The sequence below is a fragment of the Embleya sp. NPDC059213 genome, assembly GCF_042754445.1.
Taxonomy (GTDB): domain Bacteria; phylum Actinomycetota; class Actinomycetes; order Streptomycetales; family Streptomycetaceae; genus Embleya.
The window spans coordinates 1-47,106 of the sequence record NZ_JBHZAV010000074.1 but is presented as its reverse complement, the minus strand read 5'-3'; the positions used below and the strand labels follow the sequence as shown (position 1 = coordinate 47,106).

Genomic DNA, 47,106 nt, shown 5'->3' with positions numbered 1-47,106 from the left:
ACACGCTCGAAGCTACGTGTTCCGGCACGCGTGCCGTGGCGTTTTGCCGAGAATCGAGGGAGTTGCGCCCCCGTGCTGCTCGCGGGGACGATGTCGGTTCTCGGGGATCCGCCGGTGACCTCCCAGGTCTTGAGGACGGCGGCCACCGACGCCTCGGTCGAGCCGGGGCGCTCAGTGCCTTCGGCCGCCGCGCAGGTGCAGGCGTTCCCCCGGGAACCGTTCGCGGAAGCGCCGGTCGTGCGAGACCGCGACCACCGCCCCGGGGTAGGCGGCGAGCGCCGCCTCCAGGTCCTCGATCAGGTCGAGGGCGATGTGGTTCGTCGGCTCGTCGAGTACGAGGAGGTCCGCCGGCCGGGTCACCAGCCGCGCGATCTGCAGCCGCCGTCGTTGCCCCGCGGACAGCGCCGCGACCGGGACGGGAAGGTCCTCGCTGCGGAACAGGCCCAGCGCCAGCAGTTGTTCGGCGTATTCCTCCGGCAGCCCCGGGCGGCCGGCCGAGAACGCGGCGAGCAGCGGGAGGCGGGTGGCCCGCGCGGGCAGTTCCTGGGCCAGGTAGGCGATCCGGGCCGTCCGACGCACCGCTCCCGCGTCCGGTTCCAGTTCGCCGGCCAGGACGCGGAGCAGGGTCGTCTTGCCCGCGCCGTTCTCGCCCGTGACCAGCAGGCGCTGCCCGGGGGCGATCGCCAACAGCTCGTCCAGACGCAGCCGTTCGCCGACCGCCACCCGGTCCAGCTCGGCGAGCGGGAGGTCGACGGGACGTTCGCCACCGGCCGCCGCCGGCACCGTGGTGAACCGCAGTGGTTCCGGCGGCGCCGCCACCGGGTTGCGGCGCAGGTGGGCCAGCCGCTCACGGACCGCCCGTACCTGCCCTCCGAGTTTCGCCTCGTGGGAGCGGCGGTGCTTGCCGAAGCCCTGCCGCGGATCCTTGCCGGTGCCGGCCAACCGCTTCCCCGCGGCGTCGAGCAGCTCCTCGGCATCGGCCACCTCTTCGAGCCAGTCCGCGTGTTGCTGCTCCGCGCGGCGTCGAGCGGCGGCCTTGGCGGCTCGGAAACCCGCCCAGCCGTCGCCGTACCGGTGCACCGTGCGTGTGTCCCGGTCGACTTCGAGGATCGTGTCGGCGATGCGCTCCAGGAAGCCGCGGTCGTGGGTGACCGCGACGACCGTGCCGCGGTGCGCGCGCAGGCATTCCTCCAGGTGGTGCACGGCCGCGGCGTCGAGATGGTTCGTCGGCTCGTCGAGGAGCAACAGTTCGGGGGCGGCGGCCAACACGCAGGCGAGCGCGAGCCGCGATTGTTCGCCGCCCGAGAGCGAGCCGAGCACGCGGTCGCGGGTGACCCCGACGAGCCCGAGCGCGTGCATGGCGGCATCGACGCGGGCGTCCGCCCCGTAACCGCCGCGTTCCTCGTACACGTTCAACAGGTCGCCGTACGCGTCGAGTTCGTCTTTCGACGCGTCGGCGAGGCGGGCCTCTGCGGTGCGCAGCCGGTGTTCCAGGTCCCGCAGTTCGGTCAGGGCGAGGTCGACGGCGTCCTGCACGGTGCGGTCCGGGTCGAGGTCGAGGGTCTGGGCGAGGTGGCCGATGCCGCCGGGGAAGTCGACGGTGATCCGCCCGGCGTCCGGGGCCTCGGCTGCGGCGAGCAGCCGGAGCAGGGTGGATTTGCCGGAGCCGTTCTCGCCGACGACCGCCGCCTTCTCGCCCGGGCGGATGGTGAAGGAGACCTGGTCCAGGAGGGTGCGGGTGCCGTAGGACTTGCTGACGTCCTGGACGGACAGTTGCGCCACGGCGGCGGGCGAAGGGGTGCCGGAAGTGGTGTGGGCGCGTTCGCGCATGTGACTTTCCCTGGGCATGCGAAGTGTCTACGGGCGGCGGAATCGGCGACGTCGGCCGGGCCCGGACTCAGAGAGAAAGTAGAACAGTGCCACCCATCCACCATAACAAGAGACGCGGCCGGCGCGGCGGCGACCGCGCGGGCCGGCGGTCGGTCAGTGCTTCGTCGCCGGCCCCTTCGACGTGTCGATGGCCGGAGCGATGTCGGTGTCGGGATCGGCGCCGGCCAGCAGTTCGGCCACCCGGCGGGTGGGGTAGTCCGCGGCGGCGACCTCCGGATAGTGCAGGTCGAAGGCCGGGGATTCGGAGCGCACTCGGGGCTGCCGGGTGAAGTTGTGCCGGGGCGGCGGGCAGGGGGTCGCCCATTCCAGCGAGCGACCGTATCCCCACGGGTCGTCCACCACGACCCTGCGTCCGTATCTGTGCGTCTTCCAGACGTTGTACAGGAACGGCAGCGTGGACAGGCCGAGCAGGAACGAGCCGATGCTGGAGACCGTGTTCAGCGTGGTGAACCCGTCGCCGGCGAGATAGTCGGCGTAGCGGCGGGGCATGCCCTTGGCGCCGAGCCAGTGTTGCACCAGGAAGGTGGTGTGGAAGCCGACGAACAGGGCCCAGAAATGGATTTTGCCGAGTCGTTCGTCGAGCATATTGCCGGTGAACTTGGGCCACCAGAAGTGGAATCCGGCGAACATGGCGAAGACGACGGTGCCGAAGACGACGTAGTGGAAGTGGGCCACGACGAAGTAGCTGTCGGTGACGTGGAAGTCCAGTGGCGGAGAGGCCAGGACGACGCCGGTGAGCCCGCCGAAGAGGAAGGTGACCAGGAAGCCGATCGACCACAACATGGGGGTCTCGAAGGACAGCGACCCGTTCCACATGGTGCCGATCCAGTTGAAGAACTTCACTCCGGTGGGTACGGCGATCAGGAACGTCATGAACGAGAAGAACGGCAACATCACGGCACCGGTGGGGAACATGTGGTGTGCCCAGACGGTGACCGAGAGTCCCGCGATGGCGATGGTGGCGGCGATCAGGCTCTTGTAGCCGAAGATGGGGTTGCGCGAGAAGACCGGGAGGATCTCGGTGACGATGCCGAAGAACGGCAGCGCGATGATGTAGACCTCGGGATGGCCGAAGAACCAGAACAGGTGTTGCCACAGCAGTGCTCCGCCGTTGGCGGGGTCGAAGACGTGGGTACCGAACTTGCGGTCGGCCTCCAGCGCGAACAGGGCCGCTGCCAGTACCGGAAACGCCATGATGACCAGCACCGAGGTCAGCAGGACGTTCCAACAGAAGATCGGCAGCCGGAACATGGTCATCCCGGGTGTACGCATGCAGATGATCGTGGTGATGAAGTTGACCGCGCCCACGATGGTCCCGAAGCCGGACATCGCCAAGCCCATGATCCACATATCCCCGCCGATCGACGGCGAGCGCACCAGGCCGCTCAGCGGGGTGTACGCGAACCACCCGAAGTCGGCCGCCCCCTGCGGGGTGAGGAACCCGGCGACCGCGATCAGCGAGCCGAACAGGTAGAGCCAGTAGGCGAGCATGTTCAGGCGGGGGAAGGCCACGTCCGGTGCGCCGATCTGGAGCGGCATGATCCAGTTGGTGAAGCCCGCGAACAGGGGTGTGGCGAACATCAACAACATGATCGCGCCGTGCATCGTGAACGACTGGTTGAACTGCTCGTTGGAGATGAACTGCGTGCCTGGGCGCGCCAGTTCGGCGCGCATGCCGAGTGCGAGCACGCCACCGAAGAGGAAGAACAGGAACGATGTGACGAAGTAGAGGTTGCCGATCGTCTTGTGATCGGTGGTGGTCAGCCAGTTCACCACGATCTCGCCTCGGCGGGCCGAGCGCGGAACGGTCTCCGTCTCCGTCTCCGTCGCCGTGGGCACGGTGGTCGGTGTCGGCGCCTGGGTGTCTGTCATGTGTTTGCTCCGCGGGATGCTTGGCACAGGGACGCCGGGTCGACGGCGTGACCGGCCGCGTTGGTGCTTCCGTTCACGAACCGCCTCCAGGGGGCACCACGACTCGCTGTTGACGATCATGGCGGGTCACCCATAGCTTTCTCGCCGATGGGCACTACCCGTATGGGGTATGGAAGACCCGGGCGGGCGAAGGGTGAACAGCACATGGGGGACCGGATGCACCGACAGCAGGGACACCTGATCTCCGCCGGCAAGGGCCACGCCGTCTTGCACGGCATGCACTGAAGCGGGTCCGACCGCAATGCCCTGGCCGAGCGCGATCAACGGCACGGGCCGGGTCGACGTCCGCACCTCTGCCTCCGTTCCACCCATGCTCCACCCCCGCTGCTCCACCTCCGCTCCGTCCCGCACCGCGCGGCCGTGGCCGTCCGGCCGGCGGGGTCAGGAACGGCCCGGCACCGGTTGCCCCGTGCCGTAGGCGGCGGCCATCGGGGAACTGCCCATGGTGACGAAATTGCGAATGCCGGCCAGGTAGGCGTCGCGGTCGACCAGTCCGTCGCGGTCGTTGTCGAGGGCGTCGAATGCTACGGCGGCATCGGCCTCGGCGTTGCCTCCCGCCGCGCGCAGGCGGATGAACTCGGCGCGGTCCAGGCGCCCGTCGGCGTCGGCGTCGGCGATGTCGAACAGGGAACCCAGGGCGGGTCGGCAGGAGCGTTCGAACGCGTCGTGCCCCACCCACGAGCGATATTCCTCGAACGTCACGCGTCCGTCGTGGTCGGCGTCCATGTCCTGGAAGACCGCCTCGTGGGCGGCCCGCGACGCGACGACGACCGGATGGTGGGCGTCGCGGCCCACGGCGGAGGCCACGCGGTCGACCCGGGCGAGATATTCCTCGTGGGTGATGGCTCCGTCGCCGTCGACGTCCAACATGGCGAAGATGCGGTGCTGCGGTGAGTCGGACACTGCGCTCCCTCCAGGGTGCTCCATGGCTTTGCAGCCGCAAGATACCCAGGAAGGGAGTAAATGCTCCCCTATCAGAGCAAGTCGTATAAGCCGTACAAAGGGCGTACGTGGGAGGCAGGGCGAACCCCTGGCAACGGACTCACCGTTCGACGCGGCCCCGGATGGCGAGTGCGGCGAGGCCCGGGAGGACGGGTCCGACGAGGCGTGAGGCCATCTCGATCTCGGCCCCGGTGGAGGTGAGGCCCTGGCCGGAGGCGGCGTCCGCGAGGAAGGTCGCGCCGAGGAAGCCGGCGTCGGCGGTGAACGTCGCGTGGTCGAATCGGGCGATGCCGAGGTGGGGAAGACCGGTGGTCGGGTTCCGAAGGGCGTGCAGGGGCGCGGTCAGGAGGGGGCCGTCGAAGCTGCGGCCGCGGTGGGCGAGGGCACCGGCGGCACGTCGTTTCCGGTGGGTCGTGCCGAGGTCGGCTCTGTCGGAGCGTGGTGCAAGAGTGCCGCGCATGTCTCTTGCCGAGCTCACCTTCGACCGGTGGCGTTCATTCGACCTCTCCACCGCCCGCCGAGTCGCACGACAGGCGGCCGATACGGCAGGCGGTCGTGTTGTCGCCGTCGAGGCCGTGGAGCACCTCGGTGCCCGGATGCACCGCGTCCGGATCGAACGGGACGCCCAGGAATTCGCCCTGGTACCGGGTGGCGTCGTCACGCTCGGATTCGACCTCGACACCTGGCAACCGACGCCCGAACAGGTCGCCGACTACCGGCAGAGCGAGCAGGCGGGCTTCGGGTACGGACCCGATCTGCGGGCCTATCTCGCTCACCTGCTCAGTCCGCGCCGGCAGGTCACCCTCGCGACGGTGCTGATGGCGGTGGAGGACGAGAACCTCACCGAGCCGCCCACCGACATGCCGGGGGTGCTCGCGGCGCGAGGTCTGCGGATGCCGAACTCCGATGAGTGGGAACACGCCTGCGGAGCCGGCGCGACCACCCTGTTCCGATGGGGCGACGACTGCCCCCTCGACCGGAGCCCCTACGAGGATCACACCGGCCCACAGCACGGACCGAACGCCCTGGGCCTGCTCATCGCCTACGACACGTACCGGACCGAGCTGACGAGCGACGTCACCGCGGTGCACGGCGGCGACGGCGGCGAGTCGGTCTGCGGCGGCTACGGCCGCCTGATCGCATGGCTGGCCCTGGCCACGGCCAACCGCAATCCTTTCCTCGCCACCGAATTCGTGTACACCTCGGATGGCGAGGACATGTACGAGGAATTCTCCACCCGGCCCGTATTCGCGCTCTGAGCCTGGGCCCGAGCCGGGATCGCGCCGCGTCGGCGCTGCCGCGTGGGCGTCAGGAAGTCATGGCGGCTCGGTCGGACTCGCTGCGCAGCACGCAGAATTCGTTGCCTTCGGGGTCGGCGAGGACCGCCCAGCCCGAACCGTCGGGATTGCGGTGATCGGCAACGAAGGTGGCACCGAGGCCCAGCAGTCGGTCCACCTCCTGATCGCGCGACGTCTCGGGGCGCAGGCACAGATGGATCCGGTTCTTGATCGTCTTGGCCTCGGGCACCTGGTTGAAGTACAACACCGGGCCCTCCGCCAACAGCACCTGGACCTCCCGGTCGCCCGGTCGGTCCGCCGGATCCAGCGGCCGGCCGGTCACCCCGCTCCAGAACCGGGCCAGCCCATAGGCATCCACACAGTCGATCGCCACGTTCTGCAATACCGAGACCATGCGGGCGAGCCTTCCCGATCTGCACGCCGAATACCACCGAGTTCCGCTCCCGCCTCGGAACGTACGGCATCTCACGCGACGATTTCGGCCCCGGCCCCGGTAGTCGGCGCGCGGCACGGTCTCGATCAGCGGGGCGCCGAGCCCGGTGTGCAGCCCGGGTGCGAACTCGGCGGACGGCGTCACGGCATCCATCGTGTTCGCACCCCCTCGACCCCGACCCTCGCGAGTCGTGCACACCGCCACGGCCGCCACCGCCGCCGGCCGAAGGCTTCGACGGGAGACGGCCGTCGAGGTCCATGGCCCCGTCCCGGTCGAACCGTCCGGTCGCCGAAGGCGGTCAGCGGAGGTCGCGGATGAGGGTGCGGAGGATGGAGTCGACCTTTGCCTCCTTGAACTCCTCCGAGCCGATCAGCAGGGTCACGGCCCGTTGGCCGTCGTCGGTGACGGTGTTCCGGATCTTGTGTCCGGTCTCCATGAAGCCGCTGTGTCCCCAGGTGACCAGGCCCGGGGCCTGTTCGTAGCGCTCGACGCCCAGGCCGTAGCGCGCCCCCCGCACGGTGGGGTCGGGAACGGTCCGCTTCATCTCGGCGAGCTGGGCCGGGGCCAGCAGTTTCCCGCCCATCAGCGCGGACCAGAAGGCGGTGACGTCGGCGCCGGTGGAGACCAGCGCACCCGATGCGTCGGCTCCCGAGGTGTTCCATTCCGTCCAGTCGAGTTCCTTCCCGGACCGCCTGACGTAGCCGCGCAGTTCCGGCTCGGGGAGGGTGGTCCGGTCGCCCGGCCAGGAGGTGTTGCGCAGGCCGAGGGGCTTGACGATGCGCTGTTCGATCTCGGTGGCGATGCTGCGCCCGGTGACCTTGGCGACGATCATTCCGGCCAGGTTGTAGTTGGTGTTGGAATAGGAGAAGGGCTTGTCCTCGGGCGGGGGCAGGGTCAGCGCCTGCTCGATCGTCTGCAGGGGTTCGATGTGATCCCAGCGGTGCGCGGTCTCGTCCCGCCAGAACGGTGCCTCCAGGTAGTCGGGCAAGCCGCTGGTGTGCTGGAGCAGTTGCCGGAGGGTGATCGTGCGTCCGTCGTAGGTCCCGGTGCGGATCAGCCCGGGCAGATGACGGTCGACGGTGTCGTCGAGCCCGAGCTTTCCTTCGCCGACGAGCTGGAGCACGACCGTGGCCACCCAGGTCTTGGTATTGCTGGCGATGCGGCTGTGCTCGTTGCCGACGACCTTGCGGCCCGTCTTGCGGTCGGCGAGGCCCACACCGCCGGTCAGGACGCCGCAGCGGGGACTCTGCACCGTCATGCCGACCCCCGACGCGCCGACACCGCCCAGTGCCTTCAGCGCCGCCTGGACGGGCCTGGTGTCACACGGCGGTGCTGCGGCCGATGCGACAGGGGCGGAGGCGGTCAGCAGGGGGACCGCGACCGCCAGGGCCGCGACAGCGCTTGTCCGACGACGCATGGGCTCTCCATCTCCGATGAGGTTGGCTGCGAGGTAACCGGTTGCCCACATTGTCGAACGTGTGTCGAATGCGGGCGTGTCGTGCCCGTCCTGGAGTTCCGCGCGGGGTTGCTGTGCGCTGCGGACAGGTCATCTCATTCGAGGGAGCCGTGGGTTGTCCGTTCGTTCAAGGATTTGCGGCCGGTTCGTCCCGGGGTACCAACGTCTGGGACCGGCCCGGCGAGGGTGGGCGGCCGGCGACGGCCGGGCAATGCCCGGACCACGTAGGCCACTTCGCCGGTCACGCCTTCGTGGGCGCAGCCGACGCGGCCCGGCCTCGCCGGCGTAGGGTCGTGCCGTATGTGGGAGCGCAGCAGCCCGGGTGCGGGCACCGAGGAGCCGTCGATGCCGGGCCGGGATCGGCTGCGGGCCGGGCGGTTGGCCGGATACGGGGCGGTGAGCACGCAGCTCTCCCTGCTGAGCGACCACCGGCTCGGGGAGGTGGTGGCAGCCGCCACTCCGCTCGGGTCCGGCATCGGCGGCCGGTCGGCGGAGTTGCACGTCGACGGAACTCGCGTCTTCGTCAAGCGCGTCCCCTTGACCGACACGGAATTGCGCCCGGAGAACGTGCGGTCGACGGCGAACGTCTTCGGGCTGCCGATGTACTACCAATACGGGATCGGATCGGCCGGGTTCGGTGCCTGGCGAGAGCTTGCGGTGCACACCATGACCACGAACTGGGTGCTCGGCGACGAGTACGCGGGATTCCCGCTGATGTACCACTGGCGGGTCCTGCGCGATTCCGCTCCCGAAGGATTCACCGACGAGTTCGGGGGCCTGGAAGGCGCTGTCGCGCACTGGGAGGGATCACCGGCCGTACGCCGTCGGCTGGAGGCCATCGGCCGGTCGTCGTCCAGCCTGGTGCTCTTCCTGGAGTACGTGCCGCACACCCTCGGCACGTGGCTGGCCGAGCACCGCGAGACCGCCGTGGCGGAGGGCGAGGAGGGCTCGCTCGGTCTTCGGGTGGAGGAGGCGTTGGCGAGCGGGGCCGCCTTCATGGGCTCGCGCGGACTCGTGCACTTCGACGCGCACTTCGACAACATCCTGACCGATGGTCACCGGCTCTACTTCGCCGACTTCGGACTCGCCCTGAGCTCCCGATTCGACCTCTCGGCGGACCAGGCCACCTTCCTCTCGCAACACCTCGCGTACGACCGCTGCTACACCGCGAGCCACCTGCTCCACTACCACCTGCTCGACGGCGTGGGAGGCGACGCCGAACGCGACGCCTTCGTGCACGACTGGATCGCGGGCCGGCGACCCGACGGCATCCGGCCGGACATCGCGGCCGTCATCGACCGGCACGCCCGCCCTGCCGCCGTCCTGGCCACCTTCCACCGCCGCCTCATCAACGAGAGCAAGCAGACCCCCTTCCCGCACGCGGAGATCGAACGAGCACTGAGTCCCGACCCCACCACCCCGAACTGACCGAGCCACCCCCACTCCCCGGACCCGGACATCGAACGCCCCGGCCACCACCGAAAGTTGTCCATGCCGAATCGCACGCCGTCGTTCGCCTTCCGCCCAGGTCGACGCGCACACCGCGATGGCACTCGGTACATTGCGCTCCATCGCCCACTTCCCCAGGAGCACCAGTGACCCGTACCACCCCGCCGAGCCCGGTCGACATGGGGACGTGGTTCCCGGAAGTGTTGCCCTACGCGAAGACCGCGACGCGTCTGCATCCGCGCCCGGCCGCGGTCGGGGTGCGGGACAGCTCGGTGGGCGGTCCGGTGTTGTGGCCGACGGACGAGCCGTGGCCGTACTGTGCCGAGGAGCACCTGTTCATGGACGAGCCGCCGGCGGGCCCGGTGCCGCTGATCCCGGTGCTCCAGATATTCGCATCGGACGTACCCACGCTGCCGCACCCGGCCGAGTGCGATGTCTTCCAATTGTTGTGGTGCCCGCTCGTGCACGGTCCTCACTACACGACGCAGCCGCGCCTGTATTGGCGATCGTCCGGGGCCATATGCGAAGCACGCAGCGAATTCCCGCGCCCCGAGGAGGGGTTGGACTTCATCCGTGAGCACACCCCGGTGCCCTGTGCCATCGATCCCGAACCGGTCGTGGAGTACCCGAGTTGGGACCTGCCGCCGGACGTCGCGGCCGCGATTCTTCCTGCGCGTGAGCGTTTGACGGCCGAGACGGAGTGGGTCTACGACCACCACCTGTCCGTCGCCCCCGGGATCAAGCTGGGGGGCTACCCGCTCTGGACACAGGAGCCGGACTGGCCGGACTGTCGGCACTGCGAGCAGCGCATGGATCACCTGGTGACGATTGCCAGCGGCGAGTACGACGGCGCCACGGGCGACCGGTGGTTGCCCCTGGAGGAGCAGCACGTCACCCTGCCCTCTGCGTCGGCCGAGGAGCGGCATCGGGTTTGGGCGGGGGCCGGCCTGACGCTCGGCGACCGCGGTGGCGTCTATGTGTTCGTGTGCGGTGGTTGCCCGGGTCTCCCATATCGGCATCGCTTCGACTGCTCCTGAGCCACTTCGAGGCAACCGCCGTGCAGACGCTCGGGTATTCGACCCGCCCGTGCGGCGTTGCGTTGTGATGAAGTGGAAGCCGAGGGCATATCGCGCAGGTGGAAGTGGAAGGTGACGGCGGATGCTGAATTATGGCCTTGATACGTCCGGTCTGGAGCGGGATGTCGCACTGGCCGACTTGGTGGCGGAAGGCGATGAGTTGCATGCGTTGGTGTCGGCGCAGGACGACTGGAGCAGGCCGACTCCGGCGGTGGGATGGACGATTGCTCATCAGATCGCGCACCTTGCCTCGGCCGATGCGAATGTGCTCGTCGCCTTGCGGACTCCGGAGGCGTTCGGCGCCGTCCCGAAGGAGGCGGAAGCGGCGGGCGAGGAGTATGCCGATCTCGATGCGGCGGCGGGAGCCGCGAAGCCGCGATCGCTGTTGCTGGAACAGTGGCGGGCCGGGCGGGCAGAGGTGGTGGCGGCGCTGCGGGAGGTGCCTCCGGATCTCGGATTTCCCTGGTATGGCTCGGAGGTGACCGCGACGCTGGTCGCACCGCTTCGGCTGATGGAGGTGTGGGCGCACGGGCAGGACGTTTTCGACGCCCTGGGTGTTGCCCGCCGTTCGACGGGTCGGTTGCGGCAGGTGGCCGCTTTGGGAGTGATGGGGCGGGAGTTGTCGTTCTACGCCGCTCGGCTGCCGGTTCCGGCGGAGCCGTTCCGCGTCGAGTTGGCCGGTCCCGACGGACGGATCTGGGCGTGGGGCCCGGAGGACGCGGCGCAACGGGTACAGGGCAGTGCTCTCGACTTCTGCCTTCGGGTCACCCGACGCCGGTCCCGAGCCGAGACCGACCTGACGGCGGTCGGTGCGGACGCGCAGACGTGGCTGGACAATGCGCGGGTATTCCTCTGACGAGGTCGATGGCGGAGCCCTCCGGATGCCGCCGGCGCAGCGGAGGGGCCGAGCCGGGATGATGCGCCGGCCCGGCTCCCGCCGCTTCTACAGGTCGAGTTGGTATTCGAAGGTCGTGTGCGTCGGCGCGTAGCCGAGTGCGTCGTTGATGTGCCGCATGTGCGGATTGTTGTCGGCGGTGTCGGTGAGCAGGCCGCCGAGGTCCGGATATCGTTCGATGGCCCGGAGGATCGAGGCGGCCTTCATCAAGCGGCCGAGGCCGTGCCCTCGGTGTCGGGGGAGGACGCCGGTGCCGTAGTGCTGCCCATCGCCCTTGCCGTCACCGGGGATCACCAACTCGGTGAAGCCGGCGATCGAGCCGTCCGACGTGTCGATGGCGGCGACCGTGTGCAGCGCGGAACCCCGCTTCTCGACGGTTGCGGCCGCGGCCCGAACCCGTTCCAGATCCCAGGTCACCGTGCCGAAGTCGGTGCTGCCCATCGGCATGTCGTCCATGGCGTGCCGTGACGCGACGAACGTGTCGGCGAGGTGGTCGGGCACGGTGCCGTCCCAGGACACCAACCGGTAGCCGGGACACGGCTGTTCGGTGACGCGGGTGAGAGCCGGGAGGTCCGCGTCGGCCAGGAGGAGGCGGGTGAAGGTCAGTGTCAGCACCTTGCGGAAGCCCCGGGCCGGGAGGAACTCCGCCCCGGGAGAGCCGGCTTCGGCCTGGGCGATGACACAGCGTCGGCGGTCTCCACGCGCGGCGGCCACGGCTTCCTCCAGGAGCCGGGTGCCGGTGCGGTTTCGCCGCTCGGCCGGATGGACTTGCAGGTCCAACTCGGCGAGGTGGTCCTGCCCGGGCCGGGTGAAAAGACGCAGGAACGCCGACCCGACGGGGTTGCCGTCGCCGTCGGAAGCCAGCCACGCCAGGCGGCGGGCGGACGGGCCGCCGTCGGGGTCGATCAGCGAGGTGATGCGAATGGACAAGGTGTCTCCGTCGTGGGGAGGAGGAACAAGCCGGCAGGGTTCGGGCGTGCTTGCCGACCACTCGTGCGCATGTGCCGCGCACCTCCTTGACGGCTACGGCTACGGCTACGGCTACGGCTACGGGGATGGCGTCGGCCTCCGGCGACCGGCGGCCTGAAGACGGTAGCGCTTCGACTCGGAACGAGAAATGGGTGGGCGTACCCCCACATCTCGATCCGGACGTGGCCGTCGGCGTGGTCCCGCCCACCTCGGAAGTCCCGGTGGGCGAGGCCCCGACACGTTCGATGCACGCCCGGTGGCGATCACGGGGTGCTCAGTCGGCCAAGCAGCGGCACCTGTGGGCGAGTTCGGTGCCGCCGGCGCCGGCCCGGCGGGTCGGCACGTGAGCAGGCATTGACGCTATGTGATCACATGCGCCACTCTCGAACTTCCGATGGCACACGGAACCGGGGGGCCGACAGGTGGAGCCGACGTCGGAACAACAGGCGGCGCGTGAGGTGTTCGTGGCGGGTCGAGACCTGGCCCTGATCGCGGGGGCCGGTACGGGCAAGACCTCCACACTGGTCATGATGGGCAACAGCACCCGAAAACGCGGGCTGTACGTGGCGTTCAACCGCGGCATCGCCGACGACGCCCGCGCCCGCTTCGGCTCGAACATGGAATGCCGCACGGCCCATTCCCTGGCCTACGCCGCCGGCGGACACGCCTATCGCGAACGCCTGAACTCGGCCGCCCGGTTGCCCGCCCGCGAGACCGCCCGCGTCCTCGGCCTCACCCGGGACATGTTCGTCGACCACGCCAAGATCACCCGCACCCACCAGGCCCGCCTGGTCATGGGCATGGTCCGCCGCTTCTGCTACAGCACCGACCGCGAGATCACCGTTCGGCACATGGAACGCATCAACGGCCTCGGGCATCAGGCCCAGGACCACGTCGCCGGTCTGCTGACGCCCTACGCCCACCGCGCCTGGCAGGACCTGCGCTCCCTGCACGGCCGGCTGCGCTTCGAACACGACCACTATCTGAAGATGTGGGCGTTGACCCGCCCCACCCTGCACGCCGACTTCGTCCTCCTCGACGAAGCCCAGGACACCAATCCCGTCCTGGAGGAGATCTTCCTGGCCCAGGACGCCCAACGCGTGTGCGTCGGCGACCCCGCCCAGCAGATCTACGCCTGGCGCAGCGCCCGCGACGTGATGACCGGTTTCCCCGCCGAACACCTGCACCTCACCCGGTCCTTCCGCTTCGGGCCCCGGATCGCCGAGGTCGCCAACCGCTGGCTGCGCCACGCCGAATCCGACCTGCAACTCAGCGGCCATCCACCCGTCGACTCCCGCATCGGCCCCGCCCCGCACGCCGACGCGGTCCTGTGTCGCGGCAACGCCGATGCCATGAGCGAGGTACTCACCTGCCTCGAACACGACATCCCCGTCGCGCTCACCGGCGGCGGCGCCGCGCTCGAACGCATCGCCGGCGCCGCCCAGGAACTGATGGCGGGCCGGCGCACGAGCCACCCCGAGTTGTTCCTGTTCGCCTCCTGGGACGAGGTCCGCGAGTACACCGAACAGGACACCGCCGGCCAGGACCTCAAGGCCATGGTGCAACTCGTCGACCTGCACGGCCCGCAGCTCGTCATCGACGCCGTCCGCCGACTGACCACCGAGGCCGACGCCAGGGTCGTTGTCTCCACCGCCCACAAGGCCAAGGGCCGGGAGTGGAAGAGCATCCGGATCGGCACCGGGTTCGACGCGCCCACCGGCGACGAGGAAGGCGTCCCGCGCCCGCTCAACCCCGCCGAGGCGCGCCTGATCTACGTCGCGGTCACCCGCGCCCGGCACCTCCTCGACCACACCGGCCTGGACTGGATCGACGCGTACGAGGCCGCCGGCGCGCGACTCGCCGACGGCATCGTCGCCGGACGCGCGATGATCGAACTGCCGCTGACCCGGCAACTGCGCTACCCCGCCTCGCCCATGTCCACGTTCATGGCCGCCCACCTCCCCGAGAGCCACCTGCTGGTCCGCGACTACCTCACCCGCATCACCGACCTGCCGCACCCGGTGCAACCCATCGACGTGCGCTACCCGGACTGGGTGGCGCTGGGTCACGCCATCGACTACCGCCTGCGCCTGTCCATGGCCCGCCCCCCGGGCCCGGCGGTCGACCTCGGCGTCGCGCTGGTCGGTTCCGACACGCCCCTGCCCGGAGCGCCCGACCCGAGGGCACGCAAGGCGCTGCACACCGCCGGCCGCGATCTGCTCGCCGCCGTGCACGCCCACCTCGCACACCGGTTCCGCGCCGACGCCGAAACCCTGAACCGCTGGTGCTTCGTCGCCGCGGCCTACGAGGACATCAGCCGCTCGGGGACGATCCGCCGCCGCGGCCCACTCGCCGCGGCCACCGCGTCCACCACCCTGGCCGAACTCCTGGACGCCGTCCCCGCCTACGTCCACGCCGACCTCGAACGGCAATTCGCCCTCGCGCGGGACGTGTTCACGCCCCTGCGCGCCCTCCCCGACGAGCGCCGGATCTGCGGACCCACCTTCGCCGGCAGCGCCGACCTCGGCGGCGCCGACGCGGACTTCATCCTCGGCGGGACCCTGATCGACTCCAAGGCCACCACCCGCCCGCGGAACCTGGGTCGCGAGGAGATCCACCAGCTCGCCGGGTACCTGCTCCTGGACTACGACAACCGGTACACGATCGACCGCGTCGGCCTCTACCTCGCCCGCCAGGGAGCCCTGATCGACTGGCCCGTCGACACGTTCCTGCGCCTCGCCGGCGCCACCGAACCACCGGCGACACTGCGCAACCGCCTCAGGGACCACCTGCTCCGGGCACGGGCCGCTCGCCGCCGACCCCCGGCCTCCTGACGGAGCCGCACGGCATCGTTGAAATCTACACCGCGATGATAAAAATCGACACCATGTAGAATTTGTGGCGAGGGAGCAGTCCGGCTCTTTTCCGAGTCCTCGCTGGAGGAGCAATGCAACAACGGCACAAGCAGCAGAACTGGCTCGTCACCGGCGTCAGCACCGGCCTCGGGCGGGCCGTCGCACAAGCCGCCCTGGCCGCCGGGCACACCGTCGTGGGCACCGTCCGCTCCGAGCCGGACCTGCGGGCCTTCGAAGGGCTCGCGCCCGGGTACGCACACGCCCGCATCCTGGACGTGACCGACGACGACGCCGTCACGAACGTGGTCGCCGAGGTGGAGCAGCGCGTCGGCCCCCTGGACGTCGTCGTCGCCAACGCCGGCTACGGCCTGGAGGGCACCTTCGAGGAAACCCCGCTCGCCGAGGTGCGCCGGCAGTTCGAGGTCAACGTATTCGGGACGATGGCCACCCTCCAGGCGGCGCTGCCGCACATGCGCCGCCGTCGCCGCGGCCACCTGATGGCGGTCACCTCGATGGGCGGGCTGATGGCCGTGCCCGGCATGTCCGCCTACTGCGGCAGCAAGTTCGCCCTGGAAGGCATCCTCGAGGCGCTGGGCAAGGAGGTGGCGCAGTTCGGGATCCACGTGACGGCGATCGAACCCGGCTCCTTCCGCACCGACTGGGCCGGCCGGTCGATGACCCGCGCCGCGCGGTCCATCGCCGACTACGACGAACTGTTCACCCCCATCCGTGCCGCTCGGCAGAAGGCAAGCGGGAACCAACCGGGCGATCCCGCCAAGGCCGGAGAGGCCGTCGTGCACATCACGTCGGTCGACCGGCCGCCGGCCCATCTCGTCCTGGGCTCGGACGCGCTGCGCCTGGTCGCCGCCGCGCGCACGGCCGTGGACCAGGACATCCGCGCGTGGGAGCCGCTCTCCCGGACGACCGACTTCGCCGAGGGCGCACGACTCTGATGCCCGACCAACCCCCCACGCGCGGCCGCCGCGGCACCGAACGCAAGGGCGATGTCCGGGAGCGGGCCATCCTGGACACCTGTGAAGTGCTGCTGGCGGACAAGGGCTACGACGCGATGACCGTCGGCGACATCGCCCAGGGCGCCGGCATCACCCGCGGTGCCCTGTACTTCTACTTCGGCTCCAAGCAGGAAGTGGTCACGGCACTCGTGGCCCGAACCGTCGAGCACCTGTGGGAGCGATCCCGGGCCACCGCGGCGGCCGACGAGCCGCGCCGGGCCATCGCGGCGGCCATGCAGCGCACGGTCGAACTGTGGAACGCACACGGCCCGGTCATGCGCACGGCGATCGACGTGTCGTCGACCGTGCCGGAGATCGGCGAGTTGTGGGACCGTACGGCCGACCTGTTCATCGCGGCGATCACCGCCGTGCTGGAACGAGCCGGCATCCGGGCCGGCGGCGAACCGGACCAGGCCGCCGCGATGGCACGCGTCCTGTGCTGGATGATCGAGCGGACCTTCTACCACGCCTCGCAGGAGTCCCGCGAGAACCTGCAAGCCGCATCCGCGACTTGCGAACACATCTGGCTGACCAGCGCCGGCCTGCACCCCCCGGGGCAGCCGGCCTGAACGGCACGGCCCAGGAACCGAAGCCGATCCGTGGCGACATCGGACCGACGCTATCGAGCGCGTGTTCGGGGTGATGCCTTGCGCCGCCTTCGGCCGACCGCTCGGGGTTGTGATTCGGGCCGAGTGGGGCTGTCGGGGAACCCGCTCCGAATACGGGAGTTCACGATCGGCCACCGATCCCGGCGGTCGAGTCCGCTCCGCCGAGGTTGCCGAAGAATCGCCGGTGATCCGCGAAGGGAACGCGGATCACCGGCGACACGCTCGGGGCGGTGCGGATCAGATCAGACGCAGGTACAGGGCGACGCTGTTGCCCGGCGCGTTCCAGGCGAAGGTCTTCTTGTTGCCGCTGGGGCAGGCGTTGGCGCTGTTGACCTGCACCGAGCCGACGCTTCCGTACACCTCGGCGCACTTGCCGTCGGCCTTGGTGTCCTTCACGTATCCGTCCACGTAGACCCGGTTGCCGGAGCACCAGACAGTCCAGTGCGCTTCGGCGCCGTTGACGTGCACGTCCTTCGTTTCCGGACACTTGCCCAGGGCCGCTTTCGGTCCGGACGCCGAGGCGGGGGACGCGATGGCGACGACCTCCGCCGTGCACGCCGTGAGCGCGGCGACCGCGAGCAGGCCGCTGATCAATCGTCTTGTCATGGTCTTTTCTCCCCGTATATGCAAGATATGCAAGGCGACCAGGTATCCGGCACTCAGGTCACGGAAAGAAACACTGCCGTTCCGAATCGTGATCGTTCAAGCTTTCGAGGGCCTCCGGTTCTTTTCGTCCGAAACACGACCCGGTCGCTCGCGTGGACGGTTGCCGATCTCGGGCGGCGCGAAGGCAAAAGCCCTGCCGAGGCGAGGAATCGGCTCCACACACGCATGCTCGACCCACCGGCGTGGGCGTTCTCCCTCGCACTTTCGGCCAACTCGCCGCCGCGTGGCCGTCAGCCTCGGTGCTTGCGGACGGCCGGGGTCAGGCGGGCCAGGTCGTCGTCGGCGATCTCGGGGAAGGCGGTGAGCGTGGCCAACACGGCCGCGGCGATCGGGAGTTCCGCCGCCTCGGTGGCGAGGCGCACGTCCTTGGCGGCGAGCTGTGTCGCGAAGTCGCTGGTGGTGTCGGTGGCCCTGCCGTAGGCGAAGGCCAAGGGACCGGCGGCGAGGGCCTGTTCGGCCGTGCCGTCGGGCAGTTCGAGGGCGTCGGCCAGGGCCAGGGCCTCGCCGATGAGCGCGACGCTGCCGACGACCGCGTTGATCATCACGAGCTTGAGCGCGGCGCCGTTGCCGAGGGCGCCGCAGGGCCGCACCTCGCCGAGGTGATCGAGCACACCGGCGACCGGCGCGACGTCGCCGCCCGCGAAGATCAGCAACTCGCCGGCAGCCGCGCGGTCGACGCTGCCCATCACGGGCGCGTCGACCAGGGCCACGCCCGCGGGGAGCGTATCGGCGAGGGCCCGGACGGCGTGCGGGCCGATGCTGGACATGTCGACCAGTCGGGTCCCGGCGCGCAGCGCGGGTACGCAGGCGGCGACCACGTCCGCGACGGCCGCGGGGTCGGCCAGCATGCTGATCACCACGTCCGCGTCGCGCACGGCGTCGGCGGGGTCGGCGGCCAGCCGGGCGCCGGCCGCCACCAGCTCTTCGGCGCGGGCGGGAGTGCGGTTCCACACGGTCAGCGGGAAACCCGCGTTCAGCAGCCGGTGGGCCATGGGCAGGCCCATCCGGCCCGTACCGAGAAATGCGATGCGTTCCATGACGTCGACGCTAGGCGCTGCCCGGCGATGCGACCAGCGAATGTCTAGCATGGCTGCCATGCCCACATCGCATGACTTTCCGCTCGCCTGGCTCCGGGTGTTCCTGGTCGTCGCCGAGGCGGAATCGTTCACGGCCGCCGGGACCGAACTCGGCTATACCCAGTCGGCGGTGTCCCGCCAGGTGTCCGCGCTGGAGGACGAGGTCGGGTCGGCGCTGTTCGACCGGCTGCCGCGCGGCGTCCGGCTCACCGACGCGGGGCGGGCCCTGCTGCCCCGGGCGCGGACGGTACTCGACCAGGTGGACGAGGCCAGGCGCGACCTCGCGGCGTTGCGCGGGCTGGCGAGCGGCCGGGTCCGGGTGGGCGCGTTCGCGACGGCGGGGGCGGTGCTGGTGCCGCGCACGGTGGCCGCGTTCCGCGCGGCGCATCCGGGCGTGGCGCTCACCCTGGACGAAGGGCTGACCCGGCGGCTGCTGTCGCGGATCGCGGCCGACGAACTGGACGTCGCGGTGGTCGGCGGCGCCGGAGCGGACGCGAGCGCGGGGGCGACGCTGCACCCCCTGTTGGACGAGCCGATGCTCGTGGCCCTGCCCCGCTCGCACCCCTTGGCGGGGCGCCGACACGTACGGCCGGCGGAACTGGCCGACGCGGAGTGGATCGCCGGCAGCGCACGACCGGAGGACACCCTGCTGGGCCCGTACCTGCGCGAGGGGTTCGCACCGCGAATCGTGTTCGTCGCCGCGGACTGGATCGCCAAACAGGGCCTGGTCGCGGCCGGCCTCGGCGTCACCCTGGTCCCGGCGCTGGCCGCACCCGCGCTGCGTTCCGACCTCGCGCTGGTGTCGCTGCGCCGAGACGGAGCACCGGTCCGCAAGGTATACGCGGCCACCAGGGACGGCGTGACCCCGTCCGCCGCCACCGAGGCGTTTCTGACCCGGCTGCGCGAGACCGCGATCGCGTTGTCCAGCGACCTGCGCAAACGCTACTGACCCGAGGGCTGCGGCCCGAACCGGCGGCGGCCCGCGGGGCGGCTCCCGGAGCCGATCTCCGTCCACCGGGCACCCGACGGCCGTCGGATCGCGACGACCCGCCCACCCGCACCCCCGCCCTGCCGTCGCATCGCGGTCGACGCGGGGCGGATCGTCGTTCAGGGGACGATGTCGTAGGTGTACTTGGCGGTGAAGTCGAGGGTCAGGCGGGGTGTTCCGCCCGGGGAGCCCGGGCCCAGGGGGGTCACGATCGGGTCGTCGATGCGGTGGCCCAGGAGGTTGATCGAGGCGGTCATCGGTGGGAGGTACGAGCGGCCGTTGAGTTGCATCCAGCCCTCCCAGATTCGGTCCACGTTGCAGTGGTGCAGGTAGAAGACGGGATCGTTCGGGGACGATGCCGGGCCCATGTCGCCGCCCACCCAGCGGTGGACCTGGTTGTGCAGTCCGGTGCCGACGAACCCTTCCAGCCGGTTGCGGAAGCCCCTCGACGACGCGTCCCAGGGGGAGAAGTCGTAGGTGGCGAGGTCGGGATCGCCGCCGAGGAGCGGCGCCGTGTTGAAGGCGGCGCCCACGTCGAGGGCGTTCGGAAGCGTGGTCGACGAGGCCGTGCCCTGGGGCGGAAGGCGCCCCAGACCCCGGCGCAGGCCCCGATTCGCCTGGACGAGTCGGAGCGAACTGTCGGTTTCGACGCGGACCCGGAAGCTGTTCGGGTCGGCGGGATCGAAGACGAACGGCCCGGTGGAGATGGGATCGCCCTGGTTGCCCATCCAGTCCTTCGTCCAGATCGGCCGGCTCTCCGGATCGGGGAGGGATCCGTCGATGGACCAGTCCCAGTACGGGAGGGCGAAGCCGGGGTCGTCGAGGACGCGCTGGATGTTGGCTTCCAGGTAGGCCAGCATGACGCGGTGCCACGGCAGGAACACCGGCCCGCGGTGGGCGCCGTTGCGGATCATCCAGTCCCCGTCCGGCGGCACGGGCGTGGTCATGGCGCGGTGGTGCCAGATCACGAACAGATCGTAGGTGCGGACCGGCTTGGCGGGGCCGGCGATCCCGAAGGCGGTCGTCTGGAGCGTGGTGCTCTCCCGCTTGAGGAGGTTGACGCCGCGGATGTACGCGTCCCGGGCGACCGGGTCGGTGACGATGTTCCTGCGTACGATCGCCATCTCAGCCACCTCCCGGGTGATCCGGCCCGTGGTCGTGTCCCTCATGGCCCTCGTGTCCCCCGTGCCCCTCGTGTCCCGCGTGCCCCCCGGGTTCGGCCGGGCCGCCATGGCCTCCGCCGCCCGGTGGGAATTCGTCCGGGAAGTATTGGATGAGGGCCTTCACGGTGTCCACGGCGGAAAGGAATTGGTACGCGGGCAAGGCGTGACAGTGCACCTCGCCGTTGTTCGACACCATCAGGTGGGCGGTGACCGGCCGGTCGTCCACGGTGATCTCGTAACTGGTCCTGATGACGATCCGATGCCCCTCGAACTCCTCTTCGCGAACGCTGTCCATCGAGCCGTGCATGGTCTCCGGTACGGGCAGATCCGCGATATATCGGGCGAGGGCGGCCGGTTCGGCGGTCGCGGCGAAGTCCTGATGGTCCATGGGGTCCACTCCCAAAGCCCGCAATCGCCTCGGGTCGAGCCTCGTGGCACATCGGCCCGGCGGAACCTCGTGGGGTCCGCTCGATCCGGGCGGTTCGGATACATGTCCAGGAGACGCTCATGCGGCAGGCGCTGCAACTCCTGTCGCAACGCCCGGGCGAGAGGCCGGAGTTGCCGGGGCGAGGCTACTCGGGGACGGGGTACGCCTCGCCGAGGTTGCGGGTGGCGGCGCGTTCCGCCTGAGCGAACCAGGCCCCGCAGGTGGCGGCATCGAGTGTGGGCAGCGCGGCGGCCTTGGCCCGGATGCGTTCCAGCGCGGCGCCGGCCTCGGCCCGCACGGCGGCGGTGTCGACGCCGACGAGGCGGCCATGCCGCTTGCGCAGCTGCCCGTCGACGATGACGGTGTCCACGTCGGCGGCGCCGGATTGCAGCACCACGGTGCCGGCGGAGTGGCTGGGCGGGACCAGGTCCCAGCGCGGGCGCAGCACGATCACGTCGCCGCGCTTGCCGACGGTGAGCGATCCGATCCGGTCGCCGAGCCCCAGTGCCTGCGCCGAGCCGCGGGTGGCCCAGTCGAGGGCGTCGCGGACGGTGAGGTCGACGGCGGTGGGCATGGCGCCGCGGGCGTGTACGCGGTCGTGGTCGAGCGCGTTGGGTCTGCAGGCCGATCCGCATCTGGGCGAACAGGTCCCCGGAGCCGCAGGCGACGGTGTCGGTGCTGATGCCCGGCAGGATGCCGTGGTCCAGGCAGGCGCGAAACGGGGGAAAGCCCATGCCCATCCGGAGTTCGGTCTCGGGGGCGATGCTCACCCGGGCACCGGTGTCGGCGAGCAGTCGCCACTCGTGGTCGGTGAGCGCGGGACAGTGGATGTGCAGGTGCCCCGGGCGCAGCAGACCGTGGTCGTGGAGTTCGCGCAGGCCCCGGAGCAGGATCGAGGTGGTCGCGGCGCCGGTGTGCGAGGCGACTCGGATGTCCAGCTCCGCGGCGAGACGGATCTCCGCGGCGGTGTCGGCGAACGCGAGGGCGCCGAAGTCACTGAGCAGTCGGCCCGCCCGACCGCCCGGGACCGCGGACCGGCCGCGGGGCCGCGTGCGCCGGCCGACCCGGTGTGGCTGGAGATCGTGCCACGGCTCGCCGTGACCGGGCAGGAAAGCTGCAACACGATCGGCGGCGACCTGGACGTCCACCAGACGACGTTGTCCCACCACTACCGGGTGCCGCGCGAGGCGGGCATCACCTGGACCACCATCCAGGGCCGCTCCCGACTGGTGCGGCTGCGCCACCACGACCTGGACACGCTGTTCCCCGACCTGCTCGACTCGGTACTGAACGGGGCCGTCGCGGGCATGCGGCCGCGGGAGGCCGACGCTCGGCGCGCAGCACCACCGACGGCCCGAACCGCCCGAGCGGCACCGGCCGTTGCCTCGGTCGGGCGAATGCCGCCACGCCGGATTTGCCATGGCCCGGTTGGCGAACTGCCGCCCCGTCGGCGGCGGGACGCCCTTTTCGAGCCCTACTGTGGGTGGGAGCCGCGCGACGCCGGGCTCACCACCCGGTCGTGGATCCTGCCGCGGCCCGCCCGGTGGGAAGTCAGTCGCAGGCCGCCTGTACCTGACGCAGGAAGTAGGGCCACTGCTCGGCGGTTTCGCGGCGGGGGCGTGCGGCATTCAGGCTGAGGAGGAGGGTCCTTTTCAGCGGGTGGGGCGAGTGCATGATCGCTTCGTTGCGCTGGGCGAGGCGGTGCAGGTGGCCCGAGGTGGGGGGACGGTCGCTTTTGTCGGCGTTGCATTGCCGGTGGGTGGGGGCGAGGTTCCAGACCGCGTCCAGGTCGGGGCCGCGCCAGCCGGATACCACGCCCAGGCGCCGCATCAGCGAGTAGGGGAAGACGTGGTCGACGGCGGTTTGGTCGGCGGGGGTGATGGGCTCGGTGCAGATGAGGCAGCGGCCGTGTTGGAATCCGATCAGGGCGTCCGCGACGCCGGTGACGGAGCGGCGGCGCCCGGTGTCCATCAGGGTTTGCGTTTCCCAGTCGACCGCGAAGCCCTCGTTGACGAGGCTGGGGCCGATGCCCGCGGCGAACGAGAGCGCCACGATGTCCCAGCGCGCGGCGAGTTCGGCGCGCAGCCCTTGGGCCTGCTCGGATTGGGCGATGCGGAGCAGGTCGGGCGTCAGGCGCACGATCCGGGCGCGAGATTTTCCGGTCGACTCGTAGAAGGTATGGGCCGTTCGGGTCTTGCCCTTCAGGTTGTGGAACCTCTCCATGACCATCGCCGGGATGGAGTCCATCGTCGCGTTCAGCAGGCGTTCGGTGGGGCGTCCGAGGGCCTTGGACTCGGCGGCCTCGCGTTCGGCCACCACCAGAAAGTCCGTGTCGCGCCACGGCGTCTTGGTGGATGCCTGGGGGGCGTCGGCCTGGTGCGCCACGATGGCCATCGCGTACAAGGCGGCGAGTTCGTCCAGCGGCACCTCGGTGCGGCCCTGTGCGGCGAGTTCGAGCAGGACGCTGCCCAGGGCGAACTTGTACGTGCGCGTATTCGAGCCGGTGAGGATGGCGAGTCGCCAGGAGGTGCGTGGGTTGGGCTCGGTCCGGTAGAACTCCGGCGTCATCATTGCCCCTCGGGGGCGGGGGGTTCGGCGCGCAGGACGAGGGTGTCCCAGTGGACGTCGGCGCGGCCCAGGTGGTCGGGCTCCTCGCCGCGATGGACCGGGAAGAGCGCGGATCGACCGGCCAGGGCGAGGGTCTCGGCGACCGGGACGGCGAACATGCGCCGGCCTTCGGGGACCGGGCCCCGCCGGATCGACATCGCCACACGGCCACCGGGCGCGGTCAGTTCGGCCACTCGCCGCATGCCGTCGACGCGCTCGGCCTCGTCCAGGTGCATCCACACGGCCGACATCAGCACCAGGTCGTACCGACCCCGCACACGCGCCAGCGCGGGCAGGGCGTCGTCGACCCACTCGATGTCGACCCCGGGGTGTGAGCGGCGGCCGATCCGCCGCAACTCGTCGGTGGGTTCGACGGCCACCACGTGGTGGCCCCGACGAGCCAGCGCCGCGGCGTCCCGCCCACTTCCCGCACCGATGTCGAGGACCCGGCCCGGACTCGACGGCAACCAGGGCAGGATGCTCGCGTGCACGGCCTCGAAGGTCGTGCTCGTGTATCGACGAGCCAACGCCTCGGCGTCCGGTCCGTAGCCGGCGGTCCCGAGTGGCCGTGTCCGCATGCCGGTCCATCCTTTCCGACGGCGCACCGAATCCGTTTACGCGGAACGCTACGCCATCGCACCGACGGCCCCTGGCCTACCATCGTCTCCGTGACTTCCGCGCTGCTCCTCATCGACCTGATGCCACGCATCATCGCGCTGCCTCTCGCTCCGCACTCCGGCGAGGAAGTACTGGCACGCTGCCGTCGGTTGGCCGACGGGTTCAGGGCCGGCGGTCGCCCGGTGGTGCTGGTGCGGGTGGAGCGGCCGAACGTGGCCGAGCAGCCGCCGGGCAGCGGCTTCGCCGACGATCTGGTCCGGCCCGGCGATGCCCTGATCGTCAAGCGCACCGTCGGGGCGTTCCACGGCACCGACCTGGACGACCGGCTGCGCGAACTGGGCGTGGACACGCTGGTGCTCGCCGGACTGGTCACCACGATGGGTGTCGAATCAACCGCGCGGGCCGCGAGCGACCACGGCTACGAGCTGGAGTTCGTCGCCGACGCCATGTCGGGATTCGCCGCGGACGAGCACGACCTCGCCGTGGAAAGGACGTTCCCTCGATTCGGCGAGGTGCGTGACACAGCGGCCTACGTCTGACCCGGCAGCCGAATCGCGGCACTCACCCGTGACCGGATCGGCGGCGGCTCGCCTCCACGACCTCGGCAAGGCCCGCCTCGGCCGGCGCCGTGCGCACCGCCGCCACAGCCGGTCCGCACTCCGGCCACCACGGCGGTGGATACGGCACGACCCGCTCGTTGCGGACGTGGCCGATACTCCGATGCGTGCCGCACGGTTTGCGGAACTCATGTGTCTGCGCGAAGAGTTCCGGGCTCGCCATCCGCGGCGAAGGATCGAGCCGGAGTCGAGTCCGGGCCGCGGGCCGGCATGACGGTGTGGGGGAGTCGACGCCCCGGTCCCGGTGGAGGGCGTGCACCGCTACTTTGCGAGCCTGTACGAGGCAGTGCCCGAGATCCTCGCCTTCGCGTCGGGCCCGCACGGGATTTCGCGGTGTGAGCGCGTTGTGGGCGACGGCCCGGGCGGCTCCCGCGACACGCACCGCCGAGCCCGAGGACACCTCTCCGAGCAGTGGGGGTCTCGTCGTACCTCGTCGCAGCGCCGGACCGCCGGCCGGCCCGGTGACGTGGTACTGACACAATCACCGGCCATGATGAGACTGACTCCAGGAATAGCCGCGTTGTCCGGGGCCGGGATCGGGTCGATGGCCACGATTTTGGGGGTGTGGATCTCTCAGGGGCTCAGTGGCCGTCGGGAGCGTGCGCATCGGACCTGGGATCGTCGGGCGGCGGCGTACGAGGACATTCTGATCGTGATGGCCCGGCTGCGTGGGGAGCGCAAGGAGGCCACGAGCACGGGCGAGCTGCGGCTGGCGCGGTTGGCGAATCCGGATTCGGAGGATGGCGCCCGGTTGGCCGCGCAGGCGAACCTGTACGGCAGTCCCGAGCTGCGCAACGCCCAGAGTGCGGCCTTCGCGGCCTTGCAGAAATGGCTGTTCGCGCTGATGGCCTGGCGTTCGTACCACGACACGTACGGGTCGTTGCCGGACACGCCGCCGCTCAAGAGCACGGACGCGTTGTGGGACACGGTGCTCGACGCGGCCGCCGAGGCGGACAAGGCGGATCTCGCGCTGACCGCCCAGGTGCGCAAGGACGCGCTGGGGGAGAAATCTAAGCCTTTCCGGCGCGGCAACGGAGGTTGAGCAGCGAAGGGCCGTTTGCCGACGGCGCACCCTCCGCCGCCACCCCGTCGCCGTGCGAACACGGTGTCGGCGGTGGCGGTGCAACCGGGCCGGAAGGAATCCCGGCACCCGGTCGCCATCGGCGGCGGAGCCGGCACGTGGGGCGGGACGTGTACCGGGATCCGGCGAGCCGTGACGCGCGTGAGGCCACCTCGGCTGCTCCCACGCCCCCCCGACGGCTCGGCTTCGGTGTGGTGGTGTGGGCGGGATACTGGGAGTACGTGCCTTCGCCGACGGCATGGGCGGCGCGGATGATCGGGCAGCGTGCGGACTCCGTTGCATCGTCCGGCGGCCGGGAGGCCGAGGGCCCGCTGTGGGTGGCTGCCGCGCCGCGTGTCACCTCGGTGGGGAGGCCGGCCGCCGAATCCGAGGAGGAGTCGTGATCTTCAGGGATCGTCTCGAAGCCGGTCGGATACTGGCGGATCGGCTCGGCTACTTGAAGGGCGAGGACGTGGTGGTCCTGGGCCTGCCCCGGGGTGGCGTTCCGGTCGCCGCGGAGGTGGCCGAGGTACTCGCCGCGCCGTTGGATGTGTGCCTGGTGCGGAAGTTGGGTGTGCCGCACCAGCCGGAGCTGGCCATGGGCGCGATCGGCGAGGACGGCGTGCGGGTGGTGGACCCCGGCCTCGTGCGCAGGGTGGGCGTCACCGACGCGGCGCTGGCCGCCGTCGAGGAACGCGAGCGCCGGACCCTCGCCGAACGCGCCCGCAGCTATCGGGGCAGCCGGCCGCCGGTCGACATCGCCGGGCGGACGGTCGTATTGGTGGACGACGGCGTCGCCACGGGGGCGACCGCGCGGGCCGCGTGCCGGGTCGCCCGCGATCGCAGGGCCGCCCGGATCGTCCTCGCGGTTCCGGTCGCCCCGTCGGACGTGGTCGAACGTATGGGCAAGGACGCCGACGAAGTGGTCTGTCCGCATCCGGTGGTCGATTTTCTCGCGGTCGGCCAGTTCTACACGGACTTCTCCCAGACCTCGGACGGCGAGGTCGTCGCGTGCCTCGAACAGGCGGCGGCCGACGCGCCACACCCTCCCGTGTCCGACACCGGGGACGTGGAGATGGCCATCGGGGGTGTTCGGCTCGGCGGCCGGCTGCGGGTGCCCGACGGCGCGGCGGGGATCGTGGTCTTCGCCCACGGCAGCGGCAGCAGCCGGCACAGCCCGCGCAATCGCTTCGTCGCCGACGCGCTGACCGAGGCCGGGGTGGGCACCCTGTTGTTCGACCTGCTCAGCGACGAGGAGGAGCAGGACCGGGCCAACGTGTTCGACATCGAACTCCTGGCCCGCCGGCTCGCCGGTGCCACCGACTGGCTCCGCGCCCGGGACGAAGGCCGCGGGCGCCCGGTCGGCTACTTCGGCGCCAGTACCGGCGCCGCCGCCGCGCTGTGGGCCGCGGCGGAGCCCGACTCCCGAATCGCCGCGGTCGTCTCCCGCGGCGGCCGACCCGACCTCGCCGGCGCCCGCCTGCCCACGGTCACGGCCCCGACCCTGCTGATCGTGGGCGGCGACGATCACCTCGTGCTCGACCTCAACCGGCAGGCACAACAGCACCTGCGCTGTGCCAACGAGCTGGCGATCGTCCCCGGCGCCACCCACCTGTTCGCGGAACCCGGCACGCTCGAAGCCGCCACCGCGCTCGCCGAGGACTGGTTCCTGGCCCGTCTCCGTCCGCGCCCCGAACGCTGAACGGACCCGACCGACGCAGCGGCGCGGGCGGGCCGGTTCCGCCCGCCCGCGCCGAGGTCACCCCGCCTGGGTGAGACCCGTGAGCCCCGGCGGGAGGTCGCGGGTGTGCACGACGCCGAGCCGCTGGGTCGCCCGGGTCAGCGCCACGTACAGATCGGCGAGGCCGAACGCGGCCGGCTCCACGACGATCACCGCGTCGAACTCCAGCCCCTTGGCCTGCTTGGGGTCGAGCAGCACCAAGGGCCGGGTCAGGTCCGGCTCGACGCCTCGTTCGGCGTGCGGGATCGCCGCCGCCACCGCGTCGATCAGCTCGCGCGGCGCGATCACCGCGAGGCGTCCCTCGACCGGAACCCGCTCCGCGCCACCGTCGGTCGCGTGCCGCGTACGCGACGTGCCCGATGTGCCCGACCCGTCCGATGTACCCGACTCCAGCGCGACCGCCCACGCCACGGCCGCCGCCAGGTTCCCGGTGTGGCGCGCCCACGGCTTCACGCCGGTCGAGCGCACCGACCTCGGCGGCTCGAAGCTCGGGTCGGCGGCCCGCATGACGTCGGCCGCGACCTGCATGATCTCGGTCGGCGTACGGTAGTTCACGCCCAGCCGGACCCGCTCCCAGCGGCCCTCGACATACGGCACCAGGATGCGCTCCCAGGATCCGCACCCGGCCGGCTCCGAGGTCTGCGCGGGGTCGCCGACCAGGGTCATCGACCGGCTGGGGCTGCGCCGCATGAGCAACCGCCAGGTCATCGCCGAGAGTTCCTGGGCCTCGTCGACCACGATGTGGCCGTAGGCCCAGGTGCGGTCCGCCGCCGCGCGCTCGGCCGAGGTGCGGCGGTCGAGCTCCTCCTGGCGTTCGGCCAGCCGCTCGGCGTCCACGAGGTCGTGCGCGCTCAACACCTCGGACTCCTCGTCGTCGCGGTCCTCGAACTCCTGTGTGCGCGAGCCGTACGACAGGTCCAACACGCCCTGCGCGTACGCGATCTGCCGCCGGCGCTCGGCAGCCGCCGCAGCCCGCGCCAACGAGTCGTCCTCACCCAGGAGTTCGGCCGCCTCGTCCAGCAACGGTACGTCCGCGACCGTCCATTCGTCGCTCGTCCAGGTCCCGAAGACCGGGTCGTACGCGGCCGGCCGCCGGATCGCCGCGGCGTCCTGGTCGGACAGGTACACGGGTTCGGCGAGGTAGTCCGCGAGCAGCCCCTGCGGGGTCAGGCGGGGCCACAACTCGTCGACGGCCGCCTGCACGGCCGGGCTCTCGGCGACCGACATCGCCAACTGCGCGACCTCGTGGGTGCCGAGGAAGTTCGGCCCGCCGAACGGGTCCGCGCCCAGTACGGCGACCAACTGCTCGGTGAGACCGTCGATCACGCGCGCCGCGAACGCCGGGCGGGCGAGGTTGTGCGGCAGCCGGGTTGCGCGCGCCCTGCTCCGGGCGGCCCGGGCGATCTCCGCGTCCAGGAACAGATCGCCGTCGTCGTGCCCGATGAGCAACGGCGTCTCGGGCACCGTCTGTCGGTCGGCCACGAAGCGGGCGAGCACCTCGGCCATCGCGGCGCGGCCCTTGACCTCGGCGGCCTCCGGGGTGTCGACGGCGGTCGCGGTGACGCCCGGGAACAGCTCGCCCGGCGTGGCGAACTGCACCCCCGTCTCGCCGAGCGACGGCAGCACGTCCTCGATGTAGCCGAGGAAGGCCGGGTTGGGGCCGACCACGAGCACCACGCGACGGGTCAACTGCTCGCGGTTCGCGTACAGCAGGTACGCCGCGCGGTGCAGGGCGACGACCGTCTTGCCGGTGCCCGGGCCGCCCTCGACCACCAGGACGCCCTGGTGCGGCGCCCGGATGATCCGGTCCTGCTCGGCCTGGATGGTCTGCACGATGTCGTGCATGCGCCCGGTGCGGGCGGCGTCGAGCGAGGCGAGCAGCACCGCGTCGGCGTCCGAACCCTCGAAGCCGGTGCGAGTGGCATCGGTGAGGTCGAGGATCTCGTCGTGCAGCGCGGCGACCCGCTGCCCGGAGGTGGTGATGTGCCGTCGGCGGCGCAGACCCATCGGGGTGTGTCCGGTCGCGAGGTAGAACGGCCGGGCGACGTCGGCGCGCCAGTCGATGACCAGCGGGGTGTGCTCGGCGTCGTCGCGGCGAATACCGATCCTGCCGATGTGGTGGTCGGCACCGTCACGGAACAACAAACGCCCGAAACACAGGCCGTTCGCGCCGGCGTCGAATGCCGCGCGCAGGCTCGACTGTTCGAAGACCGCGATGTCCCGTTCGACGCGTGCCTGCCGGGTGCCGTCGTGCTCGCGCCCGAGCACGTCCGTTACGGCGGCCTCGGCCTGGTCACGCAGGTCCGCGAGGCGCGCGTACAGGACGTCGATGAATTCCTGTTCGTGTCGCAATTCGGCGTTTGACAATTCATCTCCCGGACGGCTACTATGCCTTCATAATCTTTCTGAATACTGTGTGATCACCGGTATTCAGAATCATCCAATATACCTTAGGAAAAGCCCCGGACGCCAAGGCGTCCGGGGCTTTCTCCTTCCCTGTCTCCGTTTCCCCCTATGGCGAGGTCCGTAGGTCGGCCTCCCCGGGTTCCGTCGACGGTTCCGTCAACAGATCCGGAGCGGCGCGCAGTTCCGCCCGCACCGAGGACTCCCAGTAGCCGACGAAGCCGTTGCCGTCGCTGCGGCGGCTGCGCTCCAGCCAGTGCGCGGGCAGGGGACTGGTGCGGCGGCCGTCGGCGGCCCGGACCAGCCAGGCGTTGCGGCAACGGATTTCGAGGGCGACCGCACGCTGGTGGACGGCCCGGGTGGAGACGCCGACGACGAACACCCCGTGCCCGGCGAGCAGCGCGAGGTCGGCGTCGCCCATTGCCGCGATCACCTTGCGCGCGGCCTCGGCATCGTTGACCGCGCCGTCGTACTCGTCGACGAGCGTCAGGTCCCCGCCGCCGAGGGACGAACTCTGGTCGTACGCGGGCGGTATCTCGCCCATGTCGGCCCACACCGTGCCGAACCGCGGGTGGTTGTGCATCGCGACCTGGATGTCCGGGCGGACCTGGTGGAGTTCGAGGTGCAGCGGTATGCCGAGTGGCACCGGCCAATCGCCGTCGACGAGGTTGCCGGCCAGGTCGATCCGGATGATGTCGCGCGGGCGGATCTCGTTCCAGGCCAGCAACCAGGGGTTGCACAGCAGTGTTCCGTCGCCGAGGTTGTAGGTGATGTGTCCGGCGAGGTGGTCGTCGTAGCCCTCGCGCCAGAGCGTGCGCGCCAGCAGCACGATCTCCTGCGCGGGGGTGAGGTCGGGGACGAGCCGGCCGGGCGTCGGGGTGAATGCCATGAAAAGCCTTTCGCGGAGCGGGGGCGAGGCGGGATCCGGCGTGCGGCCGAGGCCGCGGGGCTCACGCGTCGAGCGGCAGGACGACGTCCGGCAGCGGGTGTCGGTAGAGCTTGGCGGCGTTCTCGCTGCACATCATCCGCAGTTCGTGCGCGGGGATGTCGCCCCAGTGCCGCGCGATGACGTCCTGGGTGTGCGGCCAGGTGCCGTCGCCGTGTGGGTAGTCGGTTTCGAGCATGATGTGGTCGACGCCGATGACGTGCCGCAGCGCGATCGTGGAGGGGTCGTCGAGGGTGCAGAACCAGAAATTGCGGCGCAGCACGTCGGCGGGGCGCTCGTCCCAGCCCAGGCCGTAGCCGGAACGGTCGACGATGTTGTCGAGCCGGTCGACGAGCATCGGCACCCAGCCGATGCCGCCCTCGCTCATGGCGATCTTCAGGTTCGGGTGCCGGACCGGGTAGCCGGACCACAACCATTCGCTGCACGCGCCCAGCGACAGTTGGCCGAACATCGTCGCGCCCAGTTGCAGCGCGGGGCCGCCGGGCGGGATGGGGTGCAGGCCCGAGCTGCCGACGTGCAGCGAGACGACGGTGTCGGTTTCCTCGCACGCGCGGATGATGGGGTCCCAGTGGCCGCGATCCCACAACGACGGAAGGCCGATCGCGTGCGGGCGCTCGGGAAAGGTCACCGAGGTGAAGCCGCGGGCCGCGTTGCGCTCGATCTCGGCCACGGCCTCGGCCGGATCGGCGAGGTAGGTGATCCCGCCCGGGATGATCCGCTCGGGGTAGGCGCGATACCACTCCTCGTAGAGCCAGTCGTTCCACGCCCGCACACACGCCTTGCCGACCTCGGTGTCCCGGGCGTGCGCGAACACCCGGCCGCAGAACCCGGTGATCTGGGACGGGAAGTTGAGCATGGCCCAGATGCCGCCGAGGTCCATGTCCCGGACCCGGGCGTGCACGTCGTGGCAACCCGGACGCATCGCGTCGAAGCGGGCCGGTTCCAGTTTGACGCTCTCGGGTCGACGGCCGGCGACGGCGTTCATGCCGACCTGCGAGTAGCGCGCGCCCTCGAACTCCCAGACCTGCGCACCGTTCGGGTCCTCGACGATGCGCGGGCCGCGGGCGCGCAGCGAGGCGGGCAGGTGGGTGTCGAACAGGTGCGGCGGCTCGACGACGTGATCGTCGACCGAGATGACGGTGTAGCGCACGTCGGCGGGTTCGGGATCGGGGAGGAACAGCTCCGGGTCGAGGGTCGTCACGACGGCTCCCAGCTCGTGTGTTGCTATGTGACATGCCGTATTGTAGAGTGATCCGCAATGTATCGGAGGGAGCCCGATGGCCGTCAAGCCCCTGCAAAGCCTTGCGCGTGCCCTGGAGGTGCTCGACGTCATCGCCGAGCACGAGCCGGTCGGGGTCGCGGAGCTGGCTCGGATCACCGGGGTGGACAAGAGCGCCCTGCAGCGGATCCTGGTCACGCTGCACGCGGGTGGCTGGCTGCGGCCCACCACCGAACCGTCGACCCGATGGAAGTTGACCACCCGCCCGCTGGTCCTGGCGGCTCAGGCGCGGCGCCGGGACGATCTGCTGACCCGCGCGCGCCCCGTGTTGGCGGACCTGCGCGAGGCGACCGGCGAGACGGTGATCCTCGCGGTGCCCGACGCCGGGCGCATCGTCGCGGTCGATGTCGCGGAGAGTCGGCAACTGGTGCGCACCGTCCCGCGGATCGGGCTGGTGTTCCCGGCGGCCACCAGTGCGGCCGGGCTCGCGATGTGCGCGGCCACACCTCCCGACGAGTGGGATCTGTCCGGCATCGATCCGCACGACGAGGTCTTCCGGCGGGAGTTGACCGGCACCCGCGACCGCGGCTGGTCGCTCAGCCTGGGGGCGGTGGACGCGGGCGTCGCCAGCGTCGGGGCGGCGGTCCTCGACGCGACCGGCCGACCGATCGCCGCACTGATCGTCAGTGCCCCGTCCGGCCGCCTCGACGAAGCCGGCTGCACACGCGTGGGGAAGCTGGTCGCCCGGGCCGCGACCGGCCTCGGCGACCGAGCCGGGCCGCCGCGATGACCTCGGGCCACCCCACCCTCCGGGCGGCGGCGCCGGCCCGTGGCTCGGCGGGGCGAATGGTCCGGACGGGCGGATTCGTGCTGTGGCGCGCCCACCCGCAGGAGAGCACCGAGGCGACCGCCGGGCCGACGATGCAAGGGATGTCCGCGCCGCCGGGGACGGTCACCGACGGCACGCCCGACGCCATTGCCTCTCAGCCGTGCAGGGTGGGTCGGTAGACGAGTTCCTGGATGTTGCCGTCGAGGGTCCGGTGCTCGATCAGATCGAGGTCGAAGTCGGCGGCGCCGCGGAAGATCGGGTCCAGTCCGGTCCGGCCGGTGATCACCGGGAAGATCGTCACCTGGACGCGGTCGACCAGACCGGCGGCCATCAGCGCCCGGTTCATCGACAGGCTGCCGTGCGAGCGCAACGGCACGTCGGACTCCTCCTTGAGCCGGGCGACGACATCGACGGCGTCGCCGCTCACGACGGTCGCATCCGGCCAGTCGAGGGGACCCTCCAGGGTGGTCGACACCACCGTTGCCGGCGCATGCGTCATCCGGGTGACCCACGGGTCGCGCACCTCGGACCCCTCCGTGCCGACGGCGAGCATGCGTACGAAGGCCCGGAACGTGTTGGCCCCGAAGACCATCCGCTGCTCCGCGCGGTACTGGGCGAGGCGGTGTTCGAGGAAATCCGGGCCCTGCTTGCCCCAGTAGCCGGCCCAGTCGCCGCCGGCGCCGCCGAAGCCGTCGAGGCTGGAGAAGACGTCGAAGGTGTAGGTGGCGGTCATGATGCTCTCCTCGAATGCGGGTGATCTTGTGATCGGGTGTCGAGGATGAAGACTTGAAGCCGCGGCGAAACTCATCGCCGTCGGACACCCGGTCCGGACCTCCCGTACGCGATACCGCGATACCCGTCAGGCGTCGTCGGGGAGGAGCTCGGGGAGCCGGTCGGCGATGTCGATCAGGAGGCCCGCGGCCGTGGGTGAGCGGCCCGCGTTGTGGGCGCGGGTGAGAGGACAAAGGGCTTGTCGGCCCTCGGATTCCCTTCCCGGGGCCGGGCGGAGCGGTCGGCGCCGCGGCCGAACACGGTCGCGATCGTGTTCGCGAGCAGCCGCACGCCGACGTCGTCGGTCGGCTCGGTCGCCTGGTTGCCGGCGCCGACCACGACCGGTGCGGCCGTACCGACCGGCTCCGCGGCCGCGCGTAGGGCGGGCCGTACCGGTGGCGGGGTGGCGCCCGGCCCGGGCTGCGCGTCGACCGCCGCTTCGGCGTCCCGGGTGGGACTGCCGTTCACGAGGACAGGTCCAGCACTCCCGCGAGGGCGGCCACCACCGGCGGGGCGACCCGGTAGTACACCCACGTGCCCCGCCGCTCGGAGGTCACCAACCCGGCGTCGCGGAGCTTCTTCAGGTGGTGCGACACGGTCGGCTGGGAGACCCCGACGTCCTGGATGTCGCACACGCACGCCTCGCCGCCCTCATGCGAGGCGATCAGCGAGAACAGCCGCAGGCGCACCGGATCGCCGAGTGCCTTGAACATCGCCGCGATGCGCTCGGAGTCCGCGACCGCCAGTGGCTCGCGCGACAGCGGCGCGCAGCACGGCACGACCTCTGCGTCGGCCGCTGTTGCCAGGAGCGGAAGCACCTTCGGATTCGACATGTGTCGATATTGACAGTCGTCGATGCCGGTGGCAAGGTTTTGATATCGACAGATGTCAATACAGCCGCTTCGACCCGGAGGTCTCCGTCATGTCCCGCGTCCAACTCGCCCTGCGCGTCGCCGACCTCGACGCCTCGATCGCCTTCTACAGCAAGCTTTTCGGTGCCGAACCGGCCAAGCTCCGCGACGGCTACGCCAACTTCGCCATCGCCGAGCCGCCGCTCAAGCTCGTCCTGATCCAGGGCACGGAGGGCGAGCCGACGGTGCTGGACCACCTCGGGGTCGAGGTGGAGACCACCGAGCAGGTCACCGCCGCGACCGCCCGGCTCGCCGAGGCGGGCCTGGCCACCCTGGAGGAGAACGACACCGCGTGTTGCTACGCGATCCAGGACAAGACCTGGGTGCACGGCCCCGGCGGGGAGCCGTGGGAGGTATACGTCGTCAAGGGCGAGGCCGACAAGTTGGCCAAGGACGAGGGCTCGGCCTGCTGCCTGCCCGCCACCGACAGCGGCGTCCCCACGCCCGCCCCGACCCGGGCCCCGCTCGACCCGCGACCGGCCGAAACCGGCTGCTGCGGCTGAGCGTCCGCCCCGGATCGGCGAGACCGTCCGTCGCCGCAGGCCCTATCGGGGTGGCCGCCGGCACGCCGCCGCGCCGACCGGGCACCTGCGCGTTCGTCGGGCCGGCGTGTGGGGTCGGTTGCACGCGATCTCGCTCGCGAGACCGCGCGCCCACAGGCGGCGATGCCGTTACACGACCGAGTGGTTTGATCGCTGTTTCCTGGCTTCCCGGTGGTGGGGCGGGCGATGTTGGTGGGGCACCACTCACCACGGGCAGCGCGAGTCACCGGGTTGGCCAAGTGAGGCGAACGCCTCGACAGTGTCGGGGCGTTCGCCTCATTCCGGAGCGGGGGAGGCCGCGACGAACGGGCACCGGAGCCGGACGGCCGTTGTGGTGCACGCGGTCGGGCCTTCGTCGGGAAACGGGCCTCAGACCTCGTGCGTCGCCGGCACGGCAGGCGCGCCGATGTTCTCCTCCGCGCGCGGTCGCAGACCGATCCGGATGAGGACGACACTGACGAACGTGACGACCACGTTCACGATCAGGGCCAGCCGGATCCCGGCCGGTTCCGCGTCTTGCGTGGCGGCGATCGCGCTCAGGATCGGGATGCCGATCGTGATGGCGATGTTCTGGGTCATCGTGGTGAGACCGGTCGCCAGGCCCTGTTCCTCATTGGGCAGGCCGGAGGTGGCCGTGACCGTGTACGCCACGATGGCCGTCACGTGTCCGAAGAAGCCGACGAACAGCGCGGGGATCAGCAGGGCCAGCCCGATGCGGTCGGAGCCGACGAAGATGAGCGGGACCGTGGCGAGGCCCTGGACGGTCAGGCCGATGGGCAGCACCTTGCGGTAGCCGTGGCGGCCGATGAGACGACCGGCGGTCGGGCCCGCCAGTACCGCCGCCAATCCCGGAACGCCGAAGATCAGGCCGGTGGCGAGCGGGTTGAATTCGAGGATGTGCTGGAGGTACAGCGTCATCAGGAAGATCATCGCCGTCTCCATCGTGAACACCACGAGACCGGCGTAGTTTCCCCACATGACGGTCGGTCGCCTGAGGATGCGGAGCGGGACGAGCGGTGCGGCGGCGCGCAGTTCGATCAGCCAGAACGCGGCCAGCAGCACGATGCCGACGACAGCGGCCGGGATGTTCTGCTCGATGACGGCGTAGACGACGGCCAGCAGGCCGCCGGTCACGGTGATCGCGCCGGGCAGGTCGGGCTCGACCCGTTCGGGCACCTTGCTCTCGCTGATCAGAAGCGGCGTGAGGACGAGGATGAGTACGGCCACGGGCACGTTGATGAAGAACGCCGTACGCCAGCTCAGCAGGCTCACCAGCGAGCCGCCGAGGAGCGCGCCGACGGTGAAGCCGCCGGAGAGCAGCGCGCCGTTCAGGCCCAGGATGCGATCGCGCATCGCGCCCTCGTGGAACGTGGTGGTGAGCAGGGACAGCGAGGCCGGGACGGACAGGGCGGTGGACAGGCCCTGAAGGGCGCGGGCGGACAGGAGCATCTCGGGAGTGGTGGCGAACCCGCCGAGCAGCGAGGCCACGGCCAGCAGGACGATGCCGGTGAGAAAGAGCAGGCGGCGGCCGAACAGGTCGGCCAACCGGCCGAACAGGAGCGTGAAGCCCGCTGCGGGCAGGGCATAGGCGGAGGCGATCCAGGGCAGGGCGGGTGGCTCCAGTCCGACGCCCTCGCCCACTTCCGGCAGTGCGACGTTCAGGATGGAGAAGTCGGCGGACAACATGAACCCGGCACCGAGCAGGACCAGCAGGATCAGTCGCTGTCGTCCGGTGAAGCGGGGCGGGGAAGTCGCGGTGGTGGTCACGGGACGGTTGCCTTTCTCGAGAATCCGGTAGGGGTGACCGGCGGCACGGCATCGGGCGGGCGGCCGGGCGATCGATCCAAGGCGGCGCAGTCCTGGGGATGGTGTGAAGTCCCGGAAGACGTACGGGAGTTGCCTGAGTCGGCCCCGGTCGATGGGTACCGGCGAATCGAAGTGGACCCGGCGGCCGGCGGGGGATTCCCGCAAGGCGTCCAGGCGTCCAGGCGTCCAGGCATCGAGGCGACGAGGCGTTGCGCCGGTCCCGTGCCGACGCGCGGGGTTGCGGTGTGTGGTGGTGTGCGGTGGCGGCGGCCGGCGGAGCCCGCCCGGCGTCACGCCGGGTCTGCGCCGCGCTCGTCTTCACGGCACGCTCAGGACACCCCGCAGCAGGGGGTGTGCCATGAGTGCCTTTTCCGGACCCGCCCTCGAAGCCGCGCGCGCCAAGACGGGCGGGTGGCCGGGCAGGGGTCGTATCCGTATTTCCTGGTGGCTAGCTCTCTTCGCGCTCGGCTGCCTCGGCGAGGCGCTTGATCGTGGCCAGGCGTCGATCCCAGTCGGCGGCGAGCGTGGACATCCAGCGGGCCGTCGTGTCCAGGGCGGCGGGCCGCACCACGTACCGCACTTCCCGCCCGACGCGGGCGCCGGAGACCAGTCCGGCGGCATCCAGGACGGCGAGGTGTTTGACCACCGCCTGGCGTGAGATGGGCAGCCCGTCGGCGAGCGTGGTCGCGGTTGCGTCGCCCTGTGCGGCGAGTACGTCGAGGAGTCGACGTCGCGTCGGGTCGGCGAGCGCGGTCAGGACGTTGTCGACGCCCTCGGCGGGGCCGCGACCCCCCTCGGCGCTCACCCGACCTGTTCGGCGCGGCCCTTGACCGCGTCGAACACCCGGGGCCAGCCGTGGGAGTTGGACCGCAGCGTGTGGTCGCGCCGGTCCTCGGACAGGCCCAGTGCGGCGAACCCGCTCTCGACCACGCGCAGAAGTGTCTTGTCGCCTTCCCGGCTCAGCGTGAATTCCACCAGGGTGCTGTTGTCCGCACGCAGTTCCTCCCCGGGGAACGCACTGGCCCAGCGATAGGCCACGTACGTCGGCGGCTCGACCTTCTCCACACGCACCGAGACCTCACCCACTTCGGAATTCTTCGCGAGCAGCGACATGCCCTCCTCGGGCACGGTGCCTGCCACGCTCCCCTCGTCGGCCACCCAGAACCCGGGGACGGCCACCAGCGACCATACCCGCTCCAGGGAAGCCGCGATCAACGTCTCGCGTTCGATCCGGTCTGCACTCATCGGGACTCCTCGTTGTCGTTTCAGGCGCAACCCGATGATTGCACGTCGGCATGTCAAGTGCAACCTGTGGGTTGCGGGTCATTGGCGATGCCATTGTGCTCAACGCCGGGGCGAGGGGCGCGAGTCGGTGGTGCCGCGTCCGCCGTGGCGCACCTCCCGGGCCGGCTTTCGGCCTTGCGTCGGAGGTCGGCCGGAGAGGTGAAGGCCAGGTGGGGGGCGTTCCGAGGCGCGGCGACGGCCGAGTAGCATGGCGTTGCATGATTCGATCAAGGGACCGGTGCAACAGGCCCGCCCACTGGTGCAGTTCGAGATGGGGGCAACGATCCGATGGACTCCGGCTTTGAGCGTTCGCCCGAGCAGGAGGCCCTGATCGCGGGCTGGACTCCGCCGGAGATCGACACCACCAGGCCGCACTCGGCGCGCATCTACGACTACTTCCTGGGCGGCAAGACGAACTTCGCGCCCGACCGGGAAGCCGGCGAACAGACACTGCTCGCCGTCCCCTACGCGCGCACCGCGGCGCGGGCGAACCGGGCGTTCCTGCTGCGGGCGGTCGACCACCTGGCCCGGCTCGGGATACGGCAGTTCCTCGATCTCGGCACCGGCATCCCCGTCGAGGGTCGCAACACACACGACGCGGCCCAGAAGATCGCGCCGGAATCCCGGGTGGTGTACGTCGACAACGACCCCATCGTGCTGGCGCACGCCCGTGCGCTGCTGAGCAGCCATGCCGACGGGAAGACCGCGTACATCGACGCCGATGTGCGCGAACCGGACGCGATCCTGGACCACCCCGCGCTCACCGGGTCCCTGGACCTGGAACGGCCCCTGGCCGTCATGCTGCTCGCGATTTTGCACTTCGTCCCGGACGACGAGAAACCCACGGAGATGCTGCACCGGCTGACCCACCGACTGCCTTCCGGCAGCCACCTGGTGCTCTCGCATCTGACCGGCGACTTCGACCCGGTCGGCACCGGCGGCGGCGCCACCGTATACCGAAAGTCGGGCATTTCGATGCAGTTGCGCAGCCGCGCCGAGGTCGAAGCGCTCGTCCCCGAAGGTTGGGAACTCCTCGACCCCGGCGTCGAAATCGTCTCCCACTGGCACCCGGAACCCGGCGCCGAACTCCTCGACCCGGCAGACATCGGCTGCTACGGCCTGGTGGCACGCAAACGCTGACCCGTCCGGTCGCCGAGTGCGTCGAGCACCCGATCACGCCGCATCGGCGGCCCGCGCAGGCGCCGTCCTGCGTGGGAGCACGCGCTCCCCGACCACCGCCCATGGCGCCGATCAGGTCAGGCCCCGAGCGCGGCGCAGACGCCCTCGGGCGCGAAACCCGGGCGCGCGGCCGGCAATCGCCGGGCCGACCCCGACCGGGGCGTGACCCGGGGCGAGGGCCACGGGCGGCGTCGACCATTGCGCCTCGACGGGGCGGTGGCGCGAAGGGTGTGGCCCTGGCCTCGCCGCCCAGGTCAGGGGCTACTTCGATGTTTTTTCGACGAGTACTACCGGGACCCCGGGAGGAGTCCGACGAGCTTCCCTCCGCTGCGCCGGGGCAGTCAGTGGATGGGGTTGAACAATGCCATCGTCTCCAGGGTCCCGGTCCAGGGGTGGCAGGTCGCCCCGGACCAGTCGGGTTCCCAATCCGGGCGCAGGCCGCGGACGCCCCAGCCGTCGGGGCGCCGGGAGGGGAGGGTGCCAGTGGTGTGGTGGTGGACGGCCTGGGCGTAGACGTGGTGGGCCGTGGTCAGGGCGTCCTCGGCCGTGGCGGCGTTTCCGGTGAGCACGTGGATGCCGCGTGCGTCCGTCCTGGGATCACGGATGGGAACGTCGACCTGGTAGACGGGGTGCATGTCATCGACCGGGGTGTTCATGACGATTCCTTGAAGTGCGGTCCGAACGCGTCGGTGACCGATCCCCGGGTCGTGCCGGCGTCGGGCCGGGGAGGCGTATGGGGGGCGCGGCGCCGGGGGCGAGCGTGTTCACCGGCCATGCGGTGCGGGAGGAGCGCGGTGCCGGGCACGTTCGCGGTGCGCTTGCCGGGTCCCGGGTCGAGCACGGTGTGCGTTGACCAGGCCGGGCCGAGGCAGGTTCCGATACCGCGGGCGGTGTCGGTGTCCGAATTCGGGACCGTCGCTGCGGTGGCGACCGCCTGCGCCCGGTCGAGGGTTCCGCGTGGTGATCGTTTCCGCGGAGCGGTGGGTTCGAAGTCCATGGTGTCGCTCCTGGGATTCGCCCCGGCGACCATGCGAGGCCACCGTCCGTACTTGTACCGTATTGCTACCGTACAAGTACGTTAGCACGTATCGACGCGAAGCGCACAAGGAATGGACACGCGATCCGGAAGCCGGTCCGACTGCGGCGTGAGGAGCCGACTCGACGGCATCACGTTGGGGATTCCCCCCGACTCCGGGGCCTGGAGGGAATCCCCGCCTCGGCAGGCATCCGTCACGGTTGGTCCGGGCCACGAGTGGCAGCCTCGGGCCGGCCTGGTCACCTACGCGGCCGACGGCTGCGGGTTCCCCGGCCTTCGGGTGCCGTGCGGCTGGGAGCCGGTGCTGTCGGGAGTGGGGTGACGAGTTCGGGGGTCACGCAAGGGCCGGGGCAGGCAGACGTCGGGGCAGCGCGATGCTGAGGGCGAGCGCGATCATGCCGACCGCCGCGCTGATCACGAAGGTGGTCGTGTAGGCGTCCCAGCTCGGTATCGGTGTGCCGGGTACGGGATCGGACGCGAGCACACTGGCGCCGATCTGGCCACCGAGGGTGGCGCCGATGCTGCGCAGGACGAACGCGGTGCCGGCCACGCTCGCAGTGCGGTCGGCGGGGACGACGCTGACCACGATGTTCATCGACTGGGTCGTGCTGAGGCCGATCCCGATACCGCACACGGCACTGGCGAGGTAGAGGGCCGCGGCGTTGCCGTGGGCGAGGAGCAGCAGCAGGCTGGAGCCGACGATGAGTGCGGTGCTCAGGGCCATCACGCCGCGGGTGCCGAGGATACGCTCCGCGTGGGGGGTGAGCGGAGAACTCGCCAGAGCGAATATCCCGAGGGGCAGGAGCAGTAGCCCGACGGTGGCGGTGTCGGCTCCGAGTCCGTATCCGGTGCTCGTGGGGAGACTGGCCAGGCTGGGCACCACGACGTACAGGGCGAATGTGCCGAACCCGACGACGAACGCCACCACGCAGGTCAGGACGACCGGTCGGTTCCGGAGTCCGCGCAGGTCGATCAACGGGTGTGTCGTGCGGAGTTCGGTGGGTACGAACAGGCCGAGCAGCACGGCCGCGATCGCGACACGGATGAGGAACGGCGCGGAGGTCCAGCCGTGTTCGGGTGCGATCGTCAGGCCCAGCAGCAGGGCGACCAGTCCGGAGCCCAGGAGGACGGCGCCGAGCCAGTCGATCGATCCGCTGCCCGCGGCCGGGCACTCGGGCACGATCTGACAGACGGCGACGAGTGCGACGAACATGACGGTCAGCGGGATCCAGAACAGCCAGGTGAACGACAGCGCGCTGATGATCCAGCCGGAGGCCAGGAGGCCGAACGCGGCGGCCAGTGCCGTCGCGCCGACGATCAGGCCGATGGCGGGCTTGAGTCGGTGCGCGGGTTGGGTGTCGTTGAGCAGGCCGATGGCGAGGGGTTGCAGTCCGGCTCCGACGCCCTGGATCATCTGCCCCGCGATCAGTTGTCCCACCGAGTTCGCCGTCGCGGACACGACGATGCCGACGAGCACGACGGCGACGACGGCGATGAGGACCCGGCGTTTGTCGGCGATGTCGCACAGGCGGCCGATCACCGGGGTCGCGACGGCGCCGACGAGCAGCAGGCCGGTGAAGGCCCAGGTGACCGCCTGGGGCGAGGCGTCGAGATCGGCCCGGATTTGCGGCAGGGCCGGGATCAGCATCGCTTCCAGCGCGGTGTAGACGGACAGCACCACGGTGAGGATGAAGGGCGTGGCGCCCGGTCTTGCCTTGCGTATGGATCCGACTTCAGCGTTCATGACGATTCTCCTGATCGGGGATCACGGCGGTTGGTCGGTGGTGGTGGGGTGCGTGGCGCGGGCTCGGCGCAGCCGCAGATCGCGCTGGAAGCGTTCGGCCGCTGTCGTCGCACGAGCGCGTCCGGTCGCGGATGGGGTGCCCGGAGACCGGCTCGATGATCGAGCCGGTGAAGGTGGTCGAGGCCGCGGTGCGGCCCGGCGCCCGTACGGGAGGAGGCGACTCCCGATCCCGGTCGGGGGATTCGCGAGTGGGCCTATCCGAGTAGTTCGGCGAGGTGTTCGGCGCCGGCGGGGAAGGGCCGCAGCGCGTATCCCGAGGGTGGTTGCGTCCCGAGCAGGTGTCGGACGAGGTGGTCCCACATCCGGCGCGTGACGTAGTGATCGCGGCCCATGAAGTTGTGTTCGACGCCGGGGACGACGAGCAGGTCGAAGTCCTTGTCGGCGTCGATCAGGGCGTCGACGAGGTTGAGGGTCTGGTACGGCAGGACGTTGTCGTCGAGTTCGCCGTGGACGAGCAGCAGCTTCCCGGCCAGGTTGGCGGCCAGGCGCGGATTGGCGACGTCGGCCCATTGCTCCTCGGTGCCTTCGCCGAGGTAGGTGTCCGCCCACAGGGCCAGGTAGTGGCGGATGTCGTGGTTGCCGCACAGGGCGACACCGACCTTGTACAGGTCGGGGTGGGTGAGCATGGCCCGCACGGTGGCGAAGCCGCCGCCGGACGCGCCGGCGATGCCCACCCGGTCGAGGTCGATCCAGCGGTGGCGGTCGGCCAGTTGGTGGATCGCGGCGACGTGGTCTTCGAGGAAGCCGGCGTTGCCGAGGTTGCCGTAGGAGGCGTCGTGGAAGGCCTTGCTGCGACCGGGGGTGCCGCGTCCGTCCACCGTGACGACGGCGAATCCCAGGGCGGCGAGCGTTTCCGGCGACACGAAGTGGGGGTTGGCGAAGCCCGCAGTGGCACGCATGATCTGAGGACCCGGGTAGGCCGAATCGACCAGCGGATACCGCCGCGACGGATCGAAACCGTGTGGGCGCCAGAGCGTGCCGTGGATGTCGGTGACCCCGTCGGCGCCCTTGACGCTGAACCGCTCCGGTGGCGTCCAGCCCGCAGCGACCAGCAACGCGGTGTCGGGTCGCTCGAGTTCGACCACGGTCGCGCCGGCGGCATCGCGCACGACGGTCCACGGTGGTGTGTCCACGGCGGAGGCCGTGTCGAGGAGGTGGGTGCCGGACGGGGCGACGACGACCTCGTGATCGAACGCGTCGTCGCTGTGATTGGTGAATCCGGTGCCGTCGAGTCCGACGGCGCACAGTTGCCGGGCGTAGGGCTCACCGGGCACCAGCCCGGAGGCGAGGAACAGGACGGTGCGGTCCTCCTCGTCGACGTGGAGGATGCTGCGGACCGCCCAAGCCCCCGTCGTGACCCGGGTCGACTCTCGCTCGTCGGTCGAGGCGGAGCCCGGCGGCCGCGGGGGTGCGGGGTAGAGGTACAGGTGTCCCCAGCCGTCACGTTGGGAGTACCACAGGACCTCACCGGTGCTCAGCACTCGGACCATCGGTCGGTCGAAGATCGGTTGTGCCGGTTCCACTCGGGTGGTGCCGTGCTCGTCCACGAGGAGGTCGACGGCGCCCGTGTCGGGATCGAGGCGGTACAGCCCGAGCGAGCGGGCGTAGCGGGGCTGTCGCAGGAAATGCAGGGACGCTCCGTCGTGGGACCACCGGACCCAGCCGCGCGCGAACGGGGACAGGTGGCCGATGTGCGACGGGCCGGTCGCCTCCCACACCGCCGTACGGCGCGTCACGTCCAGGACGACGAATTGCATGCGGGCGTGCTGTTCGTCCTGCGGCATGGCGTAGCGGAGGGAGTGCGCCACCGGCGGCCCGCCGTCGCGGGGGGTCGACTCGACCAACACCTGTTCGCGCAGGTGCCGTTGGTCGATCCGGTGGGTGACGAGTCGGCGTGAGTCGGGTGACCAGGCCAGCATCGGGGGCGGGGTGACGCCCGCGTTGCGGAGCATGATCCGCGACACCGCCACGTCGATGTTCGATCCGTAGTCGAAGTCCTTCTCGCCGTCGCCGGTGAGGGCGAACTCGTGGGAGCGGTCGGTCGAGCGCACCCAGACGTTGTGGTCACGTACGAACGCGACCCATGTGCCGTCGGGTGAGGGCCGCTCGTGCGGGGCGGTCTGCTCGGGCGGGTCGATCCGGGTGCATCGGTCGTCGTCGGGTGCGTACCGCCATCGGGCGTCGAACGCGGTGAATTCGACGGTGTCGCCGCTGCGGCTGATCGAGGTGAACGGAAGGTGTGTTCCATCCACCGCCGTGCCGGAGGCCGACGACAGGGCGGCGGCCAGGCGGTCGTGGTCGAATGCGGCTTCGCGACGGCCGACGGCGGGGTCGACCAGTACGAATCGGCGGCCCTGTGCGGTGTCGACGCGGTACCAGAACCTGTCGGTGCCGTCCTCCCAGTTCGGGCGGATCTTCGCGCCCGGAACGAGGCGCGCCGCGTTGTGCGGCAGCAGTTGCTCGGCGCGGCGGTAGTCGGCGGTCGTGAACGTGTCCACGATGTATCCCTTTCAAGCAGTGATGTGCTGAAAGCCCAGGGAGACTTCGCCGGATCCGCCTACGGGGACGGGATCTGTCGAAGGATGAGATCGAGCCCGTGCTCGAAGAGCTCCTCCTGGGTGAAGGCGGGAAGTCCCAGCCCCAAGGCGTGCAGCGTCGGATACTCCCGGGCGGGGAGGGCTTGCATGCTGCGCTGTGTCTTCGACCACGCCTCCGGGTCCTCGTCCGCCGGCTTGCGTGTCGGATACAAGGTGGCGGCGCCGATCGTGAAGCGGATCAGGGTCGCGACCATTCCCACCGCGTCGCGGACGCCCATGCCGTGGGTCAGCAGGACGGCGTAGAGCGTCTCGCTGATCCGTAGGTCGCTGGGGCCGGAGGCGTTGACGGCGAGATGGATGCGGGCGACTTCGGCGTGCTCGACCATCAGTCGGAAGTACGACCGCAGCAGCGTGCGGATGCCCTCGATGCCTTCCTCCACCGCCGGCACCTGTACCGCGGCGATCGCGTTGTCGTAGACCGCGGCGAGGACTTCGTCCTTGCTCCGGAAGTGGGTGTACAGCGACATCGGGCGCACGTCGAGTTCGTCGGCGATGCGCCGCATCGTGATCGCCTCGATGCCGTCCGAGTCCATGATCGCGGTGGCGGCGGCGACCACCCGCGCCCGGTCGAGGCTTCCGCGAGGGGCGCGTTTGCGCGGAGCGGTGGGTTTCGAAGGGCTGTCGTCCATGGTGTCGCTCCTGAGGTTTGCCCCGCCGACCCCTTGAGGCCGCTAGCCGTACGAGTACCGTACATGTACGGTAGCAAATGTCAACGCGAAACGCCGACAGGCCGAGACGGCGATCGTCCGACCTCTGTTCGGGCCGCGGGCGACAACGAACGCCCCGTGCCGCGTGTCGTCGCGGCCACCCGCCCCCTGCTCGACGAAGTGGCGGGGAGACGGGCTGCGTGGACATCACGTGAAGGGAAAAGTCATTGTTGGAAGAGCGGAGCGCCTCCATGCGGTACGAGAGGGTGCTGGACCACCTGCATGCGCTGCACAGGCCCGGTTTCGGCCGGCCGTCGAGCCTTCGGGAGCCGCACGTGACGCGCGACGGCTCCCGCACGGTGGTGACCGCGGACGTCCTGCACAAACTCGCGGGAGTACCGCGAACCGCCCTGTTCACCGCCGAGGACGGCCGATTCCGGCAGGTGTCGGCGCCGGGCGGCTCGGCGCGGTCGGGGCGCTTCTCCCCGGACGGGCGCACGCTGGCGTTCCTGTCGGACCGCGCGGACAAGGGCGTCTACCAGTTGCACCTGCGGGCGGACGATCGACTGGGCGAGGCGGAGGCGGCACCTGCGGTTCCGGGAACGGTGGAATACCTCCACTGGTCGCCGGACGGTCGGCGCATCCTGCTGGGCGTCGCCGGTCTCGGCGCCGAACTCTCCGGCGGACAGGGATCGGGCACCAACCGCAGGGGGATCGACGACGCGCCGCCGTGGTTCCCGCGCGTGGACGCCGACGTCGCCGACGAGGCCTGGCGCAGCCTGTGGCTGTACACGCCCGCCACCGGCGTTCTCGAACGTCTGTCCCCCGAGGGCCTGAACTGCTGGGAAGCCGGGTGGTGCGGGCCCGGTCGGGTCGCGGCCGTCACCTCCGAGGCTCCCTGGGAGGACTCCTGGTACGGCGCGGTCCTGAGCCTGATCGACCTGGACGGCGCGGTCCACCAGGTGTTGGACAGCAAGGTTCAACTCGGGCTGCCGACCGGCTCGCCGACCGGCCGCTGGGTGGCGGTGGCGGAGGCGGTGTGCAGCGACCGCTGGCTGGTCGCCGGTGACCTCCTTCTGATCGACGGGGCCTCCGGTGCGGTTCGGCGGATCGACACTCTCGGCACCGACGTGACCCGGCTGGAGTGGATCGACGACGAGCGACTCGGCTACCTCGGGCAGCGCCGGTTGGACTCCGTCGCCGGCATCGTCCGGGTCGGCGACGGCAGCGTGTCCGAGGTCCTCGTCACCGCGAACGCCTGCGGTGGCAGTACCTTCCACACCGACGGCGCGTTCACCGACGACGGCCGCGTGTGCACGATCCAGGAGCTGTATCTTATACACATGTGACGCA

General features: G+C 70.7%; 43 protein-coding genes. 16 read left to right on the top strand and 27 right to left on the bottom strand.

What is annotated here, in order from left to right:
• Positions 1-171: 171 nt before the first annotated feature.
• The 4 genes from abc-f to ACFXMF_RS25935 all read right to left on the bottom strand — a co-directional run bounded on the left by abc-f (position 172) and on the right by ACFXMF_RS25935 (position 5,224).
• Positions 172-1,830, bottom strand: coding sequence for a ribosomal protection-like ABC-F family protein (abc-f, locus tag ACFXMF_RS25950; protein WP_360314207.1), 1,659 nt, complete (start codon positions 1,828-1,830; stop codon positions 172-174).
• Between the two features lie 153 nt (positions 1,831-1,983).
• The gene (gene ctaD / locus ACFXMF_RS25945; RefSeq protein ID WP_379987876.1) at positions 1,984-3,762 is read right to left on the bottom strand and encodes a cytochrome c oxidase subunit I; all 1,779 of its coding nucleotides are present in this window, start codon (positions 3,760-3,762) and stop codon (positions 1,984-1,986) included.
• A 441-nt stretch (positions 3,763-4,203) separates the two neighbouring features.
• Complete coding sequence (locus ACFXMF_RS25940) at positions 4,204-4,725, bottom strand: EF-hand domain-containing protein (RefSeq protein ID WP_360314203.1); 522 nt, start codon at positions 4,723-4,725, stop codon at positions 4,204-4,206.
• Positions 4,726-4,864: 139 nt separating this feature from the next.
• Positions 4,865-5,224 carry a hypothetical protein gene (locus ACFXMF_RS25935; protein WP_360314201.1) on the bottom strand — a complete coding sequence of 120 codons (360 nt, stop codon included), beginning with the start codon at positions 5,222-5,224 and terminating at the stop codon, positions 4,865-4,867.
• Here ACFXMF_RS25935 and ACFXMF_RS25930 point away from each other — a divergent pair.
• Positions 5,223-6,023 carry a hypothetical protein gene (locus ACFXMF_RS25930; RefSeq protein WP_360314199.1) on the top strand — a complete coding sequence of 267 codons (801 nt, stop codon included), beginning with the start codon at positions 5,223-5,225 and terminating at the stop codon, positions 6,021-6,023. The genes ACFXMF_RS25935 and ACFXMF_RS25930 overlap by 2 nt on opposite strands.
• Positions 6,024-6,072: 49 nt before the next feature.
• Here the strand turns inward: ACFXMF_RS25930 and ACFXMF_RS25925 are convergent, their stop codons facing one another.
• Together ACFXMF_RS25925 and ACFXMF_RS25920 are read right to left on the bottom strand one after the other, a co-directional pair.
• Positions 6,073-6,456 carry a VOC family protein gene (locus tag ACFXMF_RS25925; protein WP_379987875.1) on the bottom strand — a complete coding sequence of 128 codons (384 nt, stop codon included), beginning with the start codon at positions 6,454-6,456 and terminating at the stop codon, positions 6,073-6,075.
• 337 nt (positions 6,457-6,793) lie between these two features.
• The gene (locus tag ACFXMF_RS25920) at positions 6,794-7,912 is read right to left on the bottom strand and encodes a serine hydrolase domain-containing protein (protein ID WP_360314195.1); all 1,119 of its coding nucleotides are present in this window, start codon (positions 7,910-7,912) and stop codon (positions 6,794-6,796) included.
• Positions 7,913-8,296: 384 nt separating this feature from the next.
• On the opposite strand from ACFXMF_RS25920, the gene ACFXMF_RS25915 reads away from it, so the two are divergent.
• The 3 genes from ACFXMF_RS25915 (at position 8,297) to ACFXMF_RS25905 (ending at position 11,332) form a co-directional block, all read left to right on the top strand.
• Complete coding sequence (locus ACFXMF_RS25915; protein ID WP_360314293.1) at positions 8,297-9,379, top strand: serine/threonine-protein kinase; 1,083 nt, start codon at positions 8,297-8,299, stop codon at positions 9,377-9,379.
• A gap of 167 nt (positions 9,380-9,546) precedes the next feature.
• Positions 9,547-10,437, top strand: coding sequence for a DUF1963 domain-containing protein (locus ACFXMF_RS25910; RefSeq protein WP_379987874.1), 891 nt, complete (start codon positions 9,547-9,549; stop codon positions 10,435-10,437).
• 121 nt (positions 10,438-10,558) lie between these two features.
• Entirely contained in the window at positions 10,559-11,332 is a 774-nt protein-coding gene (locus tag ACFXMF_RS25905) for a TIGR03084 family metal-binding protein (RefSeq protein WP_379987873.1), read from the top strand.
• An 87-nt stretch (positions 11,333-11,419) separates the two neighbouring features.
• Here ACFXMF_RS25905 and ACFXMF_RS25900 read toward each other — a convergent pair whose 3' ends face one another.
• Entirely contained in the window at positions 11,420-12,301 is an 882-nt protein-coding gene (locus ACFXMF_RS25900) for a GNAT family N-acetyltransferase (RefSeq protein WP_360314189.1), read from the bottom strand.
• 461 nt (positions 12,302-12,762) lie between these two features.
• Here ACFXMF_RS25900 and ACFXMF_RS25895 point away from each other — a divergent pair, with 461 nt between their 5' ends.
• The 3 genes from ACFXMF_RS25895 to ACFXMF_RS25885 all read left to right on the top strand — a co-directional run bounded on the left by ACFXMF_RS25895 (position 12,763) and on the right by ACFXMF_RS25885 (position 16,777).
• Complete coding sequence (locus ACFXMF_RS25895) at positions 12,763-15,174, top strand: UvrD-helicase domain-containing protein (RefSeq protein WP_379987872.1); 2,412 nt, start codon at positions 12,763-12,765, stop codon at positions 15,172-15,174.
• 113 nt (positions 15,175-15,287) lie between these two features.
• Positions 15,288-16,148: an oxidoreductase gene (locus ACFXMF_RS25890; RefSeq protein WP_360314185.1), complete on the top strand. Its 861-nt coding sequence runs from the start codon at positions 15,288-15,290 to the stop codon at positions 16,146-16,148.
• Positions 16,148-16,777, top strand: coding sequence for a TetR/AcrR family transcriptional regulator (locus ACFXMF_RS25885; RefSeq protein ID WP_360314183.1), 630 nt, complete (start codon positions 16,148-16,150; stop codon positions 16,775-16,777). Before ACFXMF_RS25890 ends, ACFXMF_RS25885 begins: the two co-directional genes overlap by 1 nt.
• 276 nt (positions 16,778-17,053) lie before the next feature.
• Here ACFXMF_RS25885 and ACFXMF_RS25880 read toward each other — a convergent pair whose 3' ends face one another.
• Positions 17,054-17,422, bottom strand: coding sequence for a hypothetical protein (locus tag ACFXMF_RS25880; RefSeq protein ID WP_360314181.1), 369 nt, complete (start codon positions 17,420-17,422; stop codon positions 17,054-17,056).
• Between the two features lie 290 nt (positions 17,423-17,712).
• Entirely contained in the window at positions 17,713-18,519 is an 807-nt protein-coding gene (locus ACFXMF_RS25875) for an NAD(P)-dependent oxidoreductase (protein WP_379991881.1), read from the bottom strand.
• Between the two features lie 58 nt (positions 18,520-18,577).
• Between ACFXMF_RS25875 and ACFXMF_RS25870 the strand changes: the two genes are divergently transcribed.
• Complete coding sequence (locus ACFXMF_RS25870; protein WP_360314177.1) at positions 18,578-19,507, top strand: LysR substrate-binding domain-containing protein; 930 nt, start codon at positions 18,578-18,580, stop codon at positions 19,505-19,507.
• A gap of 158 nt (positions 19,508-19,665) precedes the next feature.
• On the opposite strand, the gene ACFXMF_RS25865 is transcribed toward ACFXMF_RS25870, so the two are convergent.
• The 3 genes from ACFXMF_RS25865 to ACFXMF_RS25855 form a co-directional block, all read right to left on the bottom strand.
• Positions 19,666-20,670: a tyrosinase family protein gene (locus ACFXMF_RS25865; protein ID WP_360314175.1), complete on the bottom strand. Its 1,005-nt coding sequence runs from the start codon at positions 20,668-20,670 to the stop codon at positions 19,666-19,668.
• Position 20,671: 1 nt separating this feature from the next.
• Positions 20,672-21,097: a hypothetical protein gene (locus ACFXMF_RS25860; RefSeq protein WP_360314173.1), complete on the bottom strand. Its 426-nt coding sequence runs from the start codon at positions 21,095-21,097 to the stop codon at positions 20,672-20,674.
• Positions 21,098-21,281: 184 nt separating this feature from the next.
• A complete protein-coding gene (locus tag ACFXMF_RS25855) occupies positions 21,282-21,710 on the bottom strand; it encodes an amidohydrolase family protein (protein WP_379991880.1) in 429 nt (142 codons plus the stop codon).
• Positions 21,711-21,747: 37 nt separating this feature from the next.
• On the opposite strand from ACFXMF_RS25855, the gene ACFXMF_RS25850 reads away from it, so the two are divergent.
• The gene (locus tag ACFXMF_RS25850) at positions 21,748-22,773 is read left to right on the top strand and encodes an ArsR/SmtB family transcription factor (protein ID WP_380017657.1); all 1,026 of its coding nucleotides are present in this window, start codon (positions 21,748-21,750) and stop codon (positions 22,771-22,773) included.
• On the opposite strand, the gene ACFXMF_RS25845 is transcribed toward ACFXMF_RS25850, so the two are convergent.
• Both ACFXMF_RS25845 and ACFXMF_RS25840 read right to left on the bottom strand, forming a co-directional pair.
• Positions 22,688-23,707, bottom strand: coding sequence for an HNH endonuclease (locus tag ACFXMF_RS25845; RefSeq protein WP_379991878.1), 1,020 nt, complete (start codon positions 23,705-23,707; stop codon positions 22,688-22,690). The two genes, ACFXMF_RS25850 and ACFXMF_RS25845, sit on opposite strands and share 86 nt — an antisense overlap.
• Positions 23,704-24,321, bottom strand: coding sequence for a class I SAM-dependent methyltransferase (locus ACFXMF_RS25840; RefSeq protein ID WP_379991877.1), 618 nt, complete (start codon positions 24,319-24,321; stop codon positions 23,704-23,706). Before ACFXMF_RS25840 ends, ACFXMF_RS25845 begins: the two co-directional genes overlap by 4 nt.
• 90 nt (positions 24,322-24,411) lie before the next feature.
• On the opposite strand from ACFXMF_RS25840, the gene ACFXMF_RS25835 reads away from it, so the two are divergent.
• The 3 genes from ACFXMF_RS25835 to ACFXMF_RS25825 all read left to right on the top strand — a co-directional run bounded on the left by ACFXMF_RS25835 (position 24,412) and on the right by ACFXMF_RS25825 (position 27,740).
• On the top strand, positions 24,412-24,900 hold the full coding sequence (locus tag ACFXMF_RS25835; RefSeq protein WP_360314165.1) for an isochorismatase family protein: 489 nt from the start codon (positions 24,412-24,414) through the stop codon (positions 24,898-24,900).
• Positions 24,901-25,468: 568 nt separating this feature from the next.
• Positions 25,469-26,020, top strand: a complete 552-nt coding sequence (locus ACFXMF_RS25830) for a hypothetical protein (RefSeq protein WP_360314163.1) — start codon at positions 25,469-25,471, stop codon at positions 26,018-26,020.
• A gap of 418 nt (positions 26,021-26,438) precedes the next feature.
• Positions 26,439-27,740: a phosphoribosyltransferase family protein gene (locus tag ACFXMF_RS25825; protein WP_380020801.1), complete on the top strand. Its 1,302-nt coding sequence runs from the start codon at positions 26,439-26,441 to the stop codon at positions 27,738-27,740.
• A 57-nt stretch (positions 27,741-27,797) separates the two neighbouring features.
• Here ACFXMF_RS25825 and ACFXMF_RS25820 read toward each other — a convergent pair whose 3' ends face one another.
• The 3 genes from ACFXMF_RS25820 to ACFXMF_RS25810 all read right to left on the bottom strand — a co-directional run bounded on the left by ACFXMF_RS25820 (position 27,798) and on the right by ACFXMF_RS25810 (position 32,329).
• Positions 27,798-30,131, bottom strand: coding sequence for a HelD family protein (locus ACFXMF_RS25820; protein ID WP_379990215.1), 2,334 nt, complete (start codon positions 30,129-30,131; stop codon positions 27,798-27,800).
• A gap of 160 nt (positions 30,132-30,291) precedes the next feature.
• Positions 30,292-31,071: a class II aldolase/adducin family protein gene (locus ACFXMF_RS25815; protein ID WP_360314157.1), complete on the bottom strand. Its 780-nt coding sequence runs from the start codon at positions 31,069-31,071 to the stop codon at positions 30,292-30,294.
• Positions 31,072-31,132: 61 nt separating this feature from the next.
• The gene (locus tag ACFXMF_RS25810; RefSeq protein WP_379990214.1) at positions 31,133-32,329 is read right to left on the bottom strand and encodes an amidohydrolase family protein; all 1,197 of its coding nucleotides are present in this window, start codon (positions 32,327-32,329) and stop codon (positions 31,133-31,135) included.
• A gap of 76 nt (positions 32,330-32,405) precedes the next feature.
• On the opposite strand from ACFXMF_RS25810, the gene ACFXMF_RS25805 reads away from it, so the two are divergent.
• Positions 32,406-33,137, top strand: coding sequence for an IclR family transcriptional regulator (locus ACFXMF_RS25805; RefSeq protein ID WP_379990213.1), 732 nt, complete (start codon positions 32,406-32,408; stop codon positions 33,135-33,137).
• Between the two features lie 193 nt (positions 33,138-33,330).
• Here ACFXMF_RS25805 and ACFXMF_RS25800 read toward each other — a convergent pair whose 3' ends face one another.
• From ACFXMF_RS25800 to ACFXMF_RS25790, 3 genes are all read right to left on the bottom strand, one after another.
• Complete coding sequence (locus tag ACFXMF_RS25800; RefSeq protein ID WP_360314151.1) at positions 33,331-33,909, bottom strand: dihydrofolate reductase family protein; 579 nt, start codon at positions 33,907-33,909, stop codon at positions 33,331-33,333.
• 173 nt (positions 33,910-34,082) lie between these two features.
• A complete protein-coding gene (locus ACFXMF_RS25795) occupies positions 34,083-34,415 on the bottom strand; it encodes a hypothetical protein (RefSeq protein ID WP_380020799.1) in 333 nt (110 codons plus the stop codon).
• Positions 34,412-34,780 (bottom strand): metalloregulator ArsR/SmtB family transcription factor, encoded by a 369-nt coding sequence (locus ACFXMF_RS25790; protein WP_360314149.1) that lies wholly within the window; start codon positions 34,778-34,780, stop codon positions 34,412-34,414. The genes ACFXMF_RS25795 and ACFXMF_RS25790 overlap by 4 nt, the downstream gene beginning before the upstream one ends.
• A gap of 89 nt (positions 34,781-34,869) precedes the next feature.
• On the opposite strand from ACFXMF_RS25790, the gene ACFXMF_RS25785 reads away from it, so the two are divergent.
• Positions 34,870-35,361 carry an ArsI/CadI family heavy metal resistance metalloenzyme gene (locus tag ACFXMF_RS25785; protein WP_360314147.1) on the top strand — a complete coding sequence of 164 codons (492 nt, stop codon included), beginning with the start codon at positions 34,870-34,872 and terminating at the stop codon, positions 35,359-35,361.
• 408 nt (positions 35,362-35,769) lie between these two features.
• Here ACFXMF_RS25785 and ACFXMF_RS25780 read toward each other — a convergent pair whose 3' ends face one another.
• The 3 genes from ACFXMF_RS25780 to ACFXMF_RS25770 form a co-directional block, all read right to left on the bottom strand.
• Positions 35,770-37,167, bottom strand: coding sequence for an MFS transporter (locus ACFXMF_RS25780; protein WP_360314145.1), 1,398 nt, complete (start codon positions 37,165-37,167; stop codon positions 35,770-35,772).
• A 487-nt stretch (positions 37,168-37,654) separates the two neighbouring features.
• The gene (locus ACFXMF_RS25775) at positions 37,655-38,011 is read right to left on the bottom strand and encodes a metalloregulator ArsR/SmtB family transcription factor (RefSeq protein ID WP_360314143.1); all 357 of its coding nucleotides are present in this window, start codon (positions 38,009-38,011) and stop codon (positions 37,655-37,657) included.
• On the bottom strand, positions 38,008-38,451 hold the full coding sequence (locus tag ACFXMF_RS25770; RefSeq protein ID WP_379990211.1) for an SRPBCC domain-containing protein: 444 nt from the start codon (positions 38,449-38,451) through the stop codon (positions 38,008-38,010). Before ACFXMF_RS25770 ends, ACFXMF_RS25775 begins: the two co-directional genes overlap by 4 nt.
• A gap of 327 nt (positions 38,452-38,778) precedes the next feature.
• On the opposite strand from ACFXMF_RS25770, the gene ACFXMF_RS25765 reads away from it, so the two are divergent.
• Entirely contained in the window at positions 38,779-39,630 is an 852-nt protein-coding gene (locus ACFXMF_RS25765) for an SAM-dependent methyltransferase (RefSeq protein WP_360314139.1), read from the top strand.
• A gap of 380 nt (positions 39,631-40,010) precedes the next feature.
• Here the strand turns inward: ACFXMF_RS25765 and ACFXMF_RS25760 are convergent, their stop codons facing one another.
• The 4 genes from ACFXMF_RS25760 to ACFXMF_RS25745 form a co-directional block, all read right to left on the bottom strand.
• Positions 40,011-40,325 carry a hypothetical protein gene (locus tag ACFXMF_RS25760; RefSeq protein ID WP_360314137.1) on the bottom strand — a complete coding sequence of 105 codons (315 nt, stop codon included), beginning with the start codon at positions 40,323-40,325 and terminating at the stop codon, positions 40,011-40,013.
• A gap of 714 nt (positions 40,326-41,039) precedes the next feature.
• Positions 41,040-42,449, bottom strand: a complete 1,410-nt coding sequence (locus ACFXMF_RS25755) for an MFS transporter (protein WP_379990210.1) — start codon at positions 42,447-42,449, stop codon at positions 41,040-41,042.
• 254 nt (positions 42,450-42,703) lie between these two features.
• The gene (locus tag ACFXMF_RS25750; protein ID WP_379990209.1) at positions 42,704-45,007 is read right to left on the bottom strand and encodes a DPP IV N-terminal domain-containing protein; all 2,304 of its coding nucleotides are present in this window, start codon (positions 45,005-45,007) and stop codon (positions 42,704-42,706) included.
• A 59-nt stretch (positions 45,008-45,066) separates the two neighbouring features.
• Positions 45,067-45,735: a TetR/AcrR family transcriptional regulator gene (locus ACFXMF_RS25745; RefSeq protein WP_379990208.1), complete on the bottom strand. Its 669-nt coding sequence runs from the start codon at positions 45,733-45,735 to the stop codon at positions 45,067-45,069.
• A 269-nt stretch (positions 45,736-46,004) separates the two neighbouring features.
• Here ACFXMF_RS25745 and ACFXMF_RS25740 point away from each other — a divergent pair, with 269 nt between their 5' ends.
• Positions 46,005-47,102 carry a hypothetical protein gene (locus ACFXMF_RS25740; RefSeq protein ID WP_380020797.1) on the top strand — a complete coding sequence of 366 codons (1,098 nt, stop codon included), beginning with the start codon at positions 46,005-46,007 and terminating at the stop codon, positions 47,100-47,102.
• Positions 47,103-47,106 lie beyond the last annotated feature (4 nt).

What these genes read in the sequence shown, in the direction of transcription:
- ACFXMF_RS25885 (WP_360314183.1), top strand. Translation starts at nt 16,148, where the DNA reads ATGCCCGACCAACCCCCCACGCGCGGCCGCCGCGGCACCGAACGCAAG.
- ACFXMF_RS25855 (WP_379991880.1), bottom strand. Translation starts at nt 21,710, where the DNA reads ATGCCCACCGCCGTCGACCTCACCGTCCGCGACGCCCTCGACTGGGCC.
- ACFXMF_RS25925 (WP_379987875.1), bottom strand. Translation starts at nt 6,456, where the DNA reads ATGGTCTCGGTATTGCAGAACGTGGCGATCGACTGTGTGGATGCCTAT.
- ACFXMF_RS25765 (WP_360314139.1), top strand. Translation starts at nt 38,779, where the DNA reads ATGGACTCCGGCTTTGAGCGTTCGCCCGAGCAGGAGGCCCTGATCGCG.
- ACFXMF_RS25860 (WP_360314173.1), bottom strand. Translation starts at nt 21,097, where the DNA reads ATGGACCATCAGGACTTCGCCGCGACCGCCGAACCGGCCGCCCTCGCC.
- ACFXMF_RS25875 (WP_379991881.1), bottom strand. Translation starts at nt 18,519, where the DNA reads ATGGAACGCATCGCATTTCTCGGTACGGGCCGGATGGGCCTGCCCATG.
- ACFXMF_RS25935 (WP_360314201.1), bottom strand. Translation starts at nt 5,224, where the DNA reads ATGCGCGGCACTCTTGCACCACGCTCCGACAGAGCCGACCTCGGCACG.
- ACFXMF_RS25920 (WP_360314195.1), bottom strand. Translation starts at nt 7,912, where the DNA reads ATGCGTCGTCGGACAAGCGCTGTCGCGGCCCTGGCGGTCGCGGTCCCC.
- ACFXMF_RS25805 (WP_379990213.1), top strand. Translation starts at nt 32,406, where the DNA reads ATGGCCGTCAAGCCCCTGCAAAGCCTTGCGCGTGCCCTGGAGGTGCTC.
- ACFXMF_RS25840 (WP_379991877.1), bottom strand. Translation starts at nt 24,321, where the DNA reads ATGCGGACACGGCCACTCGGGACCGCCGGCTACGGACCGGACGCCGAG.
- ACFXMF_RS25745 (WP_379990208.1), bottom strand. Translation starts at nt 45,735, where the DNA reads ATGGACGACAGCCCTTCGAAACCCACCGCTCCGCGCAAACGCGCCCCT.
- ACFXMF_RS25790 (WP_360314149.1), bottom strand. Translation starts at nt 34,780, where the DNA reads ATGTCGAATCCGAAGGTGCTTCCGCTCCTGGCAACAGCGGCCGACGCA.
- ctaD (WP_379987876.1), bottom strand. Translation starts at nt 3,762, where the DNA reads ATGACAGACACCCAGGCGCCGACACCGACCACCGTGCCCACGGCGACG.
- ACFXMF_RS25770 (WP_379990211.1), bottom strand. Translation starts at nt 38,451, where the DNA reads ATGAGTGCAGACCGGATCGAACGCGAGACGTTGATCGCGGCTTCCCTG.
- abc-f (WP_360314207.1), bottom strand. Translation starts at nt 1,830, where the DNA reads ATGCGCGAACGCGCCCACACCACTTCCGGCACCCCTTCGCCCGCCGCC.
- ACFXMF_RS25785 (WP_360314147.1), top strand. Translation starts at nt 34,870, where the DNA reads ATGTCCCGCGTCCAACTCGCCCTGCGCGTCGCCGACCTCGACGCCTCG.
- ACFXMF_RS25800 (WP_360314151.1), bottom strand. Translation starts at nt 33,909, where the DNA reads ATGACCGCCACCTACACCTTCGACGTCTTCTCCAGCCTCGACGGCTTC.
- ACFXMF_RS25890 (WP_360314185.1), top strand. Translation starts at nt 15,288, where the DNA reads ATGCAACAACGGCACAAGCAGCAGAACTGGCTCGTCACCGGCGTCAGC.
- ACFXMF_RS25830 (WP_360314163.1), top strand. Translation starts at nt 25,469, where the DNA reads ATGATGAGACTGACTCCAGGAATAGCCGCGTTGTCCGGGGCCGGGATC.
- ACFXMF_RS25865 (WP_360314175.1), bottom strand. Translation starts at nt 20,670, where the DNA reads ATGGCGATCGTACGCAGGAACATCGTCACCGACCCGGTCGCCCGGGAC.
- ACFXMF_RS25930 (WP_360314199.1), top strand. Translation starts at nt 5,223, where the DNA reads ATGTCTCTTGCCGAGCTCACCTTCGACCGGTGGCGTTCATTCGACCTC.
- ACFXMF_RS25915 (WP_360314293.1), top strand. Translation starts at nt 8,297, where the DNA reads ATGCCGGGCCGGGATCGGCTGCGGGCCGGGCGGTTGGCCGGATACGGG.
- ACFXMF_RS25845 (WP_379991878.1), bottom strand. Translation starts at nt 23,707, where the DNA reads ATGATGACGCCGGAGTTCTACCGGACCGAGCCCAACCCACGCACCTCC.
- ACFXMF_RS25880 (WP_360314181.1), bottom strand. Translation starts at nt 17,422, where the DNA reads ATGACAAGACGATTGATCAGCGGCCTGCTCGCGGTCGCCGCGCTCACG.
- ACFXMF_RS25870 (WP_360314177.1), top strand. Translation starts at nt 18,578, where the DNA reads ATGCCCACATCGCATGACTTTCCGCTCGCCTGGCTCCGGGTGTTCCTG.
- ACFXMF_RS25755 (WP_379990210.1), bottom strand. Translation starts at nt 42,449, where the DNA reads ATGAACGCTGAAGTCGGATCCATACGCAAGGCAAGACCGGGCGCCACG.
- ACFXMF_RS25815 (WP_360314157.1), bottom strand. Translation starts at nt 31,071, where the DNA reads ATGGCATTCACCCCGACGCCCGGCCGGCTCGTCCCCGACCTCACCCCC.
- ACFXMF_RS25905 (WP_379987873.1), top strand. Translation starts at nt 10,559, where the DNA reads ATGCTGAATTATGGCCTTGATACGTCCGGTCTGGAGCGGGATGTCGCA.
- ACFXMF_RS25740 (WP_380020797.1), top strand. Translation starts at nt 46,005, where the DNA reads ATGCGGTACGAGAGGGTGCTGGACCACCTGCATGCGCTGCACAGGCCC.
- ACFXMF_RS25760 (WP_360314137.1), bottom strand. Translation starts at nt 40,325, where the DNA reads ATGAACACCCCGGTCGATGACATGCACCCCGTCTACCAGGTCGACGTT.